52 protein-coding genes, 1 tRNA gene, 1 other RNA gene and 1 pseudogene (2 of these 55 cut by a window edge) are annotated in these 56644 nt (G+C 64.6%); 35 read left to right on the top strand and 20 right to left on the bottom strand.

From position 1 onward, the window contains the following. Together trmFO and BSL82_RS02040 are read right to left on the bottom strand one after the other, a co-directional pair. Positions 1-1222, bottom strand: partial view of a methylenetetrahydrofolate--tRNA-(uracil(54)-C(5))-methyltransferase (FADH(2)-oxidizing) TrmFO gene (trmFO, locus tag BSL82_RS02045; RefSeq protein WP_072595809.1) — the 5' portion only. 122 nt of this gene lie to the left of the window's left edge; only the first 1222 of its 1344 coding nucleotides appear in the window; its start codon is at positions 1220-1222; its stop codon lies off the left edge, out of view. 50 nt (positions 1223-1272) lie between these two features. Then, entirely contained in the window at positions 1273-1602 is a 330-nt protein-coding gene (locus BSL82_RS02040) for an MliC family protein (RefSeq protein ID WP_158010609.1), read from the bottom strand. 177 nt (positions 1603-1779) lie between these two features. Between BSL82_RS02040 and gyrA the strand changes: the two genes are divergently transcribed. Both gyrA and BSL82_RS02030 read left to right on the top strand, forming a co-directional pair. Then, entirely contained in the window at positions 1780-4524 is a 2745-nt protein-coding gene (gene gyrA / locus BSL82_RS02035; protein WP_072595807.1) for a DNA gyrase subunit A, read from the top strand. Positions 4525-4729: 205 nt separating this feature from the next. Then, positions 4730-5326, top strand: coding sequence for a PEPxxWA-CTERM sorting domain-containing protein (locus BSL82_RS02030; RefSeq protein ID WP_072595806.1), 597 nt, complete (start codon positions 4730-4732; stop codon positions 5324-5326). 66 nt (positions 5327-5392) lie between these two features. On the opposite strand, the gene BSL82_RS02025 is transcribed toward BSL82_RS02030, so the two are convergent. Both BSL82_RS02025 and yaaA read right to left on the bottom strand, forming a co-directional pair. Continuing rightward, on the bottom strand, positions 5393-6451 hold the full coding sequence (locus BSL82_RS02025) for an NAD(P)-dependent alcohol dehydrogenase (RefSeq protein WP_072595805.1): 1059 nt from the start codon (positions 6449-6451) through the stop codon (positions 5393-5395). A gap of 102 nt (positions 6452-6553) precedes the next feature. Beyond that, a complete protein-coding gene (gene yaaA / locus BSL82_RS02020) occupies positions 6554-7339 on the bottom strand; it encodes a peroxide stress protein YaaA (protein WP_072595804.1) in 786 nt (261 codons plus the stop codon). Between the two features lie 175 nt (positions 7340-7514). Between yaaA and BSL82_RS02015 the strand changes: the two genes are divergently transcribed. Genes BSL82_RS02015 through BSL82_RS01995 form a run of 5 tightly spaced genes read left to right on the top strand, consistent with a single transcriptional unit; the run spans position 7515 to position 13663 of the window. Then, on the top strand, positions 7515-8759 hold the full coding sequence (locus BSL82_RS02015) for a tetratricopeptide repeat protein (RefSeq protein WP_072595803.1): 1245 nt from the start codon (positions 7515-7517) through the stop codon (positions 8757-8759). Positions 8760-8776: 17 nt separating this feature from the next. Continuing rightward, positions 8777-10390 carry a M28 family peptidase gene (locus BSL82_RS02010; RefSeq protein ID WP_158010608.1) on the top strand — a complete coding sequence of 538 codons (1614 nt, stop codon included), beginning with the start codon at positions 8777-8779 and terminating at the stop codon, positions 10388-10390. Between the two features lie 51 nt (positions 10391-10441). Continuing rightward, positions 10442-11914: an IMP dehydrogenase gene (guaB, locus tag BSL82_RS02005; RefSeq protein ID WP_072595801.1), complete on the top strand. Its 1473-nt coding sequence runs from the start codon at positions 10442-10444 to the stop codon at positions 11912-11914. 7 nt (positions 11915-11921) lie between these two features. Next, complete coding sequence (locus BSL82_RS02000) at positions 11922-13100, top strand: RsmB/NOP family class I SAM-dependent RNA methyltransferase (RefSeq protein WP_072595800.1); 1179 nt, start codon at positions 11922-11924, stop codon at positions 13098-13100. Between the two features lie 35 nt (positions 13101-13135). Further along, on the top strand, positions 13136-13663 hold the full coding sequence (locus BSL82_RS01995) for a tetratricopeptide repeat protein (RefSeq protein ID WP_072595799.1): 528 nt from the start codon (positions 13136-13138) through the stop codon (positions 13661-13663). A 4-nt stretch (positions 13664-13667) separates the two neighbouring features. On the opposite strand, the gene rsmA is transcribed toward BSL82_RS01995, so the two are convergent. The 4 genes from rsmA to BSL82_RS01975 form a co-directional block, all read right to left on the bottom strand. Beyond that, the gene (rsmA, locus tag BSL82_RS01990; RefSeq protein WP_072595798.1) at positions 13668-14501 is read right to left on the bottom strand and encodes a 16S rRNA (adenine(1518)-N(6)/adenine(1519)-N(6))-dimethyltransferase RsmA; all 834 of its coding nucleotides are present in this window, start codon (positions 14499-14501) and stop codon (positions 13668-13670) included. Next, a complete protein-coding gene (gene pdxA / locus BSL82_RS01985; RefSeq protein WP_083578983.1) occupies positions 14492-15499 on the bottom strand; it encodes a 4-hydroxythreonine-4-phosphate dehydrogenase PdxA in 1008 nt (335 codons plus the stop codon). The genes rsmA and pdxA overlap by 10 nt, the downstream gene beginning before the upstream one ends. A 4-nt stretch (positions 15500-15503) precedes the next feature. Beyond that, complete coding sequence (locus BSL82_RS01980; protein ID WP_226998562.1) at positions 15504-16784, bottom strand: peptidylprolyl isomerase; 1281 nt, start codon at positions 16782-16784, stop codon at positions 15504-15506. A gap of 169 nt (positions 16785-16953) precedes the next feature. Next, positions 16954-19110, bottom strand: coding sequence for an LPS-assembly protein LptD (locus tag BSL82_RS01975; protein ID WP_083579295.1), 2157 nt, complete (start codon positions 19108-19110; stop codon positions 16954-16956). 210 nt (positions 19111-19320) lie between these two features. Between BSL82_RS01975 and BSL82_RS01970 the strand changes: the two genes are divergently transcribed. The 3 genes from BSL82_RS01970 (at position 19321) to ndk (ending at position 21754) form a co-directional block, all read left to right on the top strand. Then, positions 19321-20811 (top strand): leucyl aminopeptidase, encoded by a 1491-nt coding sequence (locus BSL82_RS01970; RefSeq protein ID WP_072595795.1) that lies wholly within the window; start codon positions 19321-19323, stop codon positions 20809-20811. A gap of 10 nt (positions 20812-20821) precedes the next feature. Then, entirely contained in the window at positions 20822-21244 is a 423-nt protein-coding gene (locus BSL82_RS01965; RefSeq protein WP_335743901.1) for a DNA polymerase III subunit chi, read from the top strand. 87 nt (positions 21245-21331) lie between these two features. Then, complete coding sequence (gene ndk / locus BSL82_RS01960; protein WP_072595793.1) at positions 21332-21754, top strand: nucleoside-diphosphate kinase; 423 nt, start codon at positions 21332-21334, stop codon at positions 21752-21754. A gap of 132 nt (positions 21755-21886) precedes the next feature. Here ndk and purN read toward each other — a convergent pair whose 3' ends face one another. After that, positions 21887-22498, bottom strand: coding sequence for a phosphoribosylglycinamide formyltransferase (purN, locus tag BSL82_RS01955; RefSeq protein WP_072595792.1), 612 nt, complete (start codon positions 22496-22498; stop codon positions 21887-21889). Further along, on the bottom strand, positions 22491-23600 hold the full coding sequence (gene purM, locus BSL82_RS01950) for a phosphoribosylformylglycinamidine cyclo-ligase (RefSeq protein ID WP_072598548.1): 1110 nt from the start codon (positions 23598-23600) through the stop codon (positions 22491-22493). The genes purN and purM overlap by 8 nt, the downstream gene beginning before the upstream one ends. Before the next feature lie 113 nt (positions 23601-23713). Between purM and BSL82_RS01945 the strand changes: the two genes are divergently transcribed. Genes BSL82_RS01945 through BSL82_RS01930 form a run of 4 tightly spaced genes read left to right on the top strand, consistent with a single transcriptional unit; the run spans position 23714 to position 29369 of the window. Next, positions 23714-25015 carry a hypothetical protein gene (locus tag BSL82_RS01945; RefSeq protein ID WP_072595791.1) on the top strand — a complete coding sequence of 434 codons (1302 nt, stop codon included), beginning with the start codon at positions 23714-23716 and terminating at the stop codon, positions 25013-25015. A gap of 3 nt (positions 25016-25018) precedes the next feature. Then, positions 25019-25630, top strand: coding sequence for an HdaA/DnaA family protein (locus tag BSL82_RS01940; RefSeq protein WP_072595790.1), 612 nt, complete (start codon positions 25019-25021; stop codon positions 25628-25630). 23 nt (positions 25631-25653) lie between these two features. Next, positions 25654-27801: an RNA degradosome polyphosphate kinase gene (locus BSL82_RS01935; protein ID WP_072595789.1), complete on the top strand. Its 2148-nt coding sequence runs from the start codon at positions 25654-25656 to the stop codon at positions 27799-27801. A 41-nt stretch (positions 27802-27842) separates the two neighbouring features. Beyond that, positions 27843-29369 (top strand): Ppx/GppA family phosphatase, encoded by a 1527-nt coding sequence (locus tag BSL82_RS01930; protein ID WP_072595788.1) that lies wholly within the window; start codon positions 27843-27845, stop codon positions 29367-29369. Here BSL82_RS01930 and BSL82_RS01925 read toward each other — a convergent pair whose 3' ends face one another. Both BSL82_RS01925 and rnd read right to left on the bottom strand, forming a co-directional pair. Then, positions 29370-29639 (bottom strand): I78 family peptidase inhibitor, encoded by a 270-nt coding sequence (locus tag BSL82_RS01925; RefSeq protein WP_226998681.1) that lies wholly within the window; start codon positions 29637-29639, stop codon positions 29370-29372. 17 nt (positions 29640-29656) lie between these two features. Next, complete coding sequence (gene rnd, locus BSL82_RS01920; protein ID WP_072595786.1) at positions 29657-30835, bottom strand: ribonuclease D; 1179 nt, start codon at positions 30833-30835, stop codon at positions 29657-29659. Between the two features lie 95 nt (positions 30836-30930). On the opposite strand from rnd, the gene aspS reads away from it, so the two are divergent. The 3 genes from aspS (at position 30931) to BSL82_RS01905 (ending at position 35915) form a co-directional block, all read left to right on the top strand. Further along, the gene (gene aspS / locus BSL82_RS01915; protein ID WP_072595785.1) at positions 30931-32709 is read left to right on the top strand and encodes an aspartate--tRNA ligase; all 1779 of its coding nucleotides are present in this window, start codon (positions 30931-30933) and stop codon (positions 32707-32709) included. A 21-nt stretch (positions 32710-32730) separates the two neighbouring features. Continuing rightward, complete coding sequence (locus BSL82_RS01910; protein WP_072595784.1) at positions 32731-33522, top strand: polyphosphate kinase 2 family protein; 792 nt, start codon at positions 32731-32733, stop codon at positions 33520-33522. Between the two features lie 203 nt (positions 33523-33725). Continuing rightward, positions 33726-35915: a putative bifunctional diguanylate cyclase/phosphodiesterase gene (locus BSL82_RS01905; RefSeq protein WP_162274365.1), complete on the top strand. Its 2190-nt coding sequence runs from the start codon at positions 33726-33728 to the stop codon at positions 35913-35915. On the opposite strand, the gene uvrB is transcribed toward BSL82_RS01905, so the two are convergent. Next, the gene (uvrB, locus tag BSL82_RS01900) at positions 35912-38104 is read right to left on the bottom strand and encodes an excinuclease ABC subunit UvrB (protein ID WP_072595782.1); all 2193 of its coding nucleotides are present in this window, start codon (positions 38102-38104) and stop codon (positions 35912-35914) included. The two genes, BSL82_RS01905 and uvrB, sit on opposite strands and share 4 nt — an antisense overlap. Before the next feature lie 94 nt (positions 38105-38198). Here uvrB and BSL82_RS01895 point away from each other — a divergent pair, with 94 nt between their 5' ends. Next, the gene (locus BSL82_RS01895; RefSeq protein WP_072595781.1) at positions 38199-38660 is read left to right on the top strand and encodes a DUF3617 domain-containing protein; all 462 of its coding nucleotides are present in this window, start codon (positions 38199-38201) and stop codon (positions 38658-38660) included. 6 nt (positions 38661-38666) lie between these two features. Here BSL82_RS01895 and BSL82_RS01890 read toward each other — a convergent pair whose 3' ends face one another. Further along, complete coding sequence (locus BSL82_RS01890; protein WP_072598547.1) at positions 38667-39176, bottom strand: hypothetical protein; 510 nt, start codon at positions 39174-39176, stop codon at positions 38667-38669. A 179-nt stretch (positions 39177-39355) separates the two neighbouring features. On the opposite strand from BSL82_RS01890, the gene BSL82_RS01885 reads away from it, so the two are divergent. Both BSL82_RS01885 and BSL82_RS01880 read left to right on the top strand, forming a co-directional pair. Continuing rightward, the gene (locus BSL82_RS01885) at positions 39356-40573 is read left to right on the top strand and encodes an AI-2E family transporter (RefSeq protein ID WP_072595780.1); all 1218 of its coding nucleotides are present in this window, start codon (positions 39356-39358) and stop codon (positions 40571-40573) included. 22 nt (positions 40574-40595) lie between these two features. Further along, positions 40596-40672: transfer RNA gene (locus BSL82_RS01880), tRNA-Asp, on the top strand. Positions 40673-40705: 33 nt separating this feature from the next. Here BSL82_RS01880 and BSL82_RS01875 read toward each other — a convergent pair. The 6 genes from BSL82_RS01875 to BSL82_RS01850 form a co-directional block, all read right to left on the bottom strand. Then, on the bottom strand, positions 40706-41023 hold the full coding sequence (locus tag BSL82_RS01875; RefSeq protein ID WP_072595779.1) for a chorismate mutase: 318 nt from the start codon (positions 41021-41023) through the stop codon (positions 40706-40708). After that, on the bottom strand, positions 41020-41235 hold the full coding sequence (locus BSL82_RS01870; RefSeq protein WP_072595778.1) for a DUF2842 domain-containing protein: 216 nt from the start codon (positions 41233-41235) through the stop codon (positions 41020-41022). The genes BSL82_RS01875 and BSL82_RS01870 overlap by 4 nt, the downstream gene beginning before the upstream one ends. After that, entirely contained in the window at positions 41232-41804 is a 573-nt protein-coding gene (locus BSL82_RS01865; RefSeq protein ID WP_072598546.1) for a 5-formyltetrahydrofolate cyclo-ligase, read from the bottom strand. Before BSL82_RS01865 ends, BSL82_RS01870 begins: the two co-directional genes overlap by 4 nt. A 3-nt stretch (positions 41805-41807) precedes the next feature. After that, positions 41808-41963, bottom strand: a non-coding RNA gene (gene ssrS, locus BSL82_RS01860) — 6S RNA. Between the two features lie 11 nt (positions 41964-41974). After that, positions 41975-42292 carry a cell division protein ZapA gene (locus tag BSL82_RS01855; RefSeq protein ID WP_072595777.1) on the bottom strand — a complete coding sequence of 106 codons (318 nt, stop codon included), beginning with the start codon at positions 42290-42292 and terminating at the stop codon, positions 41975-41977. After that, a complete protein-coding gene (locus tag BSL82_RS01850; protein ID WP_072595776.1) occupies positions 42292-42510 on the bottom strand; it encodes a hypothetical protein in 219 nt (72 codons plus the stop codon). The genes BSL82_RS01855 and BSL82_RS01850 overlap by 1 nt, the downstream gene beginning before the upstream one ends. Before the next feature lie 176 nt (positions 42511-42686). Between BSL82_RS01850 and tkt the strand changes: the two genes are divergently transcribed. The 15 genes and pseudogenes from tkt to nuoG all read left to right on the top strand — a co-directional run. Next, positions 42687-44648 (top strand): transketolase, encoded by a 1962-nt coding sequence (tkt, locus tag BSL82_RS01845; protein WP_072595775.1) that lies wholly within the window; start codon positions 42687-42689, stop codon positions 44646-44648. A gap of 21 nt (positions 44649-44669) precedes the next feature. Continuing rightward, positions 44670-45680 (top strand): type I glyceraldehyde-3-phosphate dehydrogenase, encoded by a 1011-nt coding sequence (gap, locus tag BSL82_RS01840; protein WP_072595774.1) that lies wholly within the window; start codon positions 44670-44672, stop codon positions 45678-45680. A 103-nt stretch (positions 45681-45783) separates the two neighbouring features. Next, positions 45784-46980 (top strand): phosphoglycerate kinase, encoded by a 1197-nt coding sequence (locus tag BSL82_RS01835; protein ID WP_072595773.1) that lies wholly within the window; start codon positions 45784-45786, stop codon positions 46978-46980. A 34-nt stretch (positions 46981-47014) separates the two neighbouring features. After that, entirely contained in the window at positions 47015-47929 is a 915-nt protein-coding gene (locus tag BSL82_RS01830; protein WP_072595772.1) for a class I fructose-bisphosphate aldolase, read from the top strand. Further along, a complete protein-coding gene (gene thiE / locus BSL82_RS01825; RefSeq protein ID WP_072595771.1) occupies positions 47930-48634 on the top strand; it encodes a thiamine phosphate synthase in 705 nt (234 codons plus the stop codon). Next, entirely contained in the window at positions 48631-49128 is a 498-nt protein-coding gene (locus BSL82_RS01820; protein ID WP_072595770.1) for a hypothetical protein, read from the top strand. Before thiE ends, BSL82_RS01820 begins: the two co-directional genes overlap by 4 nt. A gap of 63 nt (positions 49129-49191) precedes the next feature. Next, on the top strand, positions 49192-49755 hold the full coding sequence (gene efp, locus BSL82_RS01815) for an elongation factor P (RefSeq protein ID WP_072595769.1): 564 nt from the start codon (positions 49192-49194) through the stop codon (positions 49753-49755). Between the two features lie 92 nt (positions 49756-49847). Then, positions 49848-50663 (top strand): inositol monophosphatase family protein, encoded by an 816-nt coding sequence (locus BSL82_RS01810; protein ID WP_072595768.1) that lies wholly within the window; start codon positions 49848-49850, stop codon positions 50661-50663. A 165-nt stretch (positions 50664-50828) separates the two neighbouring features. Continuing rightward, entirely contained in the window at positions 50829-51146 is a 318-nt protein-coding gene (ndhC, locus tag BSL82_RS01805; protein WP_072598545.1) for an NADH-quinone oxidoreductase subunit A, read from the top strand. Next, positions 51137-51703, top strand: a complete 567-nt coding sequence (locus BSL82_RS01800) for a NuoB/complex I 20 kDa subunit family protein (protein WP_072595767.1) — start codon at positions 51137-51139, stop codon at positions 51701-51703. The genes ndhC and BSL82_RS01800 overlap by 10 nt, the downstream gene beginning before the upstream one ends. Then, positions 51700-52350, top strand: a pseudogene (locus tag BSL82_RS01795) (NADH-quinone oxidoreductase subunit C); the annotation flags it as partial. The gene BSL82_RS01800 and the pseudogene BSL82_RS01795, both read left to right, overlap by 4 nt. Before the next feature lie 14 nt (positions 52351-52364). Then, entirely contained in the window at positions 52365-53579 is a 1215-nt protein-coding gene (locus BSL82_RS01790; RefSeq protein ID WP_072595765.1) for an NADH-quinone oxidoreductase subunit D, read from the top strand. Then, on the top strand, positions 53576-54214 hold the full coding sequence (locus tag BSL82_RS01785; protein ID WP_072595764.1) for a complex I 24 kDa subunit family protein: 639 nt from the start codon (positions 53576-53578) through the stop codon (positions 54212-54214). Before BSL82_RS01790 ends, BSL82_RS01785 begins: the two co-directional genes overlap by 4 nt. Positions 54215-54280: 66 nt before the next feature. Beyond that, positions 54281-55579: an NADH-quinone oxidoreductase subunit NuoF gene (nuoF, locus tag BSL82_RS01780; protein ID WP_072595763.1), complete on the top strand. Its 1299-nt coding sequence runs from the start codon at positions 54281-54283 to the stop codon at positions 55577-55579. Between the two features lie 72 nt (positions 55580-55651). Further along, positions 55652-56644, top strand: partial view of an NADH-quinone oxidoreductase subunit NuoG gene (gene nuoG / locus BSL82_RS01775; RefSeq protein ID WP_072595762.1) — the beginning only. The gene runs 1035 nt beyond the window's last position; the window shows 993 of its 2028 coding nt (coding positions 1-993); the start codon lies at positions 55652-55654; its stop codon lies beyond the right edge, outside the window.

The following is a 56644-nucleotide window of genomic DNA, read 5'->3' as shown; positions in this document are numbered from 1 at the left end:
GTCCGAAATTGACGTTCATCGGCTGGAATGTGGTGTCGTCGGCCCCGCCGGTGATATGGTGGAGCAGCGCGCCGAGCGCGGTGGTGACGGGCGGCGGCTCAATGCTGCGCCCCAGAACTTCAGCTGCGGCGAAACGCCCGGCTATCAGCCCCACCGCCGCGCTTTCGACATAGCCCTCGCAGCCGGTGATCTGCCCGGCAAAGGAAATGCGCGGAAGCTCCTTCAGCCTGAGCCGGTCGTCCAGCAGCCGGGGCGAGTTGATGAAGGTGTTGCGATGCAGCCCGCCAAGCCGGGCGAACTGCGCGTCCTGAAGGCCGGGAATGGTGCGGAAGATACGCACCTGCTCGGCATGTTTCAACTTGGTCTGGAAGCCGACGATGTTCCACAGCGTGCCGAGCGCATTGTCCTGCCGAAGCTGGACAACGGCATAAGGCCAGCGCCCGGTGCGCGGATCATCCAGCCCCACCGGCTTCATCGGGCCATAGCGCAGCGTTTCCCGCCCGCGCGAGGCCATCACCTCCACCGGCATGCAGCCTTCGAAATAGGGGGTGTCCTGCTCCCACTGCTTGAACTCGGTCTTATCGCCCGCGAGCAGCGCGTCGATGAAGGCGTTGTATTCGTCCTTCGTCATCGGGCAGTTGATGTAGTCCTTGCCGTCACCCTTATTCCAGCGGGACTGGAACCAGGCCGTGTCCATGTCGATCGCCTCGCGATGGACGATCGGCGCGATCGCATCGAAGAAGGCGAGGCTGTCTTCTCCGGTCAGGGCGCGGATCGCCTCTGCCAGCGGAGCGGCGGTGAGCGGGCCGGTGGCGATGATGGTGCGGCCCCAGTCTTCGGGCGGAAGGCCGTCCACCAGCTCGCGCCTGACCTCGACCAGCGGATGGCCTGAGATGGCGGCGGTGACGGCGGCGGAAAAGCCGTCCCGGTCCACCGCCAGCGCGGCGCCCGCAGGCACGCGATGCGTGTCGGCCGATGCTAGGATCAGCGAACCGAGCCGCCGCATTTCCTCATGAAGGAGGCCGATGGCGCTCTTTTCCGCCTCGTCCGAACGAAAGCTGTTGGAACAGACGAGTTCGGCGAAATCGGCCGTGTGGTGGGCAGGCGTCGGCTCCACCCCGCGCATTTCGTGGAGGACGACGGGGACGCCCGCCTCGGCAAGCTGCCAGGCGGCTTCCGACCCCGCAAGGCCGCCGCCGACGATATGGACTGCATCGGTCATGGCGGCGGGTTAGCGCGGGTGCGCGCGAAAGGCGAGGGGGTTGGGCCGCCTCAGCGATCCGGCCGGCAGGTGACGGCCGCCGCCTGTCCGGCTTTCCAGGTCAGCTGGTCGCCCCTGTCCACCAGCTCATGCCGTTCATCGGCATAGCGATTGCCCGCATCCTCGCTGACCAGCGGCAGGATGAGGTTCTTGCGCGAGGGCAGCCTGACACGGACGGCGTCCTGGCTGAGGAATGAAACGCCGATGCGCGACCCGTCCGAGCAGGCGTAATAGCGGTCGGGCCCGGACTCGGCCCCGGTTGCGCAGCCGCCGACGGCGAGCGCGGCCGCCAGTCCAATTCCGAATATGCCAAGGCGCATGATTTCCCCTCCGATTCCCATTCGTGAATCCCCTGTCCGGAAATGAGTACGAGCGGCGTAACGATCGGGTTCCAACCAGGCGGAAATAGGGCAGGGACACCATCCTCGCGCGGGCGCGCGCACGTATGCGCAAGGGGTGGCGTGGCGCGGGATTAGCCGCTAGAGCATTCCCAACAACACCAAACCGAAAGTGTCGCCTTGCCCAACGACGAGACCAGCCTCGCCGAACCGTCTGACATCAGGCCCATCTCCATCGTCGATGAGATGAAAACCTCCTACCTCGATTACGCGATGAGCGTGATCGTGGCGCGCGCCTTGCCCGATGTGCGCGATGGGCTGAAGCCGGTCCACCGGCGCATCCTCTATGCCTGCCAGGAAGCGGGCTATGTGGCCGGAAAGCCCTATCGCAAATCCAGCCGCATCGTCGGCGACGTCATGGGTAAATATCACCCGCACGGCGACAGCGCGATCTATGACGCGCTCGCCCGGTTGGCGCAGGACTGGTCGATGCGGGTGCCGCTGATCGACGGCCAGGGCAATTTCGGATCGATGGACCCCGACCCGCCCGCCGCCATGCGGTATACCGAGGCGCGACTTGCCAAGGTGGCCGACGACCTGCTGACCGACCTGGACAAGGACACGGTCGATTTCCAGCCGAACTATGACGGATCGGAAAGCGAGCCGAACGTCCTTCCCGCACGCTTCCCGAACCTGCTGGTGAACGGGGCCGGCGGCATCGCCGTCGGCATGGCGACCAACATCCCGCCGCACAATCTTGGCGAGGTGATAAAGGCCTGCAAGGCCTATATGGACAATCCCGCGATCACGGTGGACGAGCTGATCGAGATCGTGCCGGGGCCGGATTTCCCCACCGGCGCGATGATATTGGGCCAGGCGGGGGCGCGCCAGGCCTATCACACGGGGCGCGGCTCCATCGTCATGCGCGCCAAGGCGATTGTGGAGGAAAACCGGGGCGAGCGCCGGTCCATCGTCCTTACCGAAATCCCCTATCAGGTGGGCAAATCGGGCCTTGTCGAGAAGATCGCCGAGGCGGTGAAGGACAAGCGGATCGAGGGCGTATCCGACATCCGCGACGAATCCAACCGCGAGGGCGTGCGGGTCGTCATCGAGCTGAAGCGCGACGCGACGCCGGAAGTGGTGCTGAACCAAGTCTATCGCTACACGCCCGCGCAGAGCAATTTCCCGGCCAACGTGCTGGCGCTGCGCGGCGGCCGTCCCGAAGTGCTGTCGCTGAAGGACATCATCGAATCCTTCGTCAAGTTCCGCGAGGAAGTGATCACGCGGCGCTCCAAGTTCGAGCTGCTGAAAGCGCGTGAGCGGGCGCACATCTTGCTGGGCCTTGTCATCGCCGTCACCAACCTGGACGAGGTGGTACGGATCATCCGGGGGTCGAGCACTCCTGCCGACGCGCGCGCCAGCCTGATCGCCCGCGAGTGGCCGGTCGCCGAGATCGCGTCTTATATCGCGCTGGTGGAAGCCGTGGAGCCGGAGGTCCATGGCGACAGCTATCGCCTGTCGGAAACGCAGGTCCGTTCCATCCTGGAGCTGCGCCTGCACCGGTTGACCGCGCTCGGTCGTGACGAGATTGCAGGCGAACTGCGCGAACTGGCCGCCTCCATCGAGGAATTGCTGGAGATATTGCGCAACCGCGTGCGGATGTACGAGGTGATGCGCGAGGAGTTCGAGGCGGTGGAAGCCGTGGCAGTGACTCCACGCCGGACCCAGATTGTCGCCGCGCTTGACGATATCGACGACGAAGACCTGATCGAGCGGCAGGACATGGTCGTGACCGTGACCATGGGCGGCTATATCAAGCGCACGCCGCTGGACACCTTCCGCGCGCAGAAGCGGGGCGGCAAGGGCCGGTCCGGCATGGCGACCAAGGACGAGGACGCCGTCAGGGAGCTGTTCGTCACCTCCACCCATACGCCGGTGCTGTTCTTCTCCACCGCCGGCAAGGTCTATCGGATGAAGGTGTGGCGTCTGCCCGAAGGTGCCCCGCAGGCGCGCGGGCGGCCGATGGTGAACCTGCTTCCGCTGGCCGAAGGGGAGACGATCTCCACCGTGCTGCCGCTTCCCGAGGACGAGGCGGAGTGGAAGAACCTGCACGTCATGTTCGCCACCGCCAACGGCACGGTGCGGCGCAATTCGATGGATGCGTTCACCAACGTGCCGTCGAACGGCAAGATCGCGATGCGGTTCGAGGATGACAGCCCTGACCGGCTGATCGGCGTGGCGCTGCTCACCGAGAACGACGATGTGCTGCTCGCCACCCGCCAGGGCAAGGCGATCAGGTTCGAGGCGACGGTCGTGCGCGAGTTCCAGAGCCGCACGTCGACCGGCGTGCGCGGCATGACCCTGAAGGCGGGGGACGAGGTGATCTCGCTCTCCATCCTCCACCGCGCGGGCGCGACGCCGGAGGAGCGCGAGGATTACCTGCGCTTCGCGCCGTGGAAGCCGGAAAAGGAAGGCTCGCCGCAGATGTCGTCCGAGCGGTTCGAGGAACTGACCGCAAAGGAACAGTTCATCCTGACGATCTGCTCCAACGGCTATGGCAAGCTGTCGTCCGCCTATGAATATCGCCGGACCAACCGCGGCGGGCAGGGCATCACCAACATCGACAATATCGCCCGCAACGGGCCGGTGGTGGCCAGTTTCCCGGCGCATCACGACGATCATCTGATGCTGGTGACCGATCAGGCCAAGATGATCCGGATGCCGCTGGATTCGCTGCGTGTGATCGGGCGCGGATCGGCCGGCGTGCGGCTGTTCGACGTGGCGGACGACGAACATGTCGTCTCGGCGGCCCGCATCACGGATGAGGATGAGGAAGCCGCAGACGAGGGCGATGCGGCCGAGGGCGATGCGGCCGAGGGTGAAGACACGGCAGGCGCGGGCGAAGCCGGAGCGACCGAGGAATGACCTGAGTGGCTGCCCGGGCAGGGCAGCCATTAAGGAAGGTTAACGCTATATCGCTGATTTTCTGTCGATATTTTTTACAACATTTTTATTCCGAGAGCGTCCCGACCGCCATGAAACGGTCGGTGGCATGGAGCTTGCGTGAAAATCCGCAGGGTCGAGCGGGGTCTTTGGCTGGAGGGGGTAGCCGAACAGTAGAGGTGGCTTAATGAGGAAGCTCATCACATCGGTCGCAGCGGCGGCTTTTCTGTCAATCCCGGCGCACGCCGCGACGGTCCTTCTGGACAGCGTGACGTCCGTGTCGGATGGCTATGAGTTCAGCTATGCGGGCACGCTGGACGACACTGAGGGGCTGCGCAACGGATCGCAACTCGTGATCTTTGATTTCGCGGGCTATGTCGATGGCTCGGTCTTCAGCCCATATGACGACGTCGCGGCGAGCGTCGAATTCTCCAATCCCGGCATCACGCTGGCTCCCGGAGTGACGGACGACCCCGGACTCGTGAACCTGGTCTTCACCTGGACGGGCGACGATTTCCAGACGTCCGGCGGTCCTTTCAGCGATATCGACTTCTCCGGCCTTACGGCGGTTTCCACCTATGGGCAGATCTTCACCGATGGTTTCTCTACCCTCACGGTGAAGAATGAGGGCCTGGGTGCGGAAGGAACTGACCTCTACACCCAGGGCTATGTGGGCGTTCCCGGCGTGCCGGAGCCGGAGACATGGCTGATGATGATCGGCGGGTTCGGCCTGGTGGGCTGGCAGCTTCGTCGGCGCAAGGTCCGCACCGAAGCTCTGGCCTGACCCAGAGCCTAAGCGATGTTCCGGCGGCGTCCGCGCCGCCGGAGCGTCCAGCCCCAGGGCCTGACCCTAGGTGGTGGGCAGAGACGCGTTGTCGATGACGAAGCGATATTTGACGTCGCTGGCCAGCATGCGCGTATAGGCGTCGTCCACCTGTTGCACCGGGATCAGTTCGATATCGGCGGTAATTCCGTGTTCGGCGCAGAAATCGAGCATCTCCTGGGTTTCGGCGATGCCGCCAATGGCAGAACCGGCAATGCTGCGCCGCCTCCCGATAAGCGTCCCCGCAGCCGGCGCGACATGCCTTTCGGGACCGGCCCCTACAAGAACGAGAGTCCCGTCGCGTTTCAGCAAGCGGCTGTAGAGGTCAAGGTCCTGCGGAGCCGAGACTGTGCTGACGATCAGGTCGAAGCTGCTCCGGTGTTCCGCCATCCGGGCTTCATCGCTTGAGAGGATGACTTCATCCGCGCCAAGCTTGCGCGCCTCGCCCGCCTTGCCCTCGGACCTGGTGAACGCCGCGACATGCGCTCCAAGCGCGTGGGCAAGCTTGAGCCCCATATGGCCCAGGCCGCCGATCCCCACGATCCCCACTTTCTTGCCGGGTCCGGCGTGCCAGTGACGGAGCGGAGACCACATGGTGATGCCCGCGCACAAAAGCGGCGCAACGGCAGGCAGGTCTTCCGGCTTGTGATTGATGCGAAGGACGAAGTTCTCGCGGACAACGATATGGTCCGAATAGCCGCCGTAGGTTGGAAGGCCCGTCTGAGCCTCCACGCCCATATAGGTGCCCGTCAACCCGTTCTCGCAGTATTGCTCAAGCCCTTCGCCGCAAGACGGGCAATGCCCGCAGCTGTCCACCATGCAACCGACCCCGACCAGATCGCCCGGCTGGAAACGGGTAACGCTCTCACCGACCGCACTGACCCGGCCGACGATCTCATGGCCGGGCACGCAGGGATAACGCGGGTCGCCCCATTCCCCCCGCGCGAAATGCACATCCGAATGGCAGATGCCGCAATAGAGAATGTCGATCCTGACATCCTGCGGCTCAAGCGCCCGCCGCTGAAAGGAGAAGTGCGCGAACGGCGATTGAGCTGAATGGGCGGCCCAGGCATTTGCTGTCGTCATGTCGATCTGCCCCGCAAATGATGCAAATGATGAAGTGTGAGTAGCCAAGCTGGGTTGGTAACGCCGAACCACAAGGGCCGGACGCAAAAGTTTTCACCGGCTTCAGTCAGCGGCCGCAACGTTTCTGACGAACAGCCAGTGGTTCTCGGTCGAACCATCAGCCGAAAAGGCATAGCCGTCGGTGTCGAAGCCCTTCAGCGCCTCGGCCTTCTGCAGTCGGTGTTCGCAGATGAAGCGGGCCATCATGCCTCGCGCTTTCTTCGCCCCGAAGCTGTTGAAGACCAGCTTGCCGCCACGCTGTTCCTTGAAGGCGATGTCGATCACGCGCCGGTTGCCCAGCGCCTTGCGGTCGACCGCCTTCCAATATTCCTGGCTGGCAAGGTTGACGATCACCGGCTCGGGATCGTCGCTAAGGTCGGCGACAAGCGCATCCGCCAGCGATTTGCCCCACCAGGCATAGAGATCCTTCTTTCTGCCCGGCGCCCAGGACGTGCCCATTTCAAGCCGATAGGGCTGCATCAGATCCAGCGGACGGAGCAGGCCGTAAAGGCCTGACAGAATGCGGACATGGTCCTGCGCAAAATCCACCGCGGCTTCGTCCAGCGTCTTCACTTCAAAGCCGGTGTAGACGTCACCGGCGAAGGTGTAGATGGCCGGACGAGCGTTATCTGCGGTGAACGGCACCTCGAATGCGGCGAACCGCTCCGCCGTCAGTTGAGCAAGCTTGTCCGATATATGCATGAGTTTAGTGAGCCGGGCCTTGGACAGCCTGGCCGCCGCGTGGGCCAGTGGTTCCGCCTGCTGGAGAAAGGTTGGTTGCGTCACCGCCACAGGCGGCACGGGAGTGTTGAGATCCAGCGTTTTTGCGGGAGAGATGACGGCGAGCATGTTGAGGCTCTAGCGACTAAACCCGCCGGGTTCAACGACGGTTAAGCCGCGGCATGGCAGCCAATGCCGGTGATGTCGGTTGTGCTTGTCGTGAGGCCATGGCGCCGGTAGCAGAATGGTTTTTCATCCGTCCCGAATGGACAGGTTCGGCGCGGGAAATCGGGAGTAGGATTGAATGAGGAAGATTTCGTCTCTGGCCCTTGGTCTGGCGCTCGCAATGGGCGCGGCCGGCGGGGCCGCCGTCGTCGCGACGCCTGCCGCCGCGCAGAAAGCGCAGAAGCAAAAGTCTCTGAAGCTGGGCAGGGCGGTGCAGTCTCCGCTCGCCGAAGCGCAAAAGCTTCAGGAGGCGGGCAACCTCGACGCCGCTCTTGCGAAGATCAATGAGGCGGCGGCCAAGGCGGAGACCCCCGACGAGAAATTCGTTATCGGCCAGTTCACCTACAATATCGCGGCGGCCAAGAAGGACGACGCGCTTTTGGAAAAGGCGACGCGGGCCATGCTTGAAAGCGGCAGCGCGCCCGAGGATATGAAAAAGCCGCTGATGCGGAACCTCGCGGCATTCAGCCTTCAGCGCAAGGATTATGCGGGCGCTCTCACCCAGTTCAAGGCACTGGCCGCCGCCTATCCGGATGATGCCGAGATCGTCGTTTCGCTTGCCGAACTCTATCACGCGAACAAGCAGCCGGCCGAGGCCGTGACGACGCTGCAAAAAGCCATTCAGACCAAGAAGGCCACGAACGAAGCAGTGCCGGAGACCTGGTACAAGCGGATGCTTGCGATCGCCTATGACGCAAAGCGGATGGACCTTGCGGTGCCGGCATCGCTCGATCTGGTCTCGGCCTATCCGAGCGCCGACAACTGGCGCGATTCGCTTATCATCTTCCGTGATACCGGGAAGCTGGACGACCAGGCGACGCTCGACCTGATGCGCCTGATGCGCGCCGCCGGCGCGATGAAGGGCGAGGCGGATTATTATGAATACGCCAATTCGGCCTATATGAAGGGTCTGCCTGGCGAGGCGAAGGCAGTGATCGACGAAGGCATCGCTAAGAAGATGCTGAACCCCGGCAAGCAGACCTTCGCCGAACTTTCGAGACTGTCGGCAGGCAAGGTCTCGGCCGACAAGGCGTCGCTCCCCAAGCTGGCGACACAGGCCAAATCCGCCGCGAACGGCAAGCTCGCGCTGGGCACGGCCGACGCCTATCTCGGCTATGCCGATTACGCCAAGGCGGCTGAACTCTATCAGGTCGCGCTTCAGAAGGGTGGCGTGGAGGCCAATGTCGTGAATACGCGGCTTGGCATCGCACTTGCGCGATCGGGCCAGAAAGACGCGGCCGCTGCCGCCTTCGCCAAGGTGTCCGGCGAACCCCGGGCCACCATCGCCAAGTTTTGGCAAGCCTGGCTGAATCAGGGCGCTTGATCGGCGTTTCCGCTTCAGTGGCTGGAACAAGGCCCCGCCTTCTAAAAGGGAGGCGGGGCTTTTCCTTTGCCCTTGGCGCGGGCATCGCCGCCGCTCTTCTCGGAGCGGGGCCTGTACATGGCGGGCTGCCGGACCTGTCCCCGATCGACGCCGTGCGCTTGCGCCAGCATGTGGAAGTCCTCGCCGACGACGCATTTCAGGGCAGGGAGGCGGGTGGGCCTGCCGATCGCAAGACCACGAATTACATCGCCAAGGCGCTCGCAAACGCGGGGATCGAGCCGGGATGGCGCGGAAAGTGGCTGCAGCCGGCGCCGTTCATCCGGCGGTCGGCCGTGGAATGGCGTCTGTCGGGGCAAGCGAGCGGGGAGGCGATAGAGATTTCGCCGGAAGCGTTGGTCCTGATCGGCGAGGGGAAGGTTGAGCGCATCGCCAATGCGCCTGTCGTCTTCATCGGCCACGGGATCGTGGACCCGGCGAGCGGGCGGGATGACATCGGAAGCGCCGACCTGAAAGGCGCGGTGGTGCTGAGATTTGCGGAGCCGCCGCCCGAATATGCCGCCGGAAACAGGCCAGTACCGGACCTGCGGTTGCGACGTGCGCTTTACCGAAGCCGGGGCGCGGTGGCGGACATTGCGATCAACGACTCCGAAGATGCCGAGTTCATCCGGCTCCAGAGGGGCTACAGGCTGGGGCTGATGCGGCTTGGGGAGACCGGGCCGGGCATCGGCGTTACGGGCCATGTGAAGGCGGCGGCGGCCGCGCCTGTGCTTGCGGCGGCCGGTCTCGACCTCAAGACGATGCGGACGCAGGCTGCGATGCCCGATTTCCGGGCGGCGACGATTCCCCTGCGGATCACGGCCCATGTCGAGACCGGGATTCGGCGGTTCCGGTCCGCCAATGTCGTCGGCAGGCTGGAGGGCAGGGGAAGGCCCGATGAAGCGGTGATCGTCACCGCCCATTGGGACGGCTATGGCGTCTGCCTGCCCGCCGGGTCGCCGGACCGGATCTGCAATGGCGCGATCGACAATGCGAGCGGCATAGCAGGCATGATCGAGCTTGCCCGCGCGCTGAAGGCGGGGCCTGCACCCAGGCGCAGCGTCCTCTTCGTCGCGACCACGGCGGAAGAACATGGCCTGCTGGGGGCGGAATATTACGCCTCCCATCCCGCCGTGCCGCTGCGCGCGACCGTCGGCGGCGTCAACCTGGACACCATCGCCCTGCGCGGACGCGGGGCCAAGCTGGGCGTCATCGGCAGGGGCCTGACCACGCTTGACCCGATCATCCGCGATGTCGCCAGGGCGCAGGGTCGGGAACTGCTCGACGATTCGTCCGTGCAGCAATATTTCCGCCGGTCGGATCATTTCGCGCTGGTAAAGCGCGGTGTGCCGATGGTGATGCTGACCGGCATATTCTCGCGCGAGCGGGAAAAGGACGACGCCATCGACCGTTATTTCGAGCGCGACTATCATCAGCCGGGCGATGAACTGGAGGCGGTGCCTTCGTTCGACGGGGCGGCCGAAGACGTGGAGGCGGCGCTTGCGGTCGTGCGGTGGATGGCGAATGCCGATGTCCCGCCCCGATGGCTGCCGAATTCGCCCTATCAGCGTGGCGGCGGGCCGTCAGCACCCTAGCCATCGCGCGATCCGCGCCTTATAGAGCCGCCTCGTTCTGTGGAGACATTTATGGATATCCGGCTTGGGCTGACCTTCGATGACGTGCTGCTGGTGCCGGCCGAATCCGAAGTGCTGCCGAGCCAGGCCGACACGCGAAGCCGTGTGACGCGCGAGATCGGACTGAATATCCCAATTTTGTCCTCTGCCATGGATACGGTGACCGAGGCCGACATGGCGATCGTCATGGCGCAGCTTGGCGGCATCGGCGTCCTGCATCGCAACCTGTCGGTGGAGGAGCAGGCCGCCGCCGTGCGCGCCGTGAAGCGGTTCGAATCCGGCATGGTCGTGAACCCCATCACCATGACGCCCGAGCAGACGCTGGCCGAGGCGCTGGAACTGATGGTGCGCCACAAGATTTCGGGCATTCCGGTGGTTGAGAAAAGCGCCACCGGCCTGCCGGGCAAGCTGGTGGGCATCCTCACCAACCGCGACGTCCGCTTTGCCGAACAGATGAGCCAGCCCGTCGCGGAACTGATGACCAGCAACAATCTGGCGACGGTGAAGCCGGGAGTTTCGCAGGAGGATGCGCGCCGTCTGCTCCACCAGCGCCGGATCGAAAAGCTGCTCGTGGTGGACGAGGATTATCGCTGCGTCGGCCTCATCACCGTCAAGGACATCGAGAAGGCGGTGAATTATCCTGCCGCCACCAAGGATTCGTCCGGACGCCTGCGGGTGGCGGCTGCAAGCACCGTCGGCGACGCAGGCTTTGAACGCACCATGGCGCTGGTGGACGCCGAATGCGATCTGGTGGTGATCGACACCGCCCATGGCCATTCAAAGATGGTCAGCGAAATGGTCGCGCGGATCAAGAAGCAGTCGAACTCGGTCCAGATTCTTGCCGGAAACGTCGCGACGGCAGACGCTGCCAAGGCGCTGATCGATGCGGGGGCGGACGGAGTGAAGGTGGGCATCGGCCCCGGCTCCATCTGCACGACGCGCGTGGTCGCCGGTGTCGGCGTTCCGCAGTTGACCGCAGTCATGGATGCGGCGGCGGAAGCAGCGAAGCAGAATGTGCCGGTGACCGCCGATGGCGGGCTGCGCACCTCGGGCGATATCGCCAAGGCGCTGGCGGCGGGCGCATCCAGCGTGATGGTCGGGTCGCTGCTGGCCGGAACCCAGGAAGCGCCGGGCGAGACATTCCTCTACCAGGGCCGCGCCTATAAATCCTATCGCGGCATGGGTTCGGTGGGCGCGATGGCGCGCGGTTCGGCCGATCGCTATTTCCAGCAGGACATCAAGGACCAACTGAAGCTGGTACCCGAGGGAATTGAAGGCCAGGTGCCCTACAAGGGGCCGGCCAAGGACGTGATCCATCAGCTTGTCGGCGGTATCAAGGCCGCGATGGGCTATACCGGCGCGCATACGATCGACGAGCTGCAAAAGCGCTCCAGCTTTGTCCGCATCACCAATGCGGGCCTGCGTGAAAGCCATGTCCATGACGTGACGATCACGCGCGAGGCGCCGAACTACCCCACCAGATAGGACGCCAATGACCCCAGCCGCACGTGTTCAGGCCGCGATCGAGATACTGGATCAGGTCATCGCGGCGGCGCGGGACAATGGTGCCGCCGCCGATACGCTGATCGCCCGCTATTTTCGGGATCGCCGCTATGCCGGGGCAAAGGACCGGCGGGCGGTGCGGGAGCTTGCCTATGCCGCGATCCGCCGGGCGGGCGAGCGGCCGGATTCGGGCCGCGCGGCGATGCTGGGACTGGCCGAGGAACAGCCCGAACTGCGCGCATCCTTCGACGGATCGGCTCATGGCCCCCCGCCGGTCGATGCCGCTGAGAAAGCCGCGCCCGCTGGCATTGCTCCCCAGTGGCTGGTGGACAGGCTCTCCCATCTTCCCGTGCCGGACCGAACGCTTGCAGCCGGGCGCGCGGCGCTGGACCTGCGGGTGAACCGTCTGAAGGCGGATCAGGACGCCGTTCTCGCCGCTTACCCGGGATCGGCGCCCACCGCCCATGCGCCCGACGGCGTGCGGCTGGCGGAAGCGGTGGCGATCGACGCCCATCCGCTGTTTCTGGACGGATCGGTGGAGGTGCAGGACCTGGGCAGCCAGCTTGTGGCGCTTGCCTGCGAAGCGACGCCGGGCATGCTTGCGGTGGATCTGTGCGCCGGAGCGGGCGGAAAGGCGCTTGCGCTTGCGTCGGCCATGGCGAATCAGGGGCGCATCCTTGGCTGCGACACCGATCGCAGCCGCCTGTCCCGACTGTCGCCGCGCGCCGCGCGGGCCGGGGCGACGATCATCGAGACGATGCTGCTGGACCCCGGCAAAGAGGCCGAGGCGCTGGCGGCGACAAAAGACTCCGCCGATGTGGTGCTGATCGACGCGCCGTGTTCGGGAACGGGCACCTGGCGGCGCAACCCGGAAGCCCGCTGGCGGCTGACGCCCGAGCGGCTGGAGCGGTTGATCGCGCTACAGGCACGGCTGCTGGAGATCGGGAGCGAACTGGTGCGGCCGGGCGGCCATATGGTCTATGCGGTGTGCTCGCTTCTTCGCGAAGAGGGCGAGATGCAGCTGGCCGATTTCCTGAACCGCCATCAGGGCTGGACTCCTGCGCCTCTGCCGTTCGCTGCGGGAACAGCGGCGGGACCGGGGCGGCTGCTTACCCCGTCGAATGACGGCACGGACGGCTTTTTCGTCGCGAGATTGGCGCGCGCGTGATAGCCTTGGTGCGAAACCGGTTTGTGGAGCTGTTGATGCGTTATTCTCCAGTTGCGATGGCCCTTGCCCTGGGGTTCGCCTGTGTATCGAGCGGCGTGCTGGCTCAGAAGCCGGACAGCCAGATCAATCCGTTGTCCGTGTCGCTCGCCCGCGCCGGCGAGGCGGCGCTTGCGGCGAAGAATTATCAGGGCGCGATCGACAGGCTTGAAAGCGCGCTTGCGGCCGATCCGCGAAACCGCAGGGCCTATATACTGCTGGGCAAGGTGGCGCAGGCGCAGGAACTGCCCGGCAAGGCCATCGGGCTATACGGACAGGCGCTGGCGCTGGAGCCGAACGATCTGGCGGCGCTGGAGGCGCAGGGCGGGGCGATGGTTCAGCGCGGCGCGGTGAAGCGGGCGGAAGCCAATCTTGAGCGTATCCGGACCCTGTGCAAGCGGGCCTGCGCCGAAGCTCAGGGGCTTGCAGCCGTGATCGCCAAGGGGCCGCCGCCCGCCGTGGTGACGGCGCAGAGTTCCACCGTCGCGCCGCCTCCGGAAAACGGGGCGAAGCCGGTCAAGAACTGATCGGCTATTTCGCGCTCAGGAGCCGGGCGACGGAGGTGAACTCCGCGACGCTCAGCGTTTCGGCGCGGCGGGCGGAATCGATACCGCATGATTCGAGCGCGGCAAGCGCGCCGGGCATCGCCTTCAGGCTTGCCCGCAGCATCTTGCGACGTTGGCCGAAGGCGGCGGCGGTCAACCGTTCAAGCTGTTTCACATCCACATCCGGAGGCATGTCTCCCGGCGTCAGATGGACCACGGCCGAAGTGACCTTTGGCGGCGGGACAAAGGCGTTTCGGTTGACCTCGAAGGCGATGCGGGCGCTCGAACGCCACTGGCACAGCACCGCAAGGCGGCCATAGGCCGAAGTGTCGGGACGGGCGACGACCCGTTCCGCGACTTCCTTCTGGAGCATCAGCGTCAGGGACGCCCACCATGGCGGCCAGACGGGGCTTGCAAGCCAGCGGGTCAGCAATGCGGTGCCGATATTGTACGGCAGGTTTGAAACCACATGCGCGCCCCGGCCGACAAGCTCTTCCTCGTCGATCCCGAGCGCGTCGGCATCGACCACCCGCAGCCGTCCCTCGCCGGCGGCGGCGGCAAGCTCCGCCAGCGCAGGGAGCGCGCGCGAGTCCCGCTCCACTGCGATGACATTGGCGCCCGCCTTCAAAAGCGCGCGGGTGAGGCCGCCGGGGCCGGGGCCGACCTCATATACCGTCCGCCCTTCCAGCGGGCCGGGCACGCGCGCGATGCGGTCCAGAAGATTGCCGTCGGTGAGAAAGTTCTGGCCCAGGCTCTTTTTGGCGGACAGGCCATGCCGCGCGATCACGTCGCGCAGCGGCGGGAGGTCGCTCAGACACATGCCTGAAGACGGCGGCTGGCGCATTCCCCGGCAAGCGCGATCGCGGCGATCATCGCGTCGCCGCGCGCCGCATTGCGTCCGGCCAGCGCGAACGCGGTGCCATGGTCGGGCGCGGTGCGGACGATCGGCAGGCCCAGGGTCATGTTGACCCCGTCGTCGAAGTGAAGCGTCTTGAGCGGTATCAACGCCTGGTCGTGATACATGCAGATCGCAGCATCATAGCCCTTGCGCGCATAGGGATCGAAAAGCGTGTCGGCCGAAAAAGGCCCGTTTGCGTCGATGCCTTCGGCGCGCAGCATCTCAATGGCAGGGCGGATGATCTCCACCTCTTCGGTTCCCATATTGCCGTTTTCCCCGGCATGGGGGTTCAGGCCTGCAATCGCAAGCCGGGGACAGGTGATGCCGAAATCGCGTTGCAAACCTCGGTTTACGGTGCGGACCCGGCTGACGATCAGTTCGATCGTGAGCAGGCCCGGCACCTGCGCGATCGGCGTGTGGATCGTGAGCGGCACCGTCCTGAGGCTGGGGCCGACCATCATCATCGCCACATTTCCTCCTGCGATGCCGCAGCGCTCGGCCACGAACTCGGTCTGGCCGTCATGGGTGAAGCCGATGGAATAGAGTTGCGCCTTGGAAACGGGTGCGGTCACGACGGCTCCCGCCGCGCCCGAGCGGGCGAGCCCGGCCGCCAGTTCCAGCGAATCGAGTGCGCAGCGCGCCCCGGGGGTGTTCGGCTCGCCCGGAATGATGTCGCCGGGATCGTCCACCTGGATGAGCGGAAGGGCGTTGGGGAAAATCGCCGTCGCTTCGGCCGGCGTGCCGATGCGAACGATCGGCCCGCGCCAAATCACCGAAAGGGCGCGTTCATCGCCCACCGCGAAAAAGCAGGGCAGGCGGCGGCGTTCGCGCGCCTCCCAGCTTTTGGCGACAACCTCCGGCCCCACGCCCGCCGGATCGCCGAGCGCGACGGCCAGAGGAGGAAGGGCACGCGCGTCCACCGTCCTACCGATAGTCGATAATCGCGTCGCGGCGAAGGTCGCGCAGATAGCGCTGGGCGCGCATGCTCACCCGCTGCTCGTTGAGCTGTGCATAGACCTGATCGAACGAGGGCGTGCTGACGCTACCCTCATCGCGTCCGCACAGGATCAGAACGCGCACGCCATCGGCAAGCGAACCGAACGGCGGTGTCGCCTCGCCCACCTGCAGGCGACCGACGATCTCCTGCAACTGCTCCGGAAGCTCGCCCAGCCTCAGCGAGTCATTGGCCACAACCTCGGCATCGAACTTTTGGGCCACCGCTTCGGCGGTACCGCAACCGCCGCGCCGGGTGGCGGCGTTGAACGCTTCCACACGGGACGCGGTCTGCGCCTCTGTCGTGCCCGGCGGGAAGGAAATAGCGATCTGCTTCATGTTGAGAACAGCCTGGCGCGGATCGCTTCCGATCTGGCGCTTGTCGATCAGTGCAACGAGCATGATGCCGCCCGGAACCTCGACAGGACCGCCAAGGCTGCCCGGATTCATGGAACGTATGGTTGCGGCGATCGATTCCGGAAGCTGCTCGGCGCGCATCCAGCCGAGATCGCCGCCCACGGCCGCGCTGGACGCCTGGGAAAATTGCCGCGCATAGGCGATGAACGACGCGCCGCCGCGGATCTGCTCGGCGATCCGCTCGGCGTTGGCCATCACCTCGGCTTTGTTCTCCGGCGTGGCGCTGAGGAAGATTTCGCCGACGCGATATTCCTCGCTGCCCTGTGCCTCCTTGAGCCGTTCGATAATGCCTTCGACCTCCTCGTCGCCGACATTGACGAAGGGTTCGACACGGCGGCGGAGGAGGCGGCTCCACGCCAACTCGCCCCTGATCTGCTGTTTGAGCGCGGTGTCGGACGATCCGCTGGCCTTCAGGAACTCGGCGAAGTCCTTGGGCTCGCGCTTGAAGTTTTGAGCCACGCGGGCGAAGGTCTGCTCCACCTCGGCCTCGGGGATGGTGATCTCGTTGCTGCGCGCTTCCTGAATCTGAAGCTTTTCGTCGATGAGGTTACGCAAAACCTGCATGCGCAGGCGCTCGCGTTCCGCCGCATCGACCTGTCCGCGATTGGCGGTCAGAACAAGGTTGAGCCGGTGTTCGATATCGGTGTCGGTGATGATCTCCCCGTTCACGATCGCGGTCGCCTTGCGCACGCTCGGATCGGTCGGACCCAATATGGTCAGCTCGGGCGGCAGGTTGAAATCGCCTTCAGGCGCTGATTGGGCTCCGATCGGAAATGGCGTCGCTGCCAGAATCATCGAGGTTAAGAGCCAGGGAGCCACCCGCATCGGCCAGATTCTCCAGAAAAAATTGAACAGCGGACTTACACCATCGTTACGCGCGGACAACCCCCGCGGCGATTCCATCCGGCAACCGCCTATACGCGCGCGCCTGAACACCGGCTGAGCGGGGTTATACCGGATCAGATCAATAACCAAGATTCTTGAGCGCTATGCGGAAGAGATAGGTGTTCGCCCGGCGGGCGTCGCCGGTGGTCACATAGTCGCGCCGCCAGGTGACGCCGAACTCAAAGCATTCGTCCTCATAGGCAAGGCCGACCCGGTGGCGGATCGGCTCGAAACCGTCGGCGATGGTGAGCGGGTCTTCGCGCCGGGAGGTGAGATCGACGATGGTGGAACCATAGACCGACCAGTAGCGAGCAAATCTCCAGCGCGCGCCCAGCCGGATTTCCTCCCTGTCTCCAAGGTCTTCAAGGAGGATGTTGCGATCAAGTCTCAGATAACCGACGGTGACATAGGTCTGCCTGGTGCCGACCGTGGCGTTGATCTCGTTGCGGCGGAGGGCGAGATTGTCCTTGTCCAGCCGGAAGCGGTGGATGATCGATACATAGTCGCGCCAGCGAAAGGTGGTGCGGCCCACGAAATCGGAGAAGCGATCGGTCAGACCGGTGCCCTGCGGGAACAGCGAGGGCTTGTCCGTCAGACGATAGCTTTGCCCGACGACGCTTCGCACCGAAAATCCGGGCACGTTGAGCGACCATTCCGCGCCCCAGGTGACGCGCGAGCCGTCTTCCCACCGGTCATATCCGGGGAAACGGTTGAGCGCGAACAGGTTGGAATCCTCCAGGTCCACCGCCCGCGAATCCTCGTTCGGGATCGACAGGTTGCTGGTGCCGGGCGACCCGACGAACTGGATTCGCGGCGTGAGCGTCTGGATGCCGCCAAGCGCCGGACCGGCAAGCGGCCAGCTTATGTCGACCGCCGCCGCCGCTATGCCGCGCGTCTGCCAGCCCTCCTCGCCGCGATAGAGCGCATTGGCCGTCAGCGCCGATTGCTCGGTCTGATACACGTCGCCACGGGCGAAGCCGGTAAGCGTCACCACCTGGCCCATCGGCGTATATTTCCGCATGTCCCATTGTACGCTGGCGAGCGCGCGGCGCGTGTCCTGCCCGTCGGTCCGCACCAGCGAGAGGCTGTTGGCATGGACTTCCAGGCGACCGCCAGCAACCGGGCTGGACGGCTGCCAGCGATAGTCGATGGCGGGAAGGGCGAAGGGCTGCTGCCCCTGATCGTCATTGGTCCGCAGCGACTGCACGGCCCATCCGGCGATGGACAGATAGCTTTCCAGGCCGATCCGCTCGACCTCGGCGAAGCTGCGCAGCCGGTCGTCGCGCGAAATGTCATAGCGGCGCAGGAAGGTGTCGTCGGTCGTCACCCGGCCCGAAAAGCTCATCCGCCACAATGGATCGAACTGGAACCGGCCGTTGCCGTATACATAGCCGCGCAGGTCGCGCTCGCTTGCGCCGGGCAGCGGCAGTTCCGACGCGGGAACGCGCGAGCCATAGGTGCCGATGCCGCCGATCTTGAACGGCCCCATCGACGTCATGCGCCGATATTCCACCTCCAGCGCAGGCAGCACTTCGGTGTAGACATGGGGCGTGACCGTCAGGTCATGCGACTGCGAAAGCGACAGATAATAGGGAAATGAAAGCTCAACGCCGTTGACGCGGCTGATCCGCACGTCCGGCACCAGAAGGCCGCTTCCGCTCGCCCCGCTGCCATCCGGGTGCGACATGCGCGGAAGCCAGATCAGCGGAACGCCCAATATCTCCATCCGCGCATCGCGATAGAAGATGCGGTGCCGGCTGGGGTCGTGGACGACCTCGACAGCCTTCACCTGCCACAGCGGCGTCGTGGGACAGCCATCGGAGTTAACGACGTCGCAGGGCGAATAGACGGCATGGCTCAGCACGGTGCGGCCGTCCGTCCGGCTGCCGGAGCGCGCGGCGATGCGGCCGCCGCGTTCCAGCACCAGGAGGATGTTGTCGACGACGGCGTCCCTCAGCGTATCGGTCAGCTCGACCCGGTCGCCATAGGCGGTGTCGCCTTCCGCCGTGGTGGCGGCGACGTTGCCCGTGGCGATGACGCGGCCGGTCGTCCTGTCCCAGCTTACCTGATCGGCGCGGACGCGATTGCCCTCGCTCATCATCCGGACATTGCCCGATGCGACGACCGTCTCGGCCTCGGAATCATAATCGAGCTTGTCGGCCTTGAAATCGATCACCCGCGACTCGCCTTCCGCCGGAGCCGGGGCGGGATTGTCGCCGGTCGCCGTCTGCGCCATGGCGGACGGAGCCAGGGCAGAGGTTGCAAGCAGGCTGAAAAGCAGGGAACGGGTCAGCCGCAAACCTCGGGCTCCAGTCGTCAACGGGTCGAACCGGCTAATGCACCGGCTTGGCTGCCGCTGCAATGCCTCTCGGCGCAGCCGCCCTCTTTGACGCGCCGATCTATCCGTTTATGGATATTGGGTGTTTCAGCGTCAGAGGTGCGTTTCATGAAGATCGGCTTTGCGTCCAGTGGCCCGGAGGATGTCCATGCGCTTGCGGTGCTGGTGGGCAAGGATCGCGCCCTCACGCCTCCGGCCGAAGCGGCCGATCAGGCGACCGGCGGACAGCTGCGGCGCGCGCTTGCGGCCTCCCGCTTCGACGGCGATGCTGCCCAGCTGGCGGAGGTGCTTGCCCCTTATGGGATGACCGCGTCCCGGCTGCTGGCTGTCGGCACCGGAGCGCCCGGCAAGGCCGATCGCGGGCTTTACGAAAAGATCGGCGGCGCGCTGGCCGCCCGGCTGCTCAGCTCGGGCGAGACGCATCTGGTGGTGGACGTGACGGGGACCGAAAGCTCCGCCGAGCTCAACCCGGCCGCGTCGATCGCGCTGGGCGCGGTGCTCCGAAGCTGGCGGCACGACGAATATCGCACCAAGCTGCCTGAAAAGCGCAAGCCGACACTGGCGCGCATCACGATCGTCGGCGGCGCGCCGGAAACGGAGCAGCTTTTCCAGCGGATGGAGTCGGTTGCGCAAGGCGTCTTCCTGACGCGCGAACTGGTCACCCAGCCCGCCAACATCATCTATCCCCAAAGCTTCGTGGAGCGCTGTCGTCACCTGACCGAACTGGGCGTCGAGATCACCGTGCTGGACGAGGACGACATGCGCAAGCTGGGCATGGGCGCGCTGTTGGGCGTGTCCCAGGGCTCCGAACGGCCCGCCCGGCTTCTCGCCATGCGCTGGGACGGCAGCGGGGGTGCTGTGAAAAAGCCCGTCGCCCTCATCGGCAAGGGCGTGACCTTCGATACCGGCGGCATATCCATCAAGCCCGCCGCCGGGATGGAGGAAATGAAATGGGATATGGGCGGCGCGGGCGCGGTCGCAGGCGCGATGAAGGCGCTGGCGCTGCGCAAGGCGCGCGCGCATGTCGTCGGCATCTGCGGGCTGGTGGAAAACATGCCGTCGGGCAACGCGCAGCGGCCGGGCGATGTCGTCACCACAATGTCGGGTCAGACGGTGGAGGTGATCAACACCGACGCCGAAGGGCGGCTGGTGCTGTGCGACGCGATCACCTGGGCGCAGCGCGAATACAAGCCCGAGGTGATCGTCGACCTTGCGACGTTGACGGGGGCGATGGTGATCTCGCTCGGGCATGAATATGCGGGTGTTTTCTCGAATGATGACAAGCTGGCGGAACAACTGACGGCGGCGGGAACGGCAACCGGCGACCTGCTGTGGCGTTTTCCGCTGGGCGAGGCCTATGACAAGCAGATCGAAAGCCAGATCGCCGACATGAAGAATGTGGGTCCGCGTTATGGCGGGTCGATAACGGCCGCGCAGTTCATCAAGCGCTTTGTCGAGGAAGGCGTGAAATGGGCGCATCTCGACATTGCCGGAACGGTATGGGCGGCAAAGCCGGCCGCGCTGTGGGAAAAGGGCGCGACCGGATATGGCGTGCGCCTGCTCGACCAGTTCATTTCCGCCAATCACGAGATCGGATGACGCCTTGCGGGTGGATTTCTACCACCTGACCCGCACGCCGGTGGAGGCCGTGCTTCCCCGGCTGCTGGAAAAGGTGGTGTCCGGCGGCGAGCGGGCGCTGGTGGTGGCCGGGGACGCGGGGCTGCTGGCCCGGCTGGACGAGCAGCTCTGGCGCTATGAGCCGGCGTCCTTCCTCCCGCACGGCATCGCCGGCGGGGGTGATGAGGCGGCGCAGCCGATCCTGCTCGGCACGCGCGCCGAGGCGCTGAACGGGGCGCGTCACCTGCTGGTGGCGGATGGCGCATGGCCGGAAGGCGCGGAGACGTTCGAGCGTGTGTTCTTCCTTTTCGACGAGACGAGCATCGCCGGTGCGCGCGCTGAATGGCGGCGGCTGGGCCAGCCGAAGCGCTATTGGAAGCAGGACGAGCGGAGCCGCTGGGTCGAAGGGCCATGAGCTGAAAGGGGGCGATTGCCTTTGTCGGCGCACGCGGCTAGAGACGCGCAACTTTCAATCCAGCCTTAATATGGAGCGCGTGCCGCCATGGCGACCGAACGCACTTTTTCGATCATCAAACCCGATGCCACCCGCCGCAATCTGACCGGCAAGGTCACCGCCAAGCTGGAAGAAGCAGGGCTGCGCGTTGTCGCGTCCAGGCGCATCCGCATGACCAGGGAACAGGCCGAGGGCTTTTACGGCGTGCATCGCGAGCGGCCGTTCTTCAACGATCTGGTCGCCTTCATGACGTCAGGCCCGGTGGTGGTGCAGGTGCTTGAGGGCGAGGACGCCGTGGCCCGCAACCGCGAGGTGATGGGCGCGACCAATCCCGCTCAAGCCGACGAAGGCACTATCCGCAAGGAGTTCGCCGAATCGATCGAAGCCAATTCGGTCCATGGTTCCGACAGCCCTGAAAACGCGAAGATCGAGATCGACTTCTTCTTCAAGCCCGAAGAGATCGTCGGCTGAAAAGCCTCTGAGGGCGTCATCCCGAACTTGTTTCGGAATCCAGGAAAATCGCGGTCGCAGGACTGAACCCTGTTGTGTTCATGGATGCTGAAGCAAGTTCAGCATGACGGCGTCCTCGGGTGAGCCTCGGATCTAAAACCCCAGTACCCGCTGGCCTTCAACCCTGAGCCTGCCTGAAGCGAGCGCGGCCAGGGCCTGCGGATAGAGGCGGTGTTCCTCCACCAGCACGCGGGCGGCGAGCGCGTCCGGCGTGTCGTCGTCCATCACCGGCACTGCGGCCTGGGCGATGATCGGGCCGCTGTCGAGTTCCGGCGTGACGAGATGGACCGTGCAGCCGTGGAGCCTGCACCCCGCCGCGATGGCGCGGGCGTGCGTGTCCACCCCTTTGAAGCTGGGCAGCAGCGATGGGTGGATGTTGATCATCCGGCCTTCCCATGCGGCAACGAAATCGTCCGACAGCAGCCGCATATAGCCTGCGAGCGCCACGAGATCGCATCCGGCGTCACGCAAGATCGCGTCTACCTTTGCGTCGAACAGCGCCCGTCCGCCATGCCCGCGATGATCGAGTGAAGCCGTTGGAACGCCTGCCGCCTCGGCAATCGCGAGGCCGGGCGCATCGGCGACATTGGAAAAGACGAGCGCCACCTCATAGGGGCAGCCCGGCGCTTGCGCTGCGGCCACAAGCGCGCTCATGTTCGATCCGCGCCCGGAAATCAGAATGCCGACGCGCTTGCGTTCAGCCATGGTGGGTGGCGGTCCAGCTCGTCCGCGCGCTCCAGACCTCGGCCGAACCGGCGACCGTGCAGCCCCTTGGCGCTTCCGTAATCGCGCCGATGCGGTACACCGTCTCGCCCGCCGCCTCCAGCGCCTCCGTCACCGACGAGGCCTCGCTTCCCGCGACCACCACGGCCATCCCGACGCCGCAGTTGAAGGTGCGCGCCATCTCCTCCGGCTCGATATTGCCCTGCGCCTGGAGAAAGGCCATCAGGCGGGGCTGCGGCCAAAGGTCCGCGTCGACATGGGCGTGCAGGCCTTCCGGCAGGACACGCGGCAGGTTTTCCAGCAATCCGCCGCCGGTGATGTGCGCGAGCGCGTGAATCCGCTTTTCCCTGACAAGCGGAAGGAGCGACTTCACATAGATTCGGGTGGGCGCGAGCAGCGCGTCGATCAACAGCACATTCTGGTCGAAGAGCGCAGGGCGATTGAGCTTCCATGCCTTGTCGGCCGCGAGGCGACGCACCAGCGAATAGCCGTTGGAGTGGACGCCCGACGACGCCAGGCCAAGGATCACATCGCCGCTGCGCACCCTGTCGGCGGTCAGCACATCGTCGCGCTCGACCGCGCCCACCGAAAAACCAGCCAGATCATATTCGCCGTCCGGATACATGCCGGGCATTTCGGCCGTCTCGCCGCCGATCAGCGCGCAACCGGCGATGCGGCAGCCCTCGGCGACGCCCGCGACGACCTGTTCGGCGACTCCATTGTCCAGCCGTCCGGTGGCGAAATAATCGAGGAAGAACAACGGCTCCGCGCCCTGAACGACAAGGTCGTTCACGCACATGGCGACCAGATCGACGCCCACCCCGTCATGGCGGTTATGGTCTATCGCGAGCTTGAGCTTGGTGCCGACCCCGTCCGTCGCCGCCACCAGCAGCGGGTCCTTGTATCCGGCAGCGCGCGGATCGAAGAATGCGCCGAAGCCGCCGAGGTCGGCGTTCGCGCCGGGACGGGCCGTGGCCCTGGCGAGCGGGGCGATCGCCTTCACCAGCGCGTTTCCGGCGGCGATCGACACCCCGGCCTTTGCATAGGTGTAGCCGCTTTGCGATGCGTCTTTGCTGTCGGTCATGATCGCGCGATAGCCGCTTCGGCGGACGATTTCCACAAGCGAGACCGGCCCGACCCGATGTTTTCGGAAAATCGGTTCCCACCGCCGGGAATCATGTTCTAAAGACAGCGTCGATGTCCGTGACCCGCGCCCGTTTTCCCCGCCGATACGCCTTTGTCGCCGCCGCGTTGCTGGCGAGCGCGGGCGGGGCCGTCATCGCGCAGCAGGATGGGGATTCGGGACCCGTCGCGCTTGCCGACGACAGTTCCGGCGCGTTCGAGGTGGCGGGAATCGAGGTGGACGTCACCGCCAAATCGCCCGATGCGGCGCGCATGGCCGGCTTTCGCGAGGCGCAGCGGCAGGGCTGGAAGATGCTGTTCGCGCGGATGACGGGCAAGCCGGTAACGGCTTCGCCCAGCCTTTCGGACAGCACGCTCGACGGGCTGGTTTCCGGAATTGTGGTGGAGAAGGAGCAGATCGGCTCCACCCGCTATATCGCGCGGCTTGGCGTTCTGTTCGACCGGGCGAGGGCAGGGCAGTTGCTGGGGGTGCAGGGGCAGGTGATGCGATCACCCCCGATGCTCACCATACCGGTGCTGATGGACGGCAGCGCGGCCCGGACATTCGAGGCGCGGACGCCGTGGCTCACGGCATGGGCGCGCTTTCGCGCCGGCGCGAGCCCGATAGACTATATCAGGCCGACGGGCGCGGGCGCCGACCCCCTGCTGCTTTCCTATGCGCAGACCGAGCGGCCGAATCGCGACTGGTGGCTGAACATCCTCGATCTTTACGGCGCGTCCGACGTGCTGGTGGCTGAGGCGCGGCTGGACCGCGAATATCCGGGCGGTCCCGTGATCGGCCGCTTTACCGCCCGCCACGGCCCGGACGGGCTCGTCATCAAGCGGTTCGCGCTTCGCACCAACGCCGCCGCCGGGCTGGACGCGATGCTGGACGAAGCGGTCCGCCGGATCGACGAGGCCTATGTCGAGGCGCTGCGCGACGGGCGGCTGAGGCCGGACCCGTCGCTCAAGTTCGAGGATGTCGCCGATATCGACCTGTCCGCCGCGCTTGCGCCGGAAATGGCGACAGGCGGTATCGCCGGGGTGGAAGTGACGGTGGAGACGCCCGACGCCGGGCTTGTGGCTGCGATCGAGAATTCGCTGCGGCAGGCGCAGGGCGTCACCGGCACGATCATCACCAGCCTGTCGCTTGGCGGCGTTTCGCGCATGCAGATCAACTATGACGGCGATTTCGCGATGCTGCGCTGGGCCCTGGACCAGGAAGGCTGGCGGCTGGACGAAGGGGCCGACACATATCGGCTTCGCCGCCGCAGCGAGGGTGAAGCGCCGATCCCGCGTCCCGCGCCGCCGGCCCCGCCGCCCGGCGCTGTTCCGGGCGAGGGCGGCCCCGAGAACCTGCTGCCGGGAACGGATTGACCGGTGACGGGGCAGATCGCGCTTCCGCTGGACTGGGCCTCGGCCAGCGGTGAGGCCGATTTCATCGTATCGGACGCAAACGCAGCCGCGGTCCGTCACCTGGAGCATTGGTCGCTGTGGCCGGTGCGGGCGTCGCTGCTGACCGGCCCTCCAAAATCGGGCCGGAGCCATCTGGGCCGCATCTTCCAGCACTGGTCGTCGGGCGATGTCATCGACGACGCCGACCTTGCCGACGAACAGATGATTTTCCATGCGTGGAACCGGGCGCAGGAATTGCGCCGTCCGCTGCTCATCATCGCAAGCGCAGCGCCGCCGCTCTGGCAAATCGCCTTGCCCGACCTGGCGTCAAGGCTCAAAGCCACACCATCTGTCGCGATCGGCGCGCCCGACGATGCGCTGCTGACGGCGGTGATGTCGAAGCAGTTCCACGATCGTGGCCTTCAGCCGTCGCCCGAGGTGGTGCATTATATCCTCGCACGGATAGAACGCAGCTTTTCCGGCATTGCCGAGGTGGTGGCCGCGCTGGACACGGCCGCGCTTTCCGCCCACCGCAGGATCACCGTCCCGCTGGCGAGAAACGTGCTTTTCAGCCTTGGTGTCATCGACGATTCATAATCGCTGGCGTAATATGCCGCGTTATGGAACTTGTCGTCGATAACCCCTATCCCAATTCGTCGCCTTCTCCGCTGCGCGATCGCTATTTCAACCGCGAGCTTTCGTGGCTGGCGTTCAATTTTCGCGTGCTGGAAGAAGCGTGCAACCCGCGCCACCCGCTGCTTGAGCGGCTGCGCTTCCTCTCGATTTCGGGAAGCAATCTCGACGAGTTCTTCATGGTCCGTGTTGCAGGCCTGAAAGGGCAGCAGCTTCAAGGGGTTGAGGAGCGTAGCGCAGACGGGCTGACACCCGTCCAGCAACTGGCCGCCATCGGCGTCAAGGCTGACGAACTGATGGCCCGCCAGCAGGGAATCTGGGCCCAGCTCAAGCAGGAACTGGCCGAGGCGGAGTTCCATGTGCTGGACGCGAGCGATCTTGGCAATGAAGACACGGCCTGGTTGCAGGACCATTTCAACGAGCAGATTTTTCCGGTGCTGACGCCGCAGGCGATCGACCCGGCGCATCCCTTTCCGTTCGTGCCGAACAAGGGCTTCGGCCTTGTGTTCGACCTGAAGGCGAAGGGGCGCGGCGAACTGATCCGCGAGCTTTTGATGCTGCCGGCCTCGCTGCCGCGCTTCGTCCAGCTGCCCGGCGACGAAGTCAGGTTCGTCTCCCTCGAATCGGTGGTGCGTTGCTTCACCAAGCAGATATTCCCCGACTATCAGCTTGTCGGCGACGGCGCGTTCCGGATCATCCGCGACAGCGACATCGAGGTGGAGGAAGAGGCCGAGGATCTGGTCCGCTATTTCCGCAACGCCCTACAGCGCCGCCGCCGGGGCCGCGTGATCCGGCTGAAGCTGGAACGGGGCATGCCCAGCGATCTGACCGCGCTGCTGCTGGATTCGCTGACGGAGGGCGATGCGATCATCACCGAAGTGGACGGCATCATCGGCATCGGCGACGTGTCGCAGCTTGTCGACTGCGATCGGCCGGACCTGAAGTTCCTGCCTTATACGCCGCGTTTTCCCGAGCGAATCCGGGAGCATGACGGCGATTGCTTCGCCGCCATCAAGGCCAAGGACATCATCGTCCACCATCCCTATGAAAGCTTTGACGTGGTGCTCGCCTTCCTGCGCCAGGCGGCGGCCGACCCGGATGTGGTCGCGATCAAGCAGACGCTCTATCGCGCGGGCAAGCAATCGGCGGTCATACGCGCGCTGATCGACGCGGCCGAGGCGGGCAAGTCGGTGACGGCCGTGGTGGAGATCAAGGCGCGCTTCGACGAGGAGCAGAACCTCGTCTGGGCGGCGGCGCTGGAACGCGCCGGGGTGCAGGTCGTCTACGGCTTCATCGAATGGAAGACCCACGCCAAGGTATCGATGGTGGTCCGGAGGGAAGCCGATGGATTCCGCACCTATTGCCACTTCGGCACCGGCAATTATCACCCGATAACGGCGCGAATCTACACGGACCTGAGCTTCTTCACCGCCAACCCGAAGATCGGGCGCGATGCCGCGCAGTTGTTCAACTACATCACCGGCTATGTGACCCCGGTGGAACTGAACTCGCTCGTGATATCGCCGCTCAGCCTGCGCGAGAAGATATGCGAGGAGATCGACCGGGAGATCGCGTTCGCGGCGGAAGGGCGGCCAGCCTCGATCTGGGCAAAGATGAACTCGCTGGTCGATCCTGCGATCATCGAAAAACTGTATGAGGCGAGCGAGGCCGGGGTCGAGATCGATTTGGTCGTGCGCGGCATCTGCTGCCTCCGGCCCGGCGTGGAGGGCATGTCGTCGCGAATCAGGATTCGGTCCATCGTCGGCCGGTTCCTGGAGCACAGCCGCATCATGGTGTTCGGCAATGGCGAGCCGCTGCCGTCTCCGCTCGCCAAGGTCTATATTTCCTCGGCCGACTGGATGAACCGCAATTTCGACCGGCGGGTGGAATATCTGCTGCCGATCGAAAATCCCACCGTCCATGCGCAGGTGCTGGATCAGGTGATGGTCGCCAATCTGCTGGACAATGAGCAGAGCTGGACGTTGCAGCCGGACGGCGTGTACGAACGCATAAAAACCACCGGCAAACGATTTAATTTGCACGATTATTTCATGACGAATCCGAGCCTTTCAGGCCGGGGCGCGGCGCTCCGGTCGCACGGGCCGGTGCCGCAGCTCACCATCGGCCGGCAATAAAGCTGGCGGCCCCGGTGGCGAGGCGCTAATCGGCAAGTGCCATGTCGTCGCGATTCCCCCGGATGCTGAAACCGCTGGAGGTCGAGTCCGACCCTGTGACGGCGGTCGGTCCGCAGGCGATCATCGACATCGGTTCCAATTCCATCCGTCTTGTCGTCTGGCAGGATGGCGGCCGGGTGCCGCCCGTGATGTTCAATGAAAAGCTGATGGCGGGGCTGGGGCGCGGCCTTCGCGAGACCGGACGCCTGGAAGAAGATGCGATGGCGGCGGGCGAACGCGCACTTGCGCGCTTTGCCGGGCTGGCGCGAAGCATCGGCGTTTCGCGGCTGAGAGCGGTCGCAACGGCCGCCGTGCGGCAGGCGTCCAACGGTCCTGATTTCGTCGACCGGGTCCAGCGTGCAACGGGCCTGCGGATAGAGGTTTTGAGCGGGGATGCCGAAGCGGCCGCATCCGCCAGCGGCGTGATTGCGGGGATTCCGGGCGCGGACGGCATCGTCGGCGATCTGGGCGGCGGCAGCCTGGAGCTTGTGCGCGTGGCGGGCGGGAAGGTGCATGAACGCATTTCCCTGCCGTTCGGTTCGCTTGGAATCACCGATATACGCGCGCGCGGGCCGCATGTGCTGGAGCGCGTTCTTGCCAAAGCACTGGCAGGCGAGAAATGGCTGGCCGAGGGGCGCGGAAAGACATTCTATGCCGTCGGCGGGTCGTGGCGGGCGCTGGCGCAGGTCCATATGGACGTCACCGACCATCCGCTGCCGATGGTGCATCAATATCCGCTGCCCCGGCAGGCGCTGCCGCAGCTTGTGCGCTCGCTCGCGCAGATGGGTACGAAGCGGCTCAAGCAGGTCGCCAATCTTTCAGGTTCGCGTATTCAGACCCTGCCGGGGGCGGCGGCGCTGCTGTCGGCCACGGTCAGGAAGCTGGGCGCATCGCAGGTCGTCATATCCGCCTGGGGCCTGCGCGAGGGCTTGCTTTACCAGCAGCTAGACCCTGACGTTCAGGCGCTCGACCCGCTGATCGAGGCGGCGCGCGCCGAAGGCGACCGGGAAGGGCGGTTCCAGGGACAGGGCGAGGAACTGCACCAGTGGATCGCGCCGCTGTTCACCGACGAGCCGCCGGAGCTGGCCCGCCTTCGCCACGCAGCCTGCCTGCTTGCCGATGTCGCATGGCGGGCGCACCCCGATTTCCGTCCCGACCGGGGGCTGGAGTTTGCGCTGCACGGCAATTGGGTAGGGATCGACGGCTTCGGGCGGGCGCTGCTGGGCGCGGCGCTGTTCGCCAATTTCGGCGGCCCCGCGGAACATGAATCGACCGCTCTGCTCGGCCGGCTCGCCGATCCCGAATCGCTCCATCGCGCCCGCTGCTGGGGGCTTGCCCTGCGGCTGGGGCTGCGGATCACCGGCGGCCCCGCGCATGAGCTGAAACATATCGAGCTGTCGCGCGGCGATGGCGTGCTGCTGATGCAGCTGCCATCGAGCAAAAAGATGCTTTATGGCGAAGCGATCGGCCGCCGACACCGGACGCTGGCGAATGCCATGGCGCTGGAGGCGAAGGTCTCCTTCGCCTGATCAGCCGCAGGTGACGCGGACGATCTTGTCGTTTTCATCCAGTTCGACGTTCACCCGGTCTTGCCGAAAATCCATGGTGACGGCCTGGCCGGGCCGGGTGACCCGCATCGCGCGCGATCCGGTGGATTCCTGCACGCTTGCGGCAAGTTCCACCGTGTAGCTCTGGTTCACTGCGAACTGTCCCTTGGAGGCGTCGCAATTGCCCGTCGGTTCGGGAATGGGGGGAGAGGCGGTCGCGCAGGATGCCAGCAGCCCGGCCACTGACAGCACAGCCAATCGATTCATCCTCATGTCTCGCTCCTTTCCATGCGGGTCATGCGCAGCCGGCCGTCCACTATGGCGAAGGCCAGCCGCCCCTCCACCAGATCGATCGCGTCGCTTCCGAACACGTCGCGCCGCCAGCCGTCAAGCACGGCAAGACCCTCGCGTTGACCGGCGGCGATCGCTTCCAGATCGTCGCTGCGTGCGATCAGCTTTGCGGCGACATCGGCCTCCTTCGACCTGATCTTGAGCAGCAGCTTCAACAGATCGGCGATAAGCGCGGAATCCTTGCCCATGCCGGGGCGCGCGCCGTCGCGCTGCGGCATTTCATCCGGATCGAGCGGCCCCGCAGACTGCAACGCCTCGACAAGCCGCCGCCCGATGTCGTTCGTCGCCCATCCGGACGAAAGCCCCCGCACGCGACCAAGGTCCGCCTGGGTGCGGGGCGGGGAAAGGGCCAGGTCGCCCAGCGTGTCGTCCTTGACGATGCGGCCCTTGGGAATGTCCTTCGATTGCGCCTCGCGTTCCCTCCAGGCTGCAAGCGCCTTCAGCCGCCCCAGGGTTTCGGCCTTGCGGTTGGGCAGGCGCAGCTTGCGCCAGGCCATTTCGGGGTCGTTGGCATAGGTGGACGGGTCCGCCAGCCGGTGCATCTCCTCGTCCAGCCACGCGCCGCGCCCGGTCTTCTTCAGCCGGTTCAACATCTTGGGGAACAGGGTGGCGAGATGGGTGACGTCGGAAATGGCGTAGTCCAGCTGTCGCGTTTCCAGCGGACGGCGGCTCCAGTCGGTAAAGCGCGCGCCCTTGTCCACCTGATGGCCGAGATAGCTTTCGACCAGGCTTGAATAGCCGACCTGCTCGCCCAGCCCCAGCGCCATGGCGGCGACCTGCGTGTCGAACATCGGCCAGGGAGTCTTGCGGGTGAGGTTATAGATGATCTCAAGGTCCTGCGCGCCGGCGTGGAGGACCTTCAGCACATCCTCATTCTCGACCAGCAGATCGAGCAGAGGCTTCAGGTCCAGGCCGGGGGCCTTGGGGTCTATCGCAGCCGCCTCTTCGGACGAGGCGATCTGGATCAGGCACAGGTCGGGCCAATAGGTGTTCTCGCGCATGAATTCCGTGTCGACGGCAACGAAATCGGCCGTCGCAAGGCGGGAACAGAGCTTTTCAAGGGTAGCGGTGTCGCTGATCAACGGGTGAAGGTGCATTGCGGGGCTATAAACCAGTCTTGCCCGCCTTGACAAAGAGGCATTGCACGTGTGCATCGCGGCCACACGAACAGTTGCTGGAAACGAGAAGCCGAATGCATCCTTATCGCACGCACCATTGCGCCGAACTGCGCGCCTCCGACGTGGGGGGGAAGGTCCGCCTGTCGGGCTGGGTTCACCGCAAGCGCGACCATGGCAACCTGCTGTTCGTGGACCTGCGCGATCATCATGGCATCACCCAGATCGTGACCGACGTCGATTCGGAAGCGTTTGCGCTGATCGAGGGCGCGCGCGCGGAATCCGTGCTGACGATCACCGGCGAAGTGGTGGCGCGGTCGCCCGAGACGCTGAACCCGAACCTGCCGACCGGCGAGATCGAGGTCCGCGCACGCGAAGTGACCGTCCAGTCGGCGGCGGCTGAACTGCCGATGCCGGTGGCGGGCGAGCAGGAATATCCGGAGGATATCCGCCTCAAATACCGCTATCTGGACCTGCGGCGCGAGCGGCTGCACCGCAATATCGTGCTTCGCTCCAACGTCATCGCATCGCTGCGGCGGCGGATGATCGAGAGGGGCTTCACCGAGTTCCAGACGCCGATCCTGACGGCCTCCTCGCCCGAAGGCGCGCGCGACTATCTGGTACCCAGCCGCGTGCATCCGGGCAAGTTCTACGCGCTGCCGCAGGCACCGCAGATGTTCAAGCAGCTGCTGATGGTGGCGGGATTCGATCGCTATTTCCAGATCGCGCCCTGCTTCCGCGACGAGGATGCGCGGGCGGACCGTTCACCGGGCGAGTTCTACCAGCTCGACTTCGAGATGAGCTTCGTCACTCAGGACGATGTGTTCGCCGCGATCGAGCCGGTGCTGCACGGCGTGTTCGAAGAGTTCGGGGCCGGCCGCACGGTCACGCCAGCACCGTTCCCGCGCATTCCGTACCGGGAATCGATGCTGAAATACGGCAATGACAAGCCGGACCTGCGCAACCCGATAGAGATCGTCGACGTCACCGATCATTTCCGTGGATCGGGCTTCGGGCTGTTCTCCCGCATCGTGGAGGGCGGGGGCGTCGTGCGCGCCGTTCCGGCACCCAGGGCGGGCGAGCGCAGCCGCAAGTTCTTCGACGACATGAACGACTGGGCGCGCGGCGAAGGCCATGCCGGGCTTGGCTATATCAACATCAAGGGCGGCGAGGCGGGCGGCCCTATCGCCAAGAATCACGGCGAGGAAGGCACCGCAAAGCTGATCGCAGCGCTTGGCCTTGGCCCCGACGACGGCGTATTTTTCGCCGCAGGCAAGGAAAAGGACGCGGCGAAGCTCGCCGGACTTGCACGCACCCGCGTTGGGGAGGAACTGGGCCTGATCGAGGAGAACGCCTTCCGCTTCTGCTGGATCGTCGATTTCCCGATGTATGAATATGACGAGGACGCGAAGAAGGTGGATTTCAGCCACAACCCCTTCTCGATGCCGCAGGGCGAGCTGGAGGCGCTGGAGACGAAAGACCCGCTCGACATCCTCGCCTATCAGTACGACATAGTGTGCAACGGCGTGGAGCTTTCCTCGGGCGCGATCCGGAACCACAGGCCCGACATCATGTACAAGGCGTTCGAGATCGCCGGGTACAGCAGGGAAGATGTCGATACCAATTTCGCGGGCATGATCAACGCCTTCAAGTTCGGTGCGCCGCCGCACGGCGGATCGGCGCCGGGCGTGGACCGCATCGTCATGCTGCTGGCGGACGAGCCGAATATCCGTGAGGTGATCGTCTTCCCGATGAACCAGAAGGCGGAGGACCTGATGATGGGCGCGCCCGCCGAGGTGACGGCGCGGCAATTACGGGAACTTCATATTCGCGTGGTAGAGCCGCAGAAATCTTGACGCGGAACGGAGCGTCCGACGGTGACCATCGACCTCAAGGACTATGAACGGGGCGAGCACATCGACCCGGACAAATACGAGAAAAAGCTCGCCAAGCTGCAGAAGCGGCTGGGGCGCATTCAGGTGTCGCACATCCTGCACAAGCGGCGGGCGATCATGGTGCTGGAGGGCTGGGACGCGGCGGGCAAGGGCGGAATCATCCGCCGCGCCACCGCCCAGATGGACCCGCGCTATTTCGAGGTCTGGCCGACCAGCGCGCCGACACCCGAGGAAAAGGACCGCCACTATCTCTGGCGGTTCTGGACTCGGTTGCCCGCCAATGGCGACATCAACATCTTCGACCGGAGCTGGTACGGCCGGGTTCTGGTGGAAAGGGTGGAGGGCTTTTGCAGCGAAGCCGAATGGCGGCGCGCCTATGACGAGATCAACGCCTTCGAGGCCGAACAGGTCGACGACAACACGACCATCGTCAAGCTGTTCATCCATGTGACGCAGGAAGAGCAGGACCGCCGCTTTGCCGAGCGGCTGGAGGACCCCTGGAAACGGTGGAAGACCGGCCTTGAGGATTACCGCAATCGCGCGCGGCGGGCCGAATATCTGGACGCGATTCAGGAGATGCTCGCGCGTACCAACAGCCATTGGGCGCCCTGGACGGTGATCGACGGCAACAACCAGAAGGCGGCCCGGATTGCGGCGCTGGAATCGATCGCGGAACAGCTTGAGGCGCGTGTGCCGATGATGCCGCCCGCGTGCGATCCCGAATTATGGCGCGCCGCCGAGGATGCGCTTGGAAGAAAGCTGAACGCGGACTGAGGCCGGACCGGCCGCCCGCGGTCGTTTCGCCCCCCCATGCTTAATCAAAAAGAAACCGCTCTGCGGCTAGGGTCGCCCCTCATCATTTTGTCAGGGCAAAGATGAAAAGCGGGACCAGAAAAAAACAAGCGCGGGCAGCCAAAAGCCCGCAGGCGCCAAGGGAGACTCCGGCTCAGGCCGGGTTGGCGGTATTGACCGATTTTATGGCGTATCACGCGATCACCGTGGTGTTCGGCGCGATACTGGCCGTCACCATATTGAGCGACGCGGCGGATCCGAAACTGCTGTTCGGCTGGATCGGCGCTGTTCTTGTCGCCAACTGGCTGTCGCTGACGGTGACGAACCGCCTGCACGAGCGGGCGGGGACCGGAACATGGCCGCTGACGCTGGTGACGGGCGACGCAGCCTTTCGCGCGGCGCTGTGGGTGGCGATGCCGGTGATGACCTTTCAGGGGGCCGATCCGCTCCTCAAGATCACACTCTTGGGCCTCGTGCTTTGCGTGGCCGCTGCGGGACTTGCGCTGGCGGCGGTGCCGTCGGCCGCGTTCGCATGGGTCGGCATCTGCACCGGCGCGATGATGTGGATGCTGTGGCGCGACCCGTTCTCCTATCCGCTGACGCTCAACATGCTGCCGGTGCTGTTCGCGGCGGTGATGGTGTTCGGGCTTTTCCGGCTGGGGCAGCTGGTGCTGAACCAGTCGCGCACCAACCTTCGCCTTGCCGAACAGAACCGAAGCGTCACCCAGCTGATCGAGGAATATGAACATCGCGGCGGCGCATGGCTTTGGGAAACCGACCAGCACCACCGGCTGAGCTATGTCTCCCCGCAGATCGGGATGATCCTTGGGCAGGCATCGTCGACGCTAGTGGGGCAGAGCTTTCCGGCCATCTTCGGCGGCAGCCTGATCCTGAGTTCGACCCTTCAGAAGCTTGCCGTGTTCGACAAGCTCGAGTTCGAGGTGGCGACGAAGAACGGCGCCCGCTGGATGTCGGTCTCCGGAACGCCCCGGCTTTCGCGCATGGGCAATTTCGAAGGTTTCCGGGGGATCGGCCTCGACATCACCGAGCATAAGCTGTCGAACGACCGGCTGGTCAATCTCGCGAAGATCGACAGCCTGACTGGTCTTCCGAACCGCACCCACATCCGCCAGCTCTTCGAGGAAGGGCTTGCGCAGGCCGAGAAAGGCTTTGGCCAGTGCGGCATGCTTTTCCTCGACCTCGACGGCTTCAAGCCGATCAACGACACCTATGGGCACTCAAAGGGCGATGCGCTGCTCAAGGCGGTGGCGGGCCGGCTGGTGAACGCGGTGGCGGGCTATGGGCAGGTGGGACGCATCGGCGGTGACGAGTTTGCGGTGGTGCTGCCCAACATCGATGGCCGCAAGGCGATGGAGATCCTTGCGCAGCGCCTCATCGACGTGGTGTCGGAGACCTATCTGATCGACCAGAGCCAGCTCGACGTCGGATGCAGCATCGGCGGCGCGATGGGGCCAAGCGACGGCCGCACGGTTGAGGAGCTGCTCAAGCGGTCCGACCTGGCGCTTTACCATGCAAAGAGCGACGGCCGGGGCATTTACCGGCATTTCGACCTCGATCTGCAAAAGAAGATCGATCACCGGCTCGACATGGAAAGGGCGCTTAGGGAAGCGCTCGCCGAAGACCAGTTCGAGCTGCACTATCAGCCGATCGTGTCCGCCCAGAAGCCACAGGTGGTCGGGTTCGAGGCGCTGATCCGCTGGGATCACCCGACCCGCGGCCGCATGTCGCCTGCCGAGTTCATTCCGGTGGCCGAAGAAGTGGGCCTGATCGCCGACATCGGAGCGTGGGTGCTGCGGCGAGCATGCGCCGACGCCGCTGCCTGGCCCAGCCACATCAGCGTGTCGGTCAATGTCTCGCCCTTGCAGCTGCTGTCCAGTGCCTTCCCCAATCTGGTAGGCGATGCGCTGGCCAAGGGCAGGCTGTCGCCCAACCGGCTGGAACTGGAAGTCACCGAATCGATCTTCCTGACCGACGGCGACGGCGCGCTCAAGATTTTGAAGCAGTTGCAGATGCAGGGCATCCGCATCGCGCTGGACGATTTCGGGACCGGCTATTCCTCGCTCGGCTATCTGAACAAGGCGATCTTCAACAAGCTGAAGATCGACCGCTCGTTCGTGCGTGAGGCAGGCATAAAGAAAGAAGCCGTGCTTATCGTGCAGGCGATCGTGGCGCTGGCGAGCAGCTTCAACATGACGATCACTGCCGAGGGCGTGGAGACCGCCGACGAGCTGAAGCTGATGCGCGATCTCGGCTGTCACCAGATTCAGGGTTATATCTACAGCAAGCCAATGCCGTTCCAGAAAACCTTCGAGCTTTTCGAGAAGAAGGACACGCGGAGCGCGATAGCGAGCTAGCGGCTTCTGCGGGTCGCGCGCGCCATCTTCGCCTTGCCGAAGCGGGTCGCACGCGTGCCCGGCGCGCCCGCCATCGAACGGCCCTTTACCGGGGCGTGATGCTGATCGGGCGGCAGGCCCAGTTCCTGTTGCTCCAGCTTTCTGATCTCGTCACGCAGACGGGCGGCCTCCTCGAACTCAAGGTCGCCCGCTGCTTTCCGCATCCGCTTTTCAAGGTCTTCGATATAGGCGCGCAGATTGTGGCCGACGAGATTTGACGTCTCCTCGTCGATTTCGGGCGTGACATAGTCGCCGGACGCCACATGCGCGACGACATCGGCGATGTTGCGCTTGATGGTGGTGGGGGTGATTCCGTTCGCCTCATTATAGGCGACCTGCTTCTCCCGCCGCCGGTCGGTCTCGGCGATTGCGCGTTCCATCGATCCGGTCATCCGGTCGCCATAGAGGATCACGCGGCCTTCCACGTTGCGGGCCGCGCGCCCGATGGTCTGGATCAGCGAGGTTTCCGATCTGAGGAACCCCTCCTTGTCGGCGTCCAGGATGGCGACCAGCCCGCATTCCGGAATGTCCAGTCCCTCGCGCAGCAGGTTGATGCCGACGAGCACGTCATAGACGCCAAGGCGCAGGTCGCGGATCAGTTCGATGCGCTCCAGCGTCTCGACATCCGAATGCATGTAGCGGACCCTCATGCCCGCCTCGTGCAGATATTCGGTCAGGTCTTCGGCCATGCGCTTGGTGAGCGTGGTCACCAGCGTGCGATATCCCTGGGCCGCAGCCGCCTTTGCCTCATAGATCAGGTCGTCCACCTGATGCTCCACCGGGCGCACGGTCACGGGCGGATCGACAAGCCCGGTCGGGCGGATCACCTGTTCGGTGAAGACGCCGCTCGTCTGCTCCATCTCCCACGACCCCGGCGTCGCCGAGACGAACACCGATTGCGGCCGCATCGCATCCCATTCGTTGAAGCGCAGCGGGCGATTGTCGATGGCGGACGGCAGGCGAAAGCCATATTCGGCCAGCGTCAGCTTGCGGCGGTGGTCGCCGCGCGACATGCCGTTCACCTGGCCGATGGTGACATGGCTTTCATCGACGAACAGCAACGCATTTTCGGGCAAATATTCGAACAGCGTCGGCGGCGGCTCGCCCGGCAGGCGTCCGGTGAGGAAGCGACTGTAGTTCTCAATCCCCGCGCACGATCCGGTGGCGGCGATCATCTCCAGGTCAAAGTTGGTGCGCTGCTCCAGCCGCTGCGCCTCCAGCAGCCGGCCTTCGGCGACCAGCTCCTTCAGCCGCTCGGCCAATTCATGCCTGATCGCCTCGGTTGCCTGTTTCAGCGTGGGGCCGGGCGTGACATAGTGCGAATTGGCGTAGATCTTCACATGATCGAGCGAGGCGACCTTCTTGCCAGTGAGCGGATCGAACTCGACGATCTCCTCGATCTCGTCCCCGAAGAAGGTGATGCGCCAGGCGGTGTCCTCATAGTGCGAGGGGAAAAGCTCGATCGTGTCGCCGCGCACGCGGAACGCCCCGCGCTGGAAGGCGGCCTCGTTGCGTTTGTACTGGAGGGCCACCAGCTTCCTGATGATCTCGCGCGGGTCGTGCGTCTGCCCCTTGGCGAGGCTGAACGTCATTGCCGAATAGGTTTCGACCGACCCTATGCCGTAAAGACACGACACCGACGCCACGATCAGCACGTCGTCGCGCTCCAGCAGCGCGCGCGTGGCGGAGTGGCGCATCCGGTCGATCGCCTCGTTTATCGAGCTTTCCTTCTCGATATAGGTGTCGGTGCGGGCCACATAGGCTTCGGGCTGATAATAGTCGTAATAGCTGACGAAATATTCGACCGCATTTTCGGGAAAGAAGCTCTTGAACTCGCCATAAAGCTGGGCGGCGAGGATCTTGTTGGGGGCAAGCACAAGGGCAGGGCGCTGCAGCGCCTCCACCACCTTGGCCATGGTGAAGGTCTTGCCCGATCCGGTGACGCCGAGCAGCACCTGATTGCGCTCCCCCTCGCGCGCCTGCGCGACCAACTCCGCGATGGCCGTCGGCTGGTCGCCGGACGGCTGATAGTCGCTCACCAGCTTGAACTTCTTGCCGCCTTCCGACTTCGGCGGACGTTCAGGCCGGTGCGGCATGAACATGGGCGAAGTTTCAGGCTCGGACAGGTTGGTGCGGATCTGGATGGACATGGCTTCATCATATGGGGTGGCCCCCAAACATTGAAAGCCGCTATTGAGGGAAGAGCTACAAGGCCGCGCCACAAATTCTATGGGGAGAATGTCCATGCGCCAGTTTGCCGCCGCCGCCATTGCCGGGGCGTCCATCTTCGCCGCCAGCGCGGCCCATGCCGATGCGCCGATCCAGCCCGGTTTGTGGGAGATGAAATCCGCCGTCACCGATGTGAACATGCCGGGCGCGCCGCCCCAGATGCTGGAGATGATGAAGAAACCGCAGACGATGAGGCATTGCGTGACGCCCGATCAGGCGAGCAGGGGACCGCAGGAACTGCTGAAGCAGAGCCAGGGTCAGTGCAAATTCAGCAAATACGACTTTCGCGCCGGGCGGGTGAACGCGGTCATGGAGTGCAATTCACGCGAGCGCGGATCGATGACCGTAACCACCGAAGGCAGATTCACGCCTTCCAGCTATGCGACCACGAGCAAGATGGTGATGAACTCGCCGATGGGGACGATGAACATCACTTCCAGCGGCACGGGCAAGCGCATCGGCACCTGCAAGGGTTGATCGCGCTCAGCGCATCGCAAGCTGGACGTCGCGGGACGGCAGGTGGTTCACATCGCGCATCACCGCGCGAAAGCTGAGCTGTCCGCCGGCGCCGGTTGGCATGGCGCGATTGATCACCCAGCGCACATGGGTGACGTCCGCGGGCGTTGCGGTGCGTTCAACGCCGTCCGCATCCGCGACCTTCATCTCGGCAATCGGCCCGAAGCTCCGCCCGCCGTCGACCGAGACGACCTCGCCCGGCGTATCGGTGCCGGCATAGACCATCTGGTCGGGAATGGGGTTGGTGATGACGAAGCTGTTGGCGACCCCCGGCCGCGCATTGCGATAGTCGAACTGGAAGACAAGCGCTTCGCCGGGCGCTGCGTCCGCAGTTTCCTCCAGCACCAGATGAGGATTCCCGGCCCCATCGGTGACGGCGCGTTCCACCATCACCCGGCCGGTCACGTCAAAGCATCGCGCATTGGCGGGAGTTGCCAGAAGGGCCGCGGCCATTGCTGCACAGGCGATGAACTTCATGACCTCGTCCTTTCGGTCGAACCGGGGATCGCGCCGTGGCCGGTCCGATGACAAGGTCAGCCGGACGAGGTGCTTCGCGTTTCCCGAAGCTATTTCCCGCCACAGGCGTTAAAGAGGGGTAAACATTCGCGAGCCGTAACAGCGTTAACTACCTACCGGCTTGTAAACAGGGGAAAAACGTGGCTGAGCAGTCACTTGAGGAAAAGCCGTCGCCGCCTCCCGCCACCGTTGCCCATGATCATCACGAGTCGGAAGACGAATCCTGGCGGCGCGACCGGCTGCTTTCATCGCTCAATCTGCTGGTGGCGGTGGCGCTGTTTTTCAGCATTCCGTTCGCGCTGAAGGCGGGGGCGGCGTTCTTCCTTCCGGTGACGGTCGCCTTCACCGTGGCGGTCACGCTGGTGCCGCCGCTTGAATGGCTGGAACGGCATCGGGTGCCGTCGTCGCTTGCGGCGCTGCTCTGCGTCACCGGGGCGGTGCTGATCATCAACGCGGCGATCGCAGCGATCCTGTTTCCGGCGATGAACTGGCTGACGCTGCTGCCGCAGCGCCTGGGCAAGCTGCGCGAAACGCTTGCGCCGTTGCTGGATGCCTATGCAAGCCTGCAAAGGTTCGTCGACCAGATCATGAGCATCATGAGCCAGCGCGCACCCCACGCGCCCGCGCAGGTGACGGTCACCACTCCGAACTCGCTTGTGGACCTGATCGCCGCTTCAGCGCCGGGCGCGATCATTCAGATGCTGTTCGGCCTACTGCTGATCTATTTCTTCCTGTCCACCTGGACGCGGATGCGCGCCACCACCATCCTGAGCAGATCGTCACTGACCGGATCGATCCGGATGGCGCGGACGATCCGCGACATGGTGAACGCGACCGCCGCCTATATAGGCACCATCACGGTCATCAACCTGGCGATGGGCGCGCTCGTCTCCCTCGTCGTCTGGATGCTGGGCATGCCGACGCCGCTGATGTGGGGCGGCCTGGCGGCGCTGTTCAACTATGTGCCCTATGTCGGTCCGACGGTGACGACCGCGATGCTGGCGTTCGGCGGACTGCTCGCCTTCGATGACGTCTACAGCGCGATGCTGCCCGCATTGGCGTTTCTGGGAATCCATGCGCTTGAGGCCAATTTCATCACGCCCCTGCTGGTCGGGCGGCGGCTGACGATCAATCCGTTGCTGATCCTGCTTGCGCTCAGTTTCTGGGGATGGGTTTGGGGCACCATCGGGGCGCTGCTTTCAGTCCCGCTTCTCATCATGATGCGCGTGCTTCTGGAGAGCGCGGGAAAGCCCGATATCGCCGGATTCCTGTTCGAGGAAAGGCTGCTGGGCGCCGGTCATCACGAGTTTCACGATCATCACGAACCGCCGCTTGACAGGCCGAAACCCAGTCCCTAGTGAGGCGCCTCCAAGCCAAAGCGCGGGTGTAGCTCAGTTGGTTAGAGCGCCGGCCTGTCACGCCGGAGGTCGCGGGTTCGAGCCCCGTCACTCGCGCCATTTCTTCCCATCAAAACGGAACGAAACGGCGTATCAGCCGCGCGGCTGGCGCGCGTCGAACACCTTCAGTTCATGCGCGATCGAATACTCCACGATCTGCTCGTAAAGCGCTGACGCAAGGTCGGTGGGAAGGCCCATTTGCCCCGCGGCTTCCACGGCATGGGCAATGACTTCGGCCTTGCGCTGCTCGTCCCGCACGGTGTCGCGCTCCTGCTTCACCCGGGCAGCCGCGTCTATGTAGCGCATCCGCTCTGAAAGCAGCGTCACAATGTCATGATCCAGCGCATCTATCGCGGCGCGAATCTCGGCCATCGACTGGCATTTCTCGGGCGGCATCAGAAGGTTCGTCATCGCGGCGTTTTCCAACTTCCTGTTTCCATCCACCGCAGCAGCGGCTTCAGCGGCAATATCCAGATGATCCCTAGAACCAGATAAACCGGCGTCTGCGCAAGTACATGCAGCCTTTCGATCCACGGCGCAGCGCTGGCGACAAGCGCCGCATAGATGCAGATGCCGATGACGATCGCGATGACGCCGAAGGGCTTGCGCAGGGTAGGGGTCATGGGCGGGTCCTGATCGTCCTGCTTGGCGTGATGATGAGGTCGAGCGGCTGATCCCAGGGATCGGCGGCAATGCTGTCGACCAACTGGACGTCCCATGCAAGCCCGATCGTCGTGACGCGACCGTCCTCGCGGAGCGACTGGAGCGCACGGTCATAATGCCCCGCGCCCTGGCCGATGCGGTTGCCGGCGGGGTCCACGCCGACAAGCGGAACGATGATCCAGTCCGGCCGCATTTCAGGCGCTGTTCCGGGTGGCTGGCGGATACCGAAAGGGCCGGACGAAAAGACGCCGCCGCCCAACCGGAAGAGCATCCGCGCTTCGCGGCTTTCAAACCAGGGAAAGGCGATCGGCTGGTCCGGCGGGGCATTGTCGGCGACGCGGGCCGGACTGATCTCGCTCCCCATCGCGAGATAGCTGGCCCAGACGCCGGGTCCGAGCACCGCGCGCAGCCGGCCGATGGCGGCAGCCTCCAGCCCCGCGCGCTCCGCCGGGTCAAGGGCGCGGGCATAGGAGTCGCGCGCCTGGCGAAGGGACTGGCGCAGAATTTCCTTGGACGTCGGGGATGTCATGGTGACGGGACCGCCATGGCCGTTTGCCGGAATATCCTCTGACGCCAGAACGTCAGGTGGGCGCCGTGTAATTCAGACCGGAATCTGATCAGGGACAGCTCCCTAGGATGTCTTATCGCCTCAGGGATGTTCGCTAAAGCTCGTACCGGGCAGTACCCGTCGACCCCTATCTAGGCATTTGCCGTGCGTTCCTCAAGAGCCGCGCAGATCGCCTCGATGCGGCCCGCAATGCGTTCCAGCCGCCGGGTCTCCCCATCCTCGTCGGGCGCGGGGGCCGCAACGCCGTTTTTCAGTTCGGCCAGTTCGTCGGCGATAAGGAGCGCCGCCGTCAGCAGCAGCCTGGGTTCCGGCATCACGCCGAGCGCGGTCGTCGCCTCGTTGCATTTGCGGTCGATCATCGCGGCAAGCCGAAGCAGGTGCTCCTCCTCGCCGTCGCGGCAAGACATCATATGGCTGCGCTCGCCGACCCTGAGAGATATCTGGCCCATCAGTGTTCGCTCCCGTTCAGCAGCCGGTCGATTCCGGCAACCGCGGCTTCGGCCCGCGTGCGAAGCAACTGGTGCGCGGCAAGCAGCGTTTCATGCGCTTCCCGGCTGACCATATCGGCCTCGACGCCGCCGTGCGGCAGCCCGCCGACAAACGCGGCCAGACGGTCCAGGCCCGCCTCGATACGGCGGAGCGCTGCTTCCCTGGAGGCTTGATCCATGATGTGTTCCCGATCCCCTCCGAAGACGGATGGCGGACGATAGGAATGCGCGCACCGAGCGTCAACGGCGCAACTCGCGCGTTGCGACGGTTGACGCTGACGACAGGTCTGGACAATGTGCGCCCGCGCTGGCTTTCCGAGTCGGCGCGTCCCCGTTCCTTGGTCCGAGAGCGCTGATGACCGTCGCACATCAAGCCATGGCGAACGCGATCCGTGCGCTTGCTATGGATGCAGTTCAAGCCGCCAATTCCGGGCATCCCGGCATGCCCATGGGCATGGCCGACGTTGCCACGGTGCTTTACACCCGCCATCTGAAGTACGACGCGAGCCGTCCCGACTGGGCCGACCGCGACCGTTTCGTGCTGTCGGCAGGGCATGGGTCGATGCTGATCTACGCCCTTTTGAATCTGACGGGTTATGTCCGTCCGACCATGGACGATATCCGCAATTTCCGTCAGCTTCACAGTCCATGCGCCGGGCATCCGGAAAATTTCGAGCTTTCCGGAGTCGAAACGACCACCGGACCGCTGGGGCAGGGGCTTGCGACCTCCGTCGGCATGGCGATCGCCGAACGGCATCTGAACGCAGTGTTCGGCGACGACCTGGTCGACCATCGCACCTGGGTGATCGCCGGCGACGGCTGCCTGATGGAAGGCATCAACCATGAGGCGATCGGCCTCGCCGGCCACCTGAAGCTGGGACGCCTGAACGTTTTGTGGGACGACAATCGCATCACCATCGACGGTGCGACGAGCCTTTCCACCAGCGAGGACATTCCGGCGCGCTACCGTGCGACGGGCTGGCATGTGGTGTCGTGCGACGGCCATGATCCGGCCGACATCGCCCGCGCGATGGACGAGGCCGTGGCCGATCCGCGCCCCTCGCTGATCGCCTGCCGCACCGTGATCGGCTATGGCGCACCCAATAAGCAGGGCAGCCATTCGGTTCACGGTTCGCCGCTGGGCGGGGACGAGATTGCCGCCGCGCGCGCGCATCTGGGCTGGGACTGGCCCGCGTTTGAAGTACCGTCCGATATTCGCGAGGCATGGCAGGCGGCAGGCCGTCGTTCGGCCGACGCAGCCGCCGACTGGGACCGCCGTCTTGCAGCCAGCCCGCAGCGCGCCGAGTTCGAGCGGCGCATGAAGGGCGAGCTTCCCGCCGACACGGGCGTGAAGGCGCATATCGACGCGCTGCTCGCCAATCCGCAGAAGGTCGCGACCCGCAAGGCGTCGGAAATGGCGCTGGAGGCGATCAACAATGCGGTGCCCGAGACGCTTGGGGGATCGGCCGATCTGACCGGCTCGAACAACACCAAGACCAAGGCGCAGGGTCCGCTGACGGCGGAGGACTATTCCGGCCGCTATATCTATTACGGCATCCGCGAGTTCGGCATGGCAGCCGCGATGAACGGCATGGCGCTGCACGGCGGCGTCATTCCCTATGGCGGCACCTTCCTCGTGTTTTCGGACTATTGCCGCCCCGCGATACGCCTGTCCGCGCTTCAGAATGCGCGGGCGATCTATGTGATGACGCATGATTCCATCGGCCTGGGCGAGGACGGCCCGACCCACCAGCCGATCGAGCATCTGGCGTCGCTGCGCGCAATACCGAATCTGCTCATCATGCGCCCGGCTGACGCGGTGGAAACGGCCGAATGCTGGGATGTAGCGCTGAAAAGCGCAAACACGCCGTCGCTGCTCGCACTTTCGCGCCAGAACCTGCCGCAACTGAGGACCGAAGCCGCCGAGAATCGTTCGGCACGGGGCGCATACCGGCTGAAGGCGGCGGAAGCGCCGCGCAAGGTGGTCCTGATCGCGTCGGGGTCGGAAGTCCCGCTCGCGCTTGAAACGGCGGCGAAGCTGGAGGCCGAAGGCGTCGGCGCGGACGTGGTTTCCATGCCTTGCTGGGAATTGTTCGATGCGCAGGACGCTTCCTATCGCCGCGATCTTCTGCCCGGAGACGTGCTGAAAGTCTCTATCGAGGCCGGAGCGACCTTTGGCTGGGAACGTTATACCGGACTTGACGGTCTTCGCTTCGGGATCGACCGCTATGGCGCATCGGCGCCTGCGGAAAAGCTCTATGAATATTTCGGCCTCACCGCCGACGCGATCGCACCCAAGGTGCGCGCGGCTCTTTGAACTGGGTAAGGAGAAACGGGAATGGCAGTGAAAGTTGCGATCAACGGCTTCGGGCGGATTGGCCGCCTCGTAGCCCGGGCGATCCTCGAACGGCCCGATTGCGGCCTTGAACTGGTCGCGATCAACGATCTCGCGGATGCGAAATCCAACGCACTGCTGTTCAAGCGCGATTCGGTGCATGGACCTTATCCGGGCTCGGTCGAAGCGGACGGGAACGACCTCGTCATCGATGGCAAGCGCATCAAGGTGACGGCGGAGCGGGACCCGGCGAATCTGCCGCATGCCGCGAACGGCGTCGACATCGCGCTGGAATGCACCGGCTTTTTCACCGATCGCGAAAGCGCCTCCAAGCATCTTTCGGCTGGTGCGAAGCGCGTGCTGGTTTCGGCCCCGGCCAAGGGCGTGGATCTGACCGTCGTCTACGGCGTCAACCATGACAAGCTGACGGCCGATCACACCATTGTGTCCAACGCCTCGTGCACGACCAACTGCCTTGCCCCTGTGGCCAAGGTGCTCAACGACAGCGTCGGCATCGAGCGCGGGCTGATGACGACGGTGCACGCCTATACCAACGACCAGAAGATCCTCGACCAGATCCACAGCGACATGCGCCGCGCGCGTGCAGCCGCAATGTCGATCATCCCCACCACGACAGGCGCTGCCCGCGCCGTGGGCGAGGTGCTGCCCGAACTGAAGGGCAAGCTCGACGGTTCGGCGATCCGCGTGCCGACGCCCAACGTCAGCCTTGTCGACCTGACGTTCACGCCGAAGCGCGACACCACACGGGACGAAATCAACGGCATTTTGAAGGCAGCGTCGGAAAGCGGCCCGTTGAAGGGAATCCTGGCCTATACCGACGAGCCGCTGGTCTCGATCGACCTCAACCACAATCCGGCGTCGTCGACGGTCGACAGCCTTGAGACGGCCGTGCTGGAAGGCAAGCTGGTGCGGGTCGTGTCCTGGTACGACAATGAATGGGGCTTTTCGAACCGCATGGTCGACACCGCGGGCGCAATCGCCAAGCTGCTCTGATCTGAATGAAACAGCGTCACCCCGGCGAGAGCCGGGGTCGATGAACACAGGCTGTGTTCGTGGATTCCCCCCTGGCGGGAATGACAAACAAGGAGACCTTGAGGTGGCACGGTTCAGGACGCTCGATGATCTGGGCGATGTGAAGGGCAAGAAGGCGCTGGTCCGCGTCGACCTGAATGTCCCCATGTCGGAAGGCCGCGTGACCGACGCCACCCGGCTTGAAGCGGCGGTGCCCACCATCACCGAACTGGCCGACAAGGGCGCGGTGGTGCTGATCCTCGCGCATTTCGGCCGTCCCAAGGGAGAGCGCCGCCCGGACATGTCGCTGTCGCTCATCACCCGTCCGCTCACCGATGTGCTTGGGCGGCCGGTGATGTTCATCAGCGACAGTCATGGGCCGGACGCCGAGCGGGCGGTCGCGATGCTTGCGCCCGGCGATATCGCCATCCTTGAGAACACCCGCTTTGAAAAGGGCGAGGAAAAGAACGACCCCGCGCTTGCCGATGCGGTGGCGCGACTGGGCGATCTCTATGTGAACGACGCCTTTTCCGCAGCACACCGCGCCCATATGTCGACCGAAGGGCTGGCGCACCGGCTGCCCGCCTATGCCGGCCGTTCGATGCAGGCGGAACTTGAGGCGCTGGAAAAGGCGCTTGGCGCACCCGAGCGGCCGGTCGCGGCCGTGGTCGGCGGGGCCAAGGTTTCGACCAAGCTTGATGTGCTGATGCACCTGGTTGAAAAGGTCGACCACCTCATCATCGGCGGCGGCATGGCCAACACCTTTCTTGCCGCGCGCGGGATCAATGTCGGCAAGTCGCTGTGCGAGCATGACCTGACCGAAACCGCGCTCGAGATCCTCGACCGCGCCGACAAGGCCGACTGCACCGTTCATTTGCCCTATGATGCGGTGGTGGCGAAGGAGTTCAGGGCCAATCCGCCTACCCGCATCGCCAATGTGCACGAGGTTGCCGCCGACGAGATGATCCTCGATGTCGGCCCGGCCGCCGTCGAAGCGCTGGCCGATGCGATCAAGACCTGCCGGACTTTGGTGTGGAACGGGCCGCTGGGCGCGTTCGAGACTCCGCCGTTCGACGCGGCCACGGTCGCGCTTGCGAAAACCGCGGCGGCCCTGACCGAGGGCGGTACGCTGGTTTCGGTCGCTGGCGGGGGCGATACCGTCGCCGCGCTCAACCAGGCGGGCGTGGCCGACAGCTTCACCTTCATATCCACCGCCGGTGGCGCTTTCCTCGAATGGATGGAAGGCAAGGAATTGCCGGGCGTGAAAGCGCTCGAGATTTGATGATCGACTTGAACATGCCGACAGGAGATTTCCGATGACCTTTACCCCAACCGTCAAGAATATCCTTTCCTGGTATGAAAGCGACAATCCCGGCACCAAGGCCAACCTCGCCCGCATCCTGACCCAAGGCAAGCTGGGCGGCACCGGCAAGCTCATCATCCTGCCGGTCGATCAGGGTTTCGAGCACGGCCCGGCGCGCAGCTTCGCGATCAATCCGGCGGCCTATGACCCGCACTATCACTATCAGCTTGCGATCGACGCCGGCCTTTCCGCCTATGCGGCGCCGCTCGGGCCGCTGGAGGCGGGCGCCGACACCTTTGCGGGCCAGATTCCGACCATCCTCAAGATGAATTCGTCGAACAGCTGGGCGACCTCCATCGACCAGGCCGTGACCGCAAGCGTGGATGACGCGCTGCGGCTGGGCTGCTCGGCAATCGGCTTCACCATCTATCCGGGCTCCGACCAGATTTTCGAGCAGATCGAGGAAATCCGCGAACTGTCGGCGGAAGCCAAGTCGGTGGGAATCGCGACGGTCGTCTGGTCCTATCCGCGCGGCGGCAATCTGTCGAAGGAGGGCGAGCTTGCGCTGGATGTCGGCGCTTATGCTGCGCACATCGCCGCGCTGATCGGCGCGCACATCATCAAGGTGAAGCTGCCGACCGCCCATATCGAGCAGAAGGACGCGCAGAAATCCTATGAGGGAACCGACTGGTCAAAGCAATCCGACCGAGTGAAACATGTCGTGCAGTCGTGCTTCAACGGACGTCGCCTGGTGGTGTTCTCCGGCGGTGCGGCCAAGGGCGCGGACGCTGTCTATCAGGACGCGCGCGACATCCGCGACGGCGGCGGCAACGGCTCGATCATCGGCCGCAACACCTTCCAGCGCCCGCGGGACGAAGCGCTTGCCATGCTGGACAAGCTCATCCGCATCTACAAGGGCGAGGAGTAATTGTCCTTCCCGCAAGCGGGAGAGGGAGAAACTGACGACGACCTCCGCCTCGATCCCGACTTCGCCAGCCGGTTCGAGCGCCAGCCGCGCCCGCCCTGCCAGCTTTACCTCATTTCGCCACCCGCCATCGGCGGCGATTTTGCAGACCTGCTGGAGGCGGCGCTCGGCGCGGGGTCGGTTGCGGCGTTTCAGCTTCGGCTGAAAGGCGCATCCGACGAGGAAGTGATGGCGGCGGCAAGGGCGCTGATGCCCGTCTGCGCGCGGCATGATGTCGCCTTCATCCTGAACGACCGGATGGACCTGACGCACCAGCTTGGCGCGGATGGCGTGCATCTGGGGCAGGGCGACGGCGACCCGCGCGAGGCGCGCCGTCTGCTTGGGCCGGCGGCGCAGATCGGCGTGACATGCCATGATAGCCGCCACCTGGCGATGGAAGCAGGGGAGGCGGGGGCCGATTATGTCGCGTTCGGCGCCTTCTATCCAACCACGACCAAGGAAAGCATGCATCGGCCGGACCCGGCGATCCTCGGCTGGTGGTCGACGCTGTTCGAAATCCCCTGTGTCGCCATCGGCGGCATCACGCCCGCCAACGCGCGCCCGCTGATAGAGGCCGGGGCGGACTTTCTTGCCGTTTCGTCTGCGGTATGGAATCATCCTGAAGGCCCGGCGGATGCAGTCCGGGCGTTCAGGGATGTGCTGGATTGAGCCGCTGGATCGGTTGGACATTCGTCATAATCTGCGCGATATCGGCTCTGCTGGCGATCATCTTCAGCTTTACCGAGGCGGATGCGCGGCTGCCGGGCAGCATCAGGCTGGGGGTCATGCATTTCCTGATCCCGGTCATCATCGGCTGGCTGGCGCTGTTTCCCCGCTCGCGCGAGGAGCTTGACGACCTGCGTCGCGGCCATCCGCTGGCGCAGCGCTTCTTCGGGGGCAGGCCGGGTGGCTTCTTCGGCGACTATCGGCGCAGGCTGACGCGCCCTGGCAAGCTCATACTCTACGGATCGATCGGCTTGACCGCGCTGCTGATGCTGCTTGGCGCGGTGCGGATCGAGCTTGCGATCATCGGCATCTTCTATCTCGTCGCGCTCTGCTATTGGGTGATGCGGCTGGAGAAGAGTGGCGACCGGCTTGCCGGGCTGCTGCGGCGTATCGGGACGGCGCTGGTCTATGAGCAGCCCTCGAAAACCCGCTCTTGAGCAAATCGCGCTGCCGGGCTAAAGCCGCGCCCGGCTCTTTCTTTTCAAAGATACGGACATCCCATGAAGATCAGCGGCGTGGACATTCGTCCCGGCAACATCATCGAATATGAAAAAGGCCTGTGGCGCGCGGTCAAGATCCAGCACACCCAGCCCGGCAAGGGCGGCGCATATATGCAGGTGGAGCTGAAGAACCTGATCGACGGGCGCAAGACCAACGTCCGCTTCCGCTCTTCGGAAACGGTGGAGCGGGTGCGGCTCGACACCAAGGATTTCCAGTATCTTTACGCCGAGGGCGACCAGCTCACCTTCATGGACAAGGCCACCTACGACCAGGTGCAGCTTCCCCGCGACCTCCTCGGGGACGCGGCCGCCTTCCTGCAGGACGGCATGGACGTGGTGATGGAACTTTACGAGGACAAGCCGATCTCGGTGCAGCTGCCCGACCAGATCGAGGCGACGATCGTGGAGGCCGACGCAGTGGTGAAGGGCCAGACGGCATCCTCGTCCTACAAGCCCGCGATCCTCGACAATGGCGTGCGCGTGATGGTGCCGCCGCACATCACGGCGGGCACGCGCATCGTCGTTGACGTCTACGCCCAGGAATATGTCCGCCGGGCGGATTAGAAAAACAAGCCGTTCGTCCCGAGCATAGTCGAGGGACGTGCGCTTTGCGGGGTGTCTCGACTTCGCTCGACACGAACGGAAAAAGCAGAAAAATGCCCGCACATTCCAGCCTCATCACCATCATGGAAAAGGCGGCGCGCAAGGCCGCGCCCCGGCTGCGCCGCGACTTCAACGAGGTCGAGGCGCTGCAGGTGTCGCGCAAGGGCCCGGCCGATTTCGTGTCCGCCGCGGACAATGCCGCCGAACAGACGATCCGCGAAGTGCTGATGCAGGCGCGGCCCGACTGGGGCTATGTGATGGAGGAAATCGGCGAAAAGAAGGGACAGAATGGCCGTTTTCGCTGGATAGTCGATCCGCTGGACGGGACCACCAACTTTCTTCACGGGGTCCCGCACTTCGCCGTTTCCATCGCGGTGGAGGATGCCGAGGCTGGGCCGGGCGGCACCATTGTCGCAGGACTTGTCTATCAACCGCTGACGGACGAAAGCTTCTGGGCGGAAAAAGGCAAGGGCGCCTGGCTTCAGGACCGCCGCCTGCGCGTGTCGGCGCGGCGCGACCTCGCCGATTCCCTGATCGCCACCGGCATTCCCTTCATGGGCCATGGCGACATGGCCCGGTTCGAGAGCATTCTGCACGCGGTCGCGCCCGAAGTATCCGGCATCCGCCGCTTCGGATCGGCCGCGCTCGATCTCGCCTGGGTCGCGGCAGGGCGTTTCGACGGCTTTTGGGAAAGCGACCTGAAGCTTTGGGATGTCGCCGCCGGTATCCTTCTGGTGCGCGAAGCAGGCGGATTCATCAGCGATTTCAGGGGCGGGGATCGCGCCGTTGAACGCGGCGAGATCATCGCGGCGAGCGATGCGATTCATTCGCGTTTGCACCGCCTGATCGCGGGCGCGCTGCGCGGCTGAGCCGAAGCCGAAAATCTGCCTACAAAGCGCGCTCAACGGCTTGGCAAGCCGGGACAAGGCTCCTAAAAGCCGCACCAGTTTTCATTCGCACCTGCGAGATGTTCCTTGCCGCTCGACCTGTCGCAATATCTGCCGATCCTCTTGTTTCTGGGCATAGCGATTCTTATGTCCGGCGTGTTCGTCGGGTTGCCTGTGCTGATCGCCACGCTGACCGGGGCGCAAAATCCCTATCCGGACAAGCTCACCGAATATGAGTGCGGCTTTCCGGCGTTCGAGGACGCGCGGCGTCAGTTCGACGTGCGGTTCTATCTGGTCTCGATCCTGTTCATCATCTTCGATCTGGAGGCGGCCTTTCTGTTTCCATGGGCCGTTTCGCTGGGGGTGATCGGATTGGCCGGATGGGCCGCGATGATGGTCTTCCTGATCGACCTGACGGTTGGCTTTATCTACGCCTGGAAAAGAGGAGCGCTGGAATGGGAGTGACCTTGCCCCAAGGCCATGCCCCGGAAAATCCGTCGGTCACGCCGCCGCCGGGCACCGCGCCCGACGCCGATTATTTCAAGGCGCTTCAGGCGGAGGTGAGCGACAAGGGCTTTCTCGTCACCTCGACCGAAGACCTGTTCAACTGGGCGCGCACCGGCTCGCTGTGGTGGATGACCTTCGGCCTGGCTTGCTGCGCGGTGGAGATGATCCAGGTCAACATGCCGCGCTATGACCTGGAGCGTTTCGGCGCTGCGCCGCGCGCGAGTCCGCGCCAGTCGGACGTGATGATCGTCGCGGGTACGCTTTGCAACAAGATGGCCCCGGCGCTGCGCCGCGTCTACGACCAGATGTCGGAGCCGCGCTACGTCATCTCGATGGGAAGCTGCGCCAATGGCGGCGGCTATTATCACTACAGCTATTCGGTGGTGCGCGGCTGCGACCGGATCGTTCCGGTTGACGTCTATGTGCCGGGCTGCCCGCCCACCGCCGAGGCGCTGCTTTACGGAATCATGACGCTCCAGCGCAAAATCCGCCGCGTCGGGACGTTCGAGAGATGAGCAGTCCTGCGCCCCGCATGGCGTCCAATGAAGGCGTGATCGATGCCGTGAAGGCGGCGATCGGCGACGCATTTGTCGACGCCAGGGATTCGGTCGACGAAATCTCGGTCACAGTGGTCCGCGAGAAGCTGGCCGACGCGATGATCGCGCTGCGCGATACGCCCGGTCTTGAATATCAGCAACTGATGGAGATCGCGGGCGTCGATTATCCGGAACGGCCGGAGCGGTTCGAGGTCTGCTACCATCTGCTGTCACTGACCAGGAACCGCCGCATTCGGGTGCGCATTTCGACCGACGAGGATACGCCTGTGCCTTCGCTCACGGGCATCTGGCCGGTCGCCAACTGGCTGGAGCGCGAAGTCTACGACATGTACGGCGTGCTGTTCGAGAACCATCCCGACCTGCGTCGCATACTGACCGACTATGGCTTTCAGGGCCACCCGCAGCGCAGGGACTTCCCGCTGACGGGCTATGTCGAGCTGCGCTATTCCGAAGAGCACAAGCGCGTGGTCTACGAGCCGGTGAAGCTGGCGCAGGATTTCCGCAGCTTTGACTTCCTTAGCCCTTGGGAAGGCGCGAAATATGTGCTGCCCGGTGACGAAAAGGCGAAGCCGGAGGCCCCTGGAGCGCCGTCGCCGGTTGATGCGGATGGCAAAAAATAATGGCCGATACACTGGATAAATTCATCACCCCGGAGTCGGGTGAGGTCGATATCGCCAATTATATGGTGAACTTCGGCCCGCAGCACCCGGCCGCGCATGGCGTGCTGCGCATGGTGCTGGAAATGGACGGAGAGATCGTCGAGCGGGTCGATCCGCACATCGGCCTCCTCCATCGCGGCACCGAAAAGCTGATCGAGTACAAGACCTATCTTCAGGCGCTGCCCTATTTCGACCGGCTCGATTACGTCAGCCCGATGTGCATGGAGCACTCCTATGTGCTGGCCATCGAAAAGCTGCTCGACCTCGAAGTGCCGCTGCGGGCGCAATATATCCGCGTGATGTTCGCGGAGATCACCCGCGTCCTGAACCACTGCCTCAACATCGGCTCGCACGTCATGGACGTGGGGGCGATGACCCCGAATATCTGGGTGTTCGAGGAACGCGAAAAGGCGATGTCGCTGTATGAGCGCGCATCGGGCGCGCGGATGCACGCCGCCTATTTCCGTCCCGGCGGCGTTCATCAGGACCTGCCGGTGGCGCTGTTGAATGACATTGGCGACTGGGCGGACAATTTCGGCAAGGTGTTCGAGGACGCGATGTCGCTGGTCATCGACAACCGCATCTTCAAGCAGCGCAATGTCGACATTGCCAAGGTGTCAAAGGAAGACGCGATCAAATGGGGCTTTTCCGGCCCGATGATCCGCGGTTCGGGCATCGCCTGGGATATCCGCAAAAGCCAGCCCTATGACGTGTACGACCGCATGGACTTCGACGTTCCCGTCGGCACCAGCGGCGATTGCTACGACCGCTTCATGGTGCGGGTGGAGGAATGCCGCCAGTCGATCCGCATCATCAAGCAGTGCCTGCGCGACATGCCGGACGGGCCGATCGCCTCGCTGGACCGCAAGGTGGTGCCGCCCAAGCGCGGCGAGATGAAGCAGTCGATGGAAGCGCTGATCCATCACTTCAAGCTCTACACCGAAGGCTTTCACGTGCCCGCCGGCGAGGTTTACGTGGCGACCGAAAGCCCCAAGGGCGAATTCGGCGTCTATCTGGTGTCGGACGGCACCAACAAGCCCTATCGCTGCAAGATCAGGCCGACGGCGTTCAGCCACCTTCAGGCGATGGACATGATGACGAGGGGCCACATGCTGGCCGATGCGACCGCCATATTGGGCGCGATCGACGTGGTGTTCGGGGAGTGCGACCGGTGAGCGAGGCTGCCCATATTCCCGATGAGGCGGAAGTCCGCGCACGCTGGGGCGATTTCCGCTGGACTCCGGAAAACGCCGACAAGGTGAAGGCCATCATCGCCCGCTATCCGGCGGGGCGGCAGCAATCGGCCGTGATGCCGTTGCTGGACCTGGCGCAGCGGCAGGTGGGGGTAGAGACGAACACGCAGGGCTGGCTGCCGGTGCCGGTGATCGAGTTCATCGCAGAGCAGCTCGGCATGCCTTATATCCGCGCGTTCGAGGTCGCGACCTTCTACACCATGTACAATCTGGCGCCCGTCGGCCGCTATCATGTGCAGGTTTGCGGGACGACGCCCTGCATGCTGCGCGGCTCCGACGATGTGTTCCGCGCCTGCTCCGACAAGGGGCTGAGGAAGGGCGCGACGACGGCGGACGGCCTGTTCACGCTGACCGAGGTCGAATGCATGGGCAATTGCGCCAATGCACCGATGATCCAGGTCAACGACGACAATTTCGAAGACCTGAGCTACGAGACGACGACCACGATCCTTGAAGCGCTTGCAAGGGGCGAACGGCCGAAGCCCGGCCCGCAGATCGACCGTCAGTTCTCGGCTCCGGTCGGCGGCCCGACCACGTTGAAGGAGTTCATGGCGTGACGAACTCTCCATTCACGTTCGTCCCGAGCGAAGTCGATACGAACGGTCTTGTTGTGGTGAACGCCGATGCTTGAGGACAAGGACCGCATCTTCACCAACCTGTACGGCTATCAGGATTGGGGCATCGAAGGCGCGATGAAGCGCGGCGACTGGGACAACACCAAGGCGCTGCTCGACTTCGGCCAGGATGAAATCATCGAGCGGATCAAGGCATCCGGCCTGCGCGGGCGCGGCGGCGCTGGGTTCCCGACCGGCCTCAAATGGAGCTTCATGCCCAAGGAGCCGCAGCCGGGCCGCCCGAGCTTTCTCGTCATCAACGCCGACGAGTCGGAGCCGGGGTCGTGCAAGGACCGCGAGATCATTCGCCACGATCCGCACAAGCTGATCGAGGGCGCGCTGGTCGCCGGTTTCGCCATGCGCGCGCGGGCCGCCTATATCTACATTCGCGGCGAGTTCATCCGCGAGGCGGAGACGCTCTTCGCCGCCGTCGCCCAGGCCTATGAAAAGGGCTTCATCGGCAAGAACGCCTGCGGCTCGGGCTATGATTTCGACGTCTTCGTCCATCGCGGCGCGGGCGCCTATATCTGCGGCGAGGAGACCGCCCAGATCGAAAGCCTGGAGGGCAAGAAGGGCCAGCCTCGCCTGAAGCCGCCGTTCCCGGCAGGAGTCGGCCTTTACGGTTGCCCGACCACGGTCAACAATGTCGAATCGATCGCGGTCGCTCCCACCATCCTGAGGCGCGGGGCGGCGTGGTTCTCCTCCATCGGGCGGGAGAACAACAAGGGCACCAAGCTCTTCCAGATTTCAGGTCATGTGAACGCGCCCTGCGTGGTGGAAGAGGCGATGGGCATTCCGTTCCGCGAGCTGATCGACAAGCATGCGGGCGGCATTCGCGGCGGCTGGGACAATCTGCTTGCGGTCATCCCCGGCGGATCGTCGGTGCCGCTGGTGCCCGCCGCCGAGATCATGGACGCGCCGATGGATTTCGACGGGCTGAAGACGCTTGGCAGCGGCCTTGGCACCGCCGCCGTCATCGTCATGGACAAGTCCACCGACATCGTCCGCGCGATCAGCCGGATCAGCTATTTCTACAAGCATGAAAGCTGCGGCCAGTGCACGCCCTGCCGCGAGGGCACGGGCTGGATGTGGCGGGTGATGGAGCGGCTTCGCACCGGCGACGCCCAGCTTCACGAGATCGACCTGCTTGAGGAAGTGACCCGGCAGGTGGAAGGCCACACCATCTGCGCGCTTGGCGACGCGGCGGCCTGGCCGATCCAGGGCCTCATCCGCCACTTCCGCCCGGAAATCGAGCGGCGCATCAACGAGCGCAGCGGCGCTGCCCCTATGATGGAGGCGGCGGAGTGACGTTCCTGGGCAAGCCATTTGATGCAGTGTTCATGGGTTCCCGCCTAGGCAGGAATGACGTGGTGATTGACGATGCCTAAGCTGACCGTAGACGGGATAGAGGTCGAAGTCCCCGCCGGCGCGACGGTGCTGCAGGCGTGCGAGGCGGCGGGCAAGGAAATCCCGCGTTTTTGCTATCATGAGCGGCTGTCGATCGCCGGCAACTGCCGCATGTGCCTGGTCGAAGTCGCTCCCGGGCCGCCCAAGCCGCAGGCGAGTTGCGCGCTTCCTGCAGCCGACGGCCAGACCATCACCACCACATCGGAAAAGGTGAAGAAGGCGCGGGAAGGGGTGATGGAGTTCCTCCTCATCAACCACCCGCTCGATTGCCCGATCTGCGATCAGGGCGGCGAATGCGACCTTCAGGACCAGTCGCTTGCCTATGGACGCGGCCACACCCGCTTTCACGAGAACAAGCGGGCCGTGACCGAGAAATACATGGGCCCCATCGTCAAGACGGCGATGACCCGCTGCATCCAGTGCACCCGCTGCGTTCGCTTTGCCGAGGAAGTCGGCGGCGTGGAGGACATCGGCGCGATCTATCGCGGCGAGAACATGCAGATCACCACCTATCTGGAACATGCCATCCAGTCGGAGCTTTCCGGCAATGTGGTGGACCTGTGCCCGGTGGGTGCGCTCACGTCCAAACCCTATGCGTTCGAGGCGCGGCCGTGGGAGCTGACCAAGACGCCGGGCATCGACGTGATGGACGCGGTCGGGACCAATGTGCGCTTCGATGCGCGCGGCCGTCAGGTGCTGCGTGTGCTGCCGCGCATCAACGAGGACGTGAACGAGGAATGGGCGCACGACAAGACGCGCCACGCCGTCGACGGCCTCGTCCGGTCGCGGCTCGACCAGCCCTATGTGCGGGTGAAGGGCAGGCTCCAGCCCGCAAGCTGGGCCGATGCATTCGCCGCCATCGCAAAAAAGCTGAAGGGCGTCGGCAAGGACGAGGTTGCTGCAGTGGCGGGCGACCTGGTGGAGGTGGAAAGCCTCTATGCCGCGAAGAAACTGATTGCAGCGCTT

The sequence above is a fragment of the Tardibacter chloracetimidivorans genome (genome assembly GCF_001890385.1).
Classification (GTDB): Bacteria; Pseudomonadota; Alphaproteobacteria; order Sphingomonadales; family Sphingomonadaceae; genus Tardibacter; species Tardibacter chloracetimidivorans.
Note: the sequence above shows the minus strand (reverse complement) of the source record. Positions and strands in the feature narration are given on the sequence as shown.

Excerpts from the sequence above, each read along its gene's own strand:
- efp (WP_072595769.1), top strand. The coding sequence starts at position 49,192 with ATGAAGATCAGCGGCGTGGACATTCGTCCCGGCAACATCATCGAATAT.
- yaaA (WP_072595804.1), bottom strand. The coding sequence starts at position 7,339 with ATGCTCGCCGTCATCTCTCCCGCAAAAACGCTGGATCTCAACACTCCC.
- BSL82_RS01870 (WP_072595778.1), bottom strand. The coding sequence starts at position 41,235 with ATGACCCCTACCCTGCGCAAGCCCTTCGGCGTCATCGCGATCGTCATC.
- BSL82_RS01890 (WP_072598547.1), bottom strand. The coding sequence starts at position 39,176 with ATGAAGTTCATCGCCTGTGCAGCAATGGCCGCGGCCCTTCTGGCAACT.
- aspS (WP_072595785.1), top strand. The coding sequence starts at position 30,931 with ATGCATCCTTATCGCACGCACCATTGCGCCGAACTGCGCGCCTCCGAC.
- ndhC (WP_072598545.1), top strand. The coding sequence starts at position 50,829 with ATGTCCGGCGTGTTCGTCGGGTTGCCTGTGCTGATCGCCACGCTGACC.
- BSL82_RS01895 (WP_072595781.1), top strand. The coding sequence starts at position 38,199 with ATGCGCCAGTTTGCCGCCGCCGCCATTGCCGGGGCGTCCATCTTCGCC.
- guaB (WP_072595801.1), top strand. The coding sequence starts at position 10,442 with ATGGATATCCGGCTTGGGCTGACCTTCGATGACGTGCTGCTGGTGCCG.
- BSL82_RS01855 (WP_072595777.1), bottom strand. The coding sequence starts at position 42,292 with ATGGGCCAGATATCTCTCAGGGTCGGCGAGCGCAGCCATATGATGTCT.
- BSL82_RS02030 (WP_072595806.1), top strand. The coding sequence starts at position 4,730 with ATGAGGAAGCTCATCACATCGGTCGCAGCGGCGGCTTTTCTGTCAATC.
- purM (WP_072598548.1), bottom strand. The coding sequence starts at position 23,600 with ATGACCGACAGCAAAGACGCATCGCAAAGCGGCTACACCTATGCAAAG.
- BSL82_RS01810 (WP_072595768.1), top strand. The coding sequence starts at position 49,848 with ATGCCCGCACATTCCAGCCTCATCACCATCATGGAAAAGGCGGCGCGC.
- purN (WP_072595792.1), bottom strand. The coding sequence starts at position 22,498 with ATGGCTGAACGCAAGCGCGTCGGCATTCTGATTTCCGGGCGCGGATCG.
- BSL82_RS02040 (WP_158010609.1), bottom strand. The coding sequence starts at position 1,602 with ATGGGAATCGGAGGGGAAATCATGCGCCTTGGCATATTCGGAATTGGA.
- BSL82_RS01930 (WP_072595788.1), top strand. The coding sequence starts at position 27,843 with ATGTCGTCGCGATTCCCCCGGATGCTGAAACCGCTGGAGGTCGAGTCC.
- BSL82_RS01995 (WP_072595799.1), top strand. The coding sequence starts at position 13,136 with ATGCGTTATTCTCCAGTTGCGATGGCCCTTGCCCTGGGGTTCGCCTGT.
- gap (WP_072595774.1), top strand. The coding sequence starts at position 44,670 with ATGGCAGTGAAAGTTGCGATCAACGGCTTCGGGCGGATTGGCCGCCTC.
- tkt (WP_072595775.1), top strand. The coding sequence starts at position 42,687 with ATGACCGTCGCACATCAAGCCATGGCGAACGCGATCCGTGCGCTTGCT.
- BSL82_RS01790 (WP_072595765.1), top strand. The coding sequence starts at position 52,365 with ATGGCCGATACACTGGATAAATTCATCACCCCGGAGTCGGGTGAGGTC.
- nuoF (WP_072595763.1), top strand. The coding sequence starts at position 54,281 with ATGCTTGAGGACAAGGACCGCATCTTCACCAACCTGTACGGCTATCAG.
- BSL82_RS01980 (WP_226998562.1), bottom strand. The coding sequence starts at position 16,784 with ATGATTCTGGCAGCGACGCCATTTCCGATCGGAGCCCAATCAGCGCCT.
- uvrB (WP_072595782.1), bottom strand. The coding sequence starts at position 38,104 with ATGTCCATCCAGATCCGCACCAACCTGTCCGAGCCTGAAACTTCGCCC.
- BSL82_RS01905 (WP_162274365.1), top strand. The coding sequence starts at position 33,726 with ATGGCGTATCACGCGATCACCGTGGTGTTCGGCGCGATACTGGCCGTC.
- BSL82_RS01970 (WP_072595795.1), top strand. The coding sequence starts at position 19,321 with ATGAAGATCGGCTTTGCGTCCAGTGGCCCGGAGGATGTCCATGCGCTT.
- rsmA (WP_072595798.1), bottom strand. The coding sequence starts at position 14,501 with ATGTGTCTGAGCGACCTCCCGCCGCTGCGCGACGTGATCGCGCGGCAT.
- BSL82_RS02025 (WP_072595805.1), bottom strand. The coding sequence starts at position 6,451 with ATGACGACAGCAAATGCCTGGGCCGCCCATTCAGCTCAATCGCCGTTC.
- BSL82_RS02000 (WP_072595800.1), top strand. The coding sequence starts at position 11,922 with ATGACCCCAGCCGCACGTGTTCAGGCCGCGATCGAGATACTGGATCAG.
- BSL82_RS01865 (WP_072598546.1), bottom strand. The coding sequence starts at position 41,804 with ATGACATCCCCGACGTCCAAGGAAATTCTGCGCCAGTCCCTTCGCCAG.
- BSL82_RS01875 (WP_072595779.1), bottom strand. The coding sequence starts at position 41,023 with ATGACGAACCTTCTGATGCCGCCCGAGAAATGCCAGTCGATGGCCGAG.
- BSL82_RS01800 (WP_072595767.1), top strand. The coding sequence starts at position 51,137 with ATGGGAGTGACCTTGCCCCAAGGCCATGCCCCGGAAAATCCGTCGGTC.
- BSL82_RS01975 (WP_083579295.1), bottom strand. The coding sequence starts at position 19,110 with ATGGCGCAGACGGCGACCGGCGACAATCCCGCCCCGGCTCCGGCGGAA.
- BSL82_RS01850 (WP_072595776.1), bottom strand. The coding sequence starts at position 42,510 with ATGGATCAAGCCTCCAGGGAAGCAGCGCTCCGCCGTATCGAGGCGGGC.
- ndk (WP_072595793.1), top strand. The coding sequence starts at position 21,332 with ATGGCGACCGAACGCACTTTTTCGATCATCAAACCCGATGCCACCCGC.
- BSL82_RS01935 (WP_072595789.1), top strand. The coding sequence starts at position 25,654 with ATGGAACTTGTCGTCGATAACCCCTATCCCAATTCGTCGCCTTCTCCG.
- BSL82_RS02015 (WP_072595803.1), top strand. The coding sequence starts at position 7,515 with ATGAGGAAGATTTCGTCTCTGGCCCTTGGTCTGGCGCTCGCAATGGGC.
- BSL82_RS01945 (WP_072595791.1), top strand. The coding sequence starts at position 23,714 with ATGTCCGTGACCCGCGCCCGTTTTCCCCGCCGATACGCCTTTGTCGCC.
- rnd (WP_072595786.1), bottom strand. The coding sequence starts at position 30,835 with ATGCACCTTCACCCGTTGATCAGCGACACCGCTACCCTTGAAAAGCTC.
- BSL82_RS01830 (WP_072595772.1), top strand. The coding sequence starts at position 47,015 with ATGACCTTTACCCCAACCGTCAAGAATATCCTTTCCTGGTATGAAAGC.